This window comes from Ruegeria intermedia (genome assembly GCF_900129345.1).
GTDB classification, from domain to species: Bacteria; Pseudomonadota; Alphaproteobacteria; order Rhodobacterales; family Rhodobacteraceae; genus Ruegeria; species Ruegeria intermedia.
The window spans coordinates 55,149-100,013 of sequence record NZ_FQVK01000016.1; the positions used below are offsets into that span (position 1 = coordinate 55,149).

59 protein-coding genes are annotated in these 44,865 nt (G+C 65.0%); 34 read left to right on the top strand and 25 right to left on the bottom strand.

Going from position 1 to position 44,865, the window contains the following annotated elements:
• Nucleotides 1-166 precede the first annotated feature (166 nt).
• Nucleotides 167-961 carry a glycoside hydrolase family 25 protein gene (locus F3H26_RS12295; protein WP_149776339.1) on the top strand — a complete coding sequence of 265 codons (795 nt, stop codon included), beginning with the start codon at nucleotides 167-169 and terminating at the stop codon, nucleotides 959-961.
• Here F3H26_RS12295 and trmD read toward each other — a convergent pair.
• Genes trmD through ffh form a run of 10 tightly spaced genes read right to left on the bottom strand, consistent with a single transcriptional unit; the run spans nucleotide 958 to nucleotide 7,241 of the window.
• On the bottom strand, nucleotides 958-1,761 hold the full coding sequence (gene trmD, locus F3H26_RS12300) for a tRNA (guanosine(37)-N1)-methyltransferase TrmD (protein WP_149776340.1): 804 nt from the start codon (nucleotides 1,759-1,761) through the stop codon (nucleotides 958-960). The two genes, F3H26_RS12295 and trmD, sit on opposite strands and share 4 nt — an antisense overlap.
• The gene (locus F3H26_RS12305; RefSeq protein WP_149776341.1) at nucleotides 1,758-2,573 is read right to left on the bottom strand and encodes a hypothetical protein; all 816 of its coding nucleotides are present in this window, start codon (nucleotides 2,571-2,573) and stop codon (nucleotides 1,758-1,760) included. The genes trmD and F3H26_RS12305 overlap by 4 nt, the downstream gene beginning before the upstream one ends.
• Entirely contained in the window at nucleotides 2,573-3,076 is a 504-nt protein-coding gene (gene rimM / locus F3H26_RS12310; protein WP_149776342.1) for a ribosome maturation factor RimM, read from the bottom strand. Before rimM ends, F3H26_RS12305 begins: the two co-directional genes overlap by 1 nt.
• Nucleotides 3,069-3,218 carry a hypothetical protein gene (locus F3H26_RS19475; RefSeq protein WP_188127758.1) on the bottom strand — a complete coding sequence of 50 codons (150 nt, stop codon included), beginning with the start codon at nucleotides 3,216-3,218 and terminating at the stop codon, nucleotides 3,069-3,071. Before F3H26_RS19475 ends, rimM begins: the two co-directional genes overlap by 8 nt.
• Nucleotides 3,219-3,224: 6 nt before the next feature.
• On the bottom strand, nucleotides 3,225-3,860 hold the full coding sequence (gene bluB / locus F3H26_RS12315) for a 5,6-dimethylbenzimidazole synthase (protein ID WP_149776343.1): 636 nt from the start codon (nucleotides 3,858-3,860) through the stop codon (nucleotides 3,225-3,227).
• A gap of 12 nt (nucleotides 3,861-3,872) precedes the next feature.
• Nucleotides 3,873-4,241, bottom strand: a complete 369-nt coding sequence (gene rpsP / locus F3H26_RS12320; RefSeq protein WP_149776344.1) for a 30S ribosomal protein S16 — start codon at nucleotides 4,239-4,241, stop codon at nucleotides 3,873-3,875.
• 41 nt (nucleotides 4,242-4,282) lie between these two features.
• Nucleotides 4,283-4,579: a chorismate mutase gene (locus F3H26_RS12325; protein ID WP_005981236.1), complete on the bottom strand. Its 297-nt coding sequence runs from the start codon at nucleotides 4,577-4,579 to the stop codon at nucleotides 4,283-4,285.
• The gene (locus F3H26_RS12330) at nucleotides 4,576-5,127 is read right to left on the bottom strand and encodes a GNAT family N-acetyltransferase (protein WP_149776345.1); all 552 of its coding nucleotides are present in this window, start codon (nucleotides 5,125-5,127) and stop codon (nucleotides 4,576-4,578) included. Before F3H26_RS12330 ends, F3H26_RS12325 begins: the two co-directional genes overlap by 4 nt.
• On the bottom strand, nucleotides 5,124-5,732 hold the full coding sequence (locus F3H26_RS12335) for a GNAT family N-acetyltransferase (protein WP_149776346.1): 609 nt from the start codon (nucleotides 5,730-5,732) through the stop codon (nucleotides 5,124-5,126). The genes F3H26_RS12330 and F3H26_RS12335 overlap by 4 nt, the downstream gene beginning before the upstream one ends.
• Nucleotides 5,733-7,241: a signal recognition particle protein gene (gene ffh / locus F3H26_RS12340; protein WP_149776347.1), complete on the bottom strand. Its 1,509-nt coding sequence runs from the start codon at nucleotides 7,239-7,241 to the stop codon at nucleotides 5,733-5,735.
• A gap of 258 nt (nucleotides 7,242-7,499) precedes the next feature.
• Between ffh and F3H26_RS12345 the strand changes: the two genes are divergently transcribed.
• Nucleotides 7,500-8,030 (top strand): prolyl-tRNA synthetase associated domain-containing protein, encoded by a 531-nt coding sequence (locus tag F3H26_RS12345; RefSeq protein WP_149776348.1) that lies wholly within the window; start codon nucleotides 7,500-7,502, stop codon nucleotides 8,028-8,030.
• A gap of 70 nt (nucleotides 8,031-8,100) precedes the next feature.
• On the opposite strand, the gene F3H26_RS12350 is transcribed toward F3H26_RS12345, so the two are convergent.
• The gene (locus F3H26_RS12350) at nucleotides 8,101-8,682 is read right to left on the bottom strand and encodes an FMN-dependent NADH-azoreductase (protein ID WP_149776349.1); all 582 of its coding nucleotides are present in this window, start codon (nucleotides 8,680-8,682) and stop codon (nucleotides 8,101-8,103) included.
• A 121-nt stretch (nucleotides 8,683-8,803) separates the two neighbouring features.
• Between F3H26_RS12350 and F3H26_RS12355 the strand changes: the two genes are divergently transcribed.
• From F3H26_RS12355 to F3H26_RS12365, 3 genes are all read left to right on the top strand, one after another.
• On the top strand, nucleotides 8,804-9,682 hold the full coding sequence (locus F3H26_RS12355) for a LysR family transcriptional regulator (RefSeq protein ID WP_149776350.1): 879 nt from the start codon (nucleotides 8,804-8,806) through the stop codon (nucleotides 9,680-9,682).
• Nucleotides 9,679-10,593 carry a DMT family transporter gene (locus F3H26_RS12360; RefSeq protein ID WP_149776351.1) on the top strand — a complete coding sequence of 305 codons (915 nt, stop codon included), beginning with the start codon at nucleotides 9,679-9,681 and terminating at the stop codon, nucleotides 10,591-10,593. Before F3H26_RS12355 ends, F3H26_RS12360 begins: the two co-directional genes overlap by 4 nt.
• A 76-nt stretch (nucleotides 10,594-10,669) precedes the next feature.
• Nucleotides 10,670-11,083 (top strand): universal stress protein, encoded by a 414-nt coding sequence (locus F3H26_RS12365; RefSeq protein ID WP_149776352.1) that lies wholly within the window; start codon nucleotides 10,670-10,672, stop codon nucleotides 11,081-11,083.
• On the opposite strand, the gene F3H26_RS12370 is transcribed toward F3H26_RS12365, so the two are convergent.
• Complete coding sequence (locus F3H26_RS12370) at nucleotides 11,080-11,415, bottom strand: ArsR/SmtB family transcription factor (RefSeq protein WP_040634579.1); 336 nt, start codon at nucleotides 11,413-11,415, stop codon at nucleotides 11,080-11,082. The genes F3H26_RS12365 and F3H26_RS12370 overlap by 4 nt on opposite strands.
• Before the next feature lie 231 nt (nucleotides 11,416-11,646).
• Between F3H26_RS12370 and F3H26_RS12375 the strand changes: the two genes are divergently transcribed.
• From F3H26_RS12375 to F3H26_RS12400, 6 genes are all read left to right on the top strand, one after another.
• Nucleotides 11,647-11,979: an AtpZ/AtpI family protein gene (locus tag F3H26_RS12375; RefSeq protein WP_149776353.1), complete on the top strand. Its 333-nt coding sequence runs from the start codon at nucleotides 11,647-11,649 to the stop codon at nucleotides 11,977-11,979.
• Between the two features lie 2 nt (nucleotides 11,980-11,981).
• A complete protein-coding gene (locus F3H26_RS12380) occupies nucleotides 11,982-12,770 on the top strand; it encodes a F0F1 ATP synthase subunit A (protein WP_262504557.1) in 789 nt (262 codons plus the stop codon).
• 69 nt (nucleotides 12,771-12,839) lie between these two features.
• Nucleotides 12,840-13,064: a F0F1 ATP synthase subunit C gene (locus F3H26_RS12385; protein ID WP_149776354.1), complete on the top strand. Its 225-nt coding sequence runs from the start codon at nucleotides 12,840-12,842 to the stop codon at nucleotides 13,062-13,064.
• Between the two features lie 86 nt (nucleotides 13,065-13,150).
• Entirely contained in the window at nucleotides 13,151-13,702 is a 552-nt protein-coding gene (locus F3H26_RS12390; protein ID WP_149776355.1) for a F0F1 ATP synthase subunit B', read from the top strand.
• Nucleotides 13,703-13,707: 5 nt separating this feature from the next.
• Nucleotides 13,708-14,268: a F0F1 ATP synthase subunit B gene (locus F3H26_RS12395; protein WP_149776356.1), complete on the top strand. Its 561-nt coding sequence runs from the start codon at nucleotides 13,708-13,710 to the stop codon at nucleotides 14,266-14,268.
• Between the two features lie 173 nt (nucleotides 14,269-14,441).
• Entirely contained in the window at nucleotides 14,442-15,302 is an 861-nt protein-coding gene (locus tag F3H26_RS12400; protein WP_149776357.1) for a glycosyltransferase family 2 protein, read from the top strand.
• Between the two features lie 11 nt (nucleotides 15,303-15,313).
• Here the strand turns inward: F3H26_RS12400 and F3H26_RS12405 are convergent, their stop codons facing one another.
• On the bottom strand, nucleotides 15,314-16,084 hold the full coding sequence (locus tag F3H26_RS12405) for an FCD domain-containing protein (RefSeq protein ID WP_149776358.1): 771 nt from the start codon (nucleotides 16,082-16,084) through the stop codon (nucleotides 15,314-15,316).
• A 159-nt stretch (nucleotides 16,085-16,243) separates the two neighbouring features.
• Here F3H26_RS12405 and F3H26_RS12410 point away from each other — a divergent pair, with 159 nt between their 5' ends.
• The 5 genes from F3H26_RS12410 to F3H26_RS12430 all read left to right on the top strand — a co-directional run bounded on the left by F3H26_RS12410 (nucleotide 16,244) and on the right by F3H26_RS12430 (nucleotide 22,439).
• Entirely contained in the window at nucleotides 16,244-17,437 is a 1,194-nt protein-coding gene (locus F3H26_RS12410) for an aminotransferase-like domain-containing protein (protein WP_149776359.1), read from the top strand.
• Nucleotides 17,438-17,481: 44 nt separating this feature from the next.
• Nucleotides 17,482-17,886 (top strand): hypothetical protein, encoded by a 405-nt coding sequence (locus F3H26_RS12415; RefSeq protein WP_149776360.1) that lies wholly within the window; start codon nucleotides 17,482-17,484, stop codon nucleotides 17,884-17,886.
• 137 nt (nucleotides 17,887-18,023) lie between these two features.
• The gene (locus F3H26_RS12420) at nucleotides 18,024-21,479 is read left to right on the top strand and encodes a chromosome segregation SMC family protein (RefSeq protein ID WP_149776361.1); all 3,456 of its coding nucleotides are present in this window, start codon (nucleotides 18,024-18,026) and stop codon (nucleotides 21,477-21,479) included.
• Nucleotides 21,480-21,533: 54 nt separating this feature from the next.
• Entirely contained in the window at nucleotides 21,534-21,896 is a 363-nt protein-coding gene (locus tag F3H26_RS12425) for a hypothetical protein (protein WP_149776362.1), read from the top strand.
• A 45-nt stretch (nucleotides 21,897-21,941) separates the two neighbouring features.
• A complete protein-coding gene (locus F3H26_RS12430; RefSeq protein WP_149776363.1) occupies nucleotides 21,942-22,439 on the top strand; it encodes an AAA family ATPase in 498 nt (165 codons plus the stop codon).
• A 4-nt stretch (nucleotides 22,440-22,443) separates the two neighbouring features.
• Here the strand turns inward: F3H26_RS12430 and F3H26_RS12435 are convergent, their stop codons facing one another.
• From F3H26_RS12435 to cobD, 3 genes are read right to left on the bottom strand one after another with little or no spacing between them, the layout of a single operon-like run.
• The gene (locus F3H26_RS12435) at nucleotides 22,444-23,607 is read right to left on the bottom strand and encodes a lytic murein transglycosylase (RefSeq protein WP_149776364.1); all 1,164 of its coding nucleotides are present in this window, start codon (nucleotides 23,605-23,607) and stop codon (nucleotides 22,444-22,446) included.
• A gap of 14 nt (nucleotides 23,608-23,621) precedes the next feature.
• Complete coding sequence (gene cbiB / locus F3H26_RS12440; RefSeq protein ID WP_149776365.1) at nucleotides 23,622-24,542, bottom strand: adenosylcobinamide-phosphate synthase CbiB; 921 nt, start codon at nucleotides 24,540-24,542, stop codon at nucleotides 23,622-23,624.
• Nucleotides 24,539-25,504, bottom strand: a complete 966-nt coding sequence (gene cobD, locus F3H26_RS12445) for a threonine-phosphate decarboxylase CobD (RefSeq protein WP_149776366.1) — start codon at nucleotides 25,502-25,504, stop codon at nucleotides 24,539-24,541. The genes cbiB and cobD overlap by 4 nt, the downstream gene beginning before the upstream one ends.
• Before the next feature lie 183 nt (nucleotides 25,505-25,687).
• Between cobD and F3H26_RS12450 the strand changes: the two genes are divergently transcribed.
• The gene (locus tag F3H26_RS12450; RefSeq protein WP_149776367.1) at nucleotides 25,688-26,050 is read left to right on the top strand and encodes a response regulator transcription factor; all 363 of its coding nucleotides are present in this window, start codon (nucleotides 25,688-25,690) and stop codon (nucleotides 26,048-26,050) included.
• Here the strand turns inward: F3H26_RS12450 and F3H26_RS12455 are convergent.
• Nucleotides 26,032-27,021 carry a glutathione S-transferase family protein gene (locus F3H26_RS12455; RefSeq protein ID WP_149776368.1) on the bottom strand — a complete coding sequence of 330 codons (990 nt, stop codon included), beginning with the start codon at nucleotides 27,019-27,021 and terminating at the stop codon, nucleotides 26,032-26,034. The two genes, F3H26_RS12450 and F3H26_RS12455, sit on opposite strands and share 19 nt — an antisense overlap.
• A 181-nt stretch (nucleotides 27,022-27,202) precedes the next feature.
• On the opposite strand from F3H26_RS12455, the gene F3H26_RS12460 reads away from it, so the two are divergent.
• Nucleotides 27,203-27,556, top strand: coding sequence for a hypothetical protein (locus tag F3H26_RS12460; protein WP_149776369.1), 354 nt, complete (start codon nucleotides 27,203-27,205; stop codon nucleotides 27,554-27,556).
• 11 nt (nucleotides 27,557-27,567) lie between these two features.
• Here the strand turns inward: F3H26_RS12460 and F3H26_RS12465 are convergent, their stop codons facing one another.
• Nucleotides 27,568-28,740, bottom strand: a complete 1,173-nt coding sequence (locus F3H26_RS12465) for a MalY/PatB family protein (protein WP_149776370.1) — start codon at nucleotides 28,738-28,740, stop codon at nucleotides 27,568-27,570.
• Between the two features lie 94 nt (nucleotides 28,741-28,834).
• Between F3H26_RS12465 and def (F3H26_RS12470) the strand changes: the two genes are divergently transcribed.
• Genes def (F3H26_RS12470) through F3H26_RS12490 form a run of 5 tightly spaced genes read left to right on the top strand, consistent with a single transcriptional unit; the run spans nucleotide 28,835 to nucleotide 31,245 of the window.
• A complete protein-coding gene (gene def, locus F3H26_RS12470; protein WP_005981311.1) occupies nucleotides 28,835-29,353 on the top strand; it encodes a peptide deformylase in 519 nt (172 codons plus the stop codon).
• Entirely contained in the window at nucleotides 29,350-29,844 is a 495-nt protein-coding gene (gene def / locus F3H26_RS12475; protein ID WP_149776371.1) for a peptide deformylase, read from the top strand. The genes def (F3H26_RS12470) and def (F3H26_RS12475) overlap by 4 nt, the downstream gene beginning before the upstream one ends.
• Before the next feature lie 6 nt (nucleotides 29,845-29,850).
• The gene (fmt, locus tag F3H26_RS12480; protein ID WP_149776372.1) at nucleotides 29,851-30,771 is read left to right on the top strand and encodes a methionyl-tRNA formyltransferase; all 921 of its coding nucleotides are present in this window, start codon (nucleotides 29,851-29,853) and stop codon (nucleotides 30,769-30,771) included.
• Nucleotides 30,771-31,007, top strand: a complete 237-nt coding sequence (locus F3H26_RS12485; RefSeq protein ID WP_005981317.1) for a hypothetical protein — start codon at nucleotides 30,771-30,773, stop codon at nucleotides 31,005-31,007. Before fmt ends, F3H26_RS12485 begins: the two co-directional genes overlap by 1 nt.
• A gap of 1 nt (nucleotide 31,008) precedes the next feature.
• Nucleotides 31,009-31,245 (top strand): GlsB/YeaQ/YmgE family stress response membrane protein, encoded by a 237-nt coding sequence (locus tag F3H26_RS12490; protein WP_149776373.1) that lies wholly within the window; start codon nucleotides 31,009-31,011, stop codon nucleotides 31,243-31,245.
• A 9-nt stretch (nucleotides 31,246-31,254) separates the two neighbouring features.
• Here F3H26_RS12490 and F3H26_RS12495 read toward each other — a convergent pair whose 3' ends face one another.
• The 6 genes from F3H26_RS12495 to F3H26_RS12520 form a co-directional block, all read right to left on the bottom strand.
• Nucleotides 31,255-31,845, bottom strand: coding sequence for a COG3904 family protein (locus F3H26_RS12495; RefSeq protein WP_149776374.1), 591 nt, complete (start codon nucleotides 31,843-31,845; stop codon nucleotides 31,255-31,257).
• Between the two features lie 41 nt (nucleotides 31,846-31,886).
• Nucleotides 31,887-32,510, bottom strand: a complete 624-nt coding sequence (locus F3H26_RS12500) for a trimeric intracellular cation channel family protein (protein ID WP_149776375.1) — start codon at nucleotides 32,508-32,510, stop codon at nucleotides 31,887-31,889.
• Nucleotides 32,507-32,974, bottom strand: a complete 468-nt coding sequence (gene rnhA, locus F3H26_RS12505) for a ribonuclease HI (RefSeq protein ID WP_149776376.1) — start codon at nucleotides 32,972-32,974, stop codon at nucleotides 32,507-32,509. The genes F3H26_RS12500 and rnhA overlap by 4 nt, the downstream gene beginning before the upstream one ends.
• Complete coding sequence (locus F3H26_RS12510) at nucleotides 32,967-33,560, bottom strand: class I SAM-dependent DNA methyltransferase (protein ID WP_149776377.1); 594 nt, start codon at nucleotides 33,558-33,560, stop codon at nucleotides 32,967-32,969. The genes rnhA and F3H26_RS12510 overlap by 8 nt, the downstream gene beginning before the upstream one ends.
• 29 nt (nucleotides 33,561-33,589) lie before the next feature.
• Nucleotides 33,590-34,540 carry a 4-hydroxy-3-methylbut-2-enyl diphosphate reductase gene (ispH, locus tag F3H26_RS12515; protein ID WP_149776378.1) on the bottom strand — a complete coding sequence of 317 codons (951 nt, stop codon included), beginning with the start codon at nucleotides 34,538-34,540 and terminating at the stop codon, nucleotides 33,590-33,592.
• A gap of 192 nt (nucleotides 34,541-34,732) precedes the next feature.
• On the bottom strand, nucleotides 34,733-35,305 hold the full coding sequence (locus tag F3H26_RS12520) for a LabA-like NYN domain-containing protein (RefSeq protein WP_149776379.1): 573 nt from the start codon (nucleotides 35,303-35,305) through the stop codon (nucleotides 34,733-34,735).
• A 132-nt stretch (nucleotides 35,306-35,437) separates the two neighbouring features.
• Between F3H26_RS12520 and folK the strand changes: the two genes are divergently transcribed.
• The 11 genes from folK to F3H26_RS12575 all read left to right on the top strand — a co-directional run bounded on the left by folK (nucleotide 35,438) and on the right by F3H26_RS12575 (nucleotide 43,910).
• Nucleotides 35,438-36,016 (top strand): 2-amino-4-hydroxy-6-hydroxymethyldihydropteridine diphosphokinase, encoded by a 579-nt coding sequence (gene folK / locus F3H26_RS12525; RefSeq protein ID WP_149776380.1) that lies wholly within the window; start codon nucleotides 35,438-35,440, stop codon nucleotides 36,014-36,016.
• Between the two features lie 86 nt (nucleotides 36,017-36,102).
• Nucleotides 36,103-36,456 (top strand): DNA-directed RNA polymerase subunit omega, encoded by a 354-nt coding sequence (gene rpoZ / locus F3H26_RS12530; protein ID WP_149776381.1) that lies wholly within the window; start codon nucleotides 36,103-36,105, stop codon nucleotides 36,454-36,456.
• A 26-nt stretch (nucleotides 36,457-36,482) separates the two neighbouring features.
• Nucleotides 36,483-38,615, top strand: a complete 2,133-nt coding sequence (locus tag F3H26_RS12535; RefSeq protein ID WP_149776382.1) for a RelA/SpoT family protein — start codon at nucleotides 36,483-36,485, stop codon at nucleotides 38,613-38,615.
• A 16-nt stretch (nucleotides 38,616-38,631) separates the two neighbouring features.
• Nucleotides 38,632-39,330 (top strand): DUF2062 domain-containing protein, encoded by a 699-nt coding sequence (locus tag F3H26_RS12540; RefSeq protein WP_149776383.1) that lies wholly within the window; start codon nucleotides 38,632-38,634, stop codon nucleotides 39,328-39,330.
• Complete coding sequence (locus F3H26_RS12545) at nucleotides 39,323-40,069, top strand: pyridoxine 5'-phosphate synthase (protein WP_149776384.1); 747 nt, start codon at nucleotides 39,323-39,325, stop codon at nucleotides 40,067-40,069. Before F3H26_RS12540 ends, F3H26_RS12545 begins: the two co-directional genes overlap by 8 nt.
• Nucleotides 40,070-40,106: 37 nt before the next feature.
• The gene (locus tag F3H26_RS12550) at nucleotides 40,107-40,553 is read left to right on the top strand and encodes an ABZJ_00895 family protein (RefSeq protein WP_149776385.1); all 447 of its coding nucleotides are present in this window, start codon (nucleotides 40,107-40,109) and stop codon (nucleotides 40,551-40,553) included.
• Entirely contained in the window at nucleotides 40,550-40,993 is a 444-nt protein-coding gene (gene acpS, locus F3H26_RS12555; RefSeq protein WP_149776386.1) for a holo-ACP synthase, read from the top strand. The genes F3H26_RS12550 and acpS overlap by 4 nt, the downstream gene beginning before the upstream one ends.
• Before the next feature lie 30 nt (nucleotides 40,994-41,023).
• Nucleotides 41,024-41,860 (top strand): signal peptidase I, encoded by an 837-nt coding sequence (gene lepB / locus F3H26_RS12560; RefSeq protein ID WP_149776387.1) that lies wholly within the window; start codon nucleotides 41,024-41,026, stop codon nucleotides 41,858-41,860.
• The gene (gene rnc, locus F3H26_RS12565) at nucleotides 41,857-42,537 is read left to right on the top strand and encodes a ribonuclease III (RefSeq protein WP_149776388.1); all 681 of its coding nucleotides are present in this window, start codon (nucleotides 41,857-41,859) and stop codon (nucleotides 42,535-42,537) included. The genes lepB and rnc overlap by 4 nt, the downstream gene beginning before the upstream one ends.
• Nucleotides 42,538-42,675: 138 nt before the next feature.
• Nucleotides 42,676-43,584: a GTPase Era gene (gene era / locus F3H26_RS12570; RefSeq protein ID WP_149776389.1), complete on the top strand. Its 909-nt coding sequence runs from the start codon at nucleotides 42,676-42,678 to the stop codon at nucleotides 43,582-43,584.
• Nucleotides 43,581-43,910, top strand: a complete 330-nt coding sequence (locus F3H26_RS12575) for a DUF1491 family protein (RefSeq protein WP_149776390.1) — start codon at nucleotides 43,581-43,583, stop codon at nucleotides 43,908-43,910. Before era ends, F3H26_RS12575 begins: the two co-directional genes overlap by 4 nt.
• A gap of 12 nt (nucleotides 43,911-43,922) precedes the next feature.
• On the opposite strand, the gene F3H26_RS12580 is transcribed toward F3H26_RS12575, so the two are convergent.
• Nucleotides 43,923-44,696, bottom strand: a complete 774-nt coding sequence (locus F3H26_RS12580; protein WP_149776391.1) for an FkbM family methyltransferase — start codon at nucleotides 44,694-44,696, stop codon at nucleotides 43,923-43,925.
• Nucleotides 44,697-44,865: the final 169 nt, after the last annotated feature.

Here is a 44,865-nt window from a genome sequence, read left to right on the forward strand (position 1 = left end):
ATTTCGCCCGTTTAGGCAAATCGCGGGGGCAGATCAAGCCCAATTCACCGGGTTTCACTGGCGCAGCGGTGAAAATCCGCCGCCGCGGAACGCAAACATTGCGATATCCGGGTGCTCAGGCATGCTGGTGATGATCGGGCAACGACATCTGAGGCAGGACGACAGGATGCGCAAAGTCATAATCGGTGTGGCCATCGGCCTGTTGCTGTTGTCTTGCGGACGCCGCGCGCCAGCGCCCGACCTGCCGGCCGGGTACGACCGCTCGGCGCCACAGGCCCTGTATCCCGCCTTTGCCGATGCCGACCCGCATGACTGGAGCCGCCGCCGACCGGAACATTATCCCGTTCACGGGCTGGACGTGTCGCGCTGGCAGGGCCGGATCGACTGGCGCCGGGCCAAGGCCGCGGGCATCAGCTTTGTCTTCATCAAGGCGACCGAGGGCGGCGACGTGGCCGACCCGATGTTCGAAAACCACAGCCGCGGCGCGGCGGCGGCGGGTGTGCCCTGGGGCGCCTATCACTATTACTATTTTTGCCGCCCAGCGGCCGAGCAGGCCCGATGGTTCATCCGCAACGTGCCGCGCGGCGCCGACCTGCCGCATGTGCTCGACATGGAGTGGACGCCGCATTCGAAAACCTGCACCCTGCGTCCCGATCCCAAGACCGTCCGGGCCGAGGCGCAGCGGTTCCTGGATATCCTGGAGCGTCACTACGGCCGCCGGCCGATCGTGTACACCACGGTCGATTTCTATGCGGACACCGGCATCGGACGGCTGCCCAAAACCGAGTTCTGGCTGCGCTCGGTCGCGGGGCATCCGCGCACCGTCTATCCCCGGGCGGTCTGGCGGTTCTGGCAGTACACGGGCACCGGGCTGGTGCCGGGCGTGCAGGGGAGGGTGGACATCAACGCCTTCAACGGCTCGCCGGATCTGTGGGCGCGGTGGAAGGCCGGCGCGCCCTAGTCCTCGTCTCGCGCGTTGCGATAGGCGCCCCACAGATCGGGGCGGCGTTCGCGGGTGATCCGTTCCGACATCTGCTGCCGCCATTCGGCGATGCGGCCGTGATGGCCCGACATCAAAACCTCGGGGATCGGGCGGCCTTTCCATTCGGCCGGGCGGGTGTATTGCGGGTGTTCCAGCAAGCCGGACGAAAAGCTCTCCTCCTCGGCCGAGGCCTGGTTGCCCAGAACGCCGGGCAGCAGCCGCACGGTGGCGTCGATCAGCGCCTGCGCGGCGATCTCGCCCCCGGTCATCACGAAATCGCCCAGCGAGACCTCCTGGATGCCGTAATGCTCCAACACCCGCTCATCCACGCCTTCGAACCGGCCGCACAGCAGAGTCAGGCCGTCGCAGCGGGCGAAAGTCTGCATCATGCGCTGGTCCATCCGGCGGCCGCGCGGGCTGAGATAGATCAGGGGCCAGTTGCCCTGCACGCCGTCCATCGTGTGCTCGATCGCCGCGCCCAGCACGTCGGCGCGCAGCACCATGCCGGCGCCGCCGCCTGCGGGCGTGTCGTCGACATTGCGATGCTTGCCGATGCCGAACTGTCGCAGATCGACGGTTTCCAGCTGCCACAGCCCGTCTTGCAGGGCCTTGCCGGTCAGGCTTTCGCCCAGAACGCCGGGAAAGGCCGAAGGGAACAGCGTGATCACCTTGGCCTTCCACACGCCGTGCAGGTCCGGCGTGGGCGTCAACAGCTCGCGCGGCTTCAGGGTGGGGCGGATGGCCTTGCGGCCGTGGGATTTGGCGGGTTTGTCCGTCATGGCTGAGGGGTCAGGCTGTTCCGGGCGTCTTCGACGATGCGGGCCTTCTGCCGGACCAGCGCCGCCTCGTCCAGCCCCGATCGGTTCAGATCCAGCATCGCCTGCAGCGCGGCCTGGGGCAGGGCGGGGTTGGACAGGGTCGGCGCGACCAGTTGCGCGGCCTTTTCGCGCGGCAGGTTCAGGAATTCGGCAAAGGGCGTTCCGGGGCCGAACGGGCGCTCGCGCAGTTCTTCCAGCCATTCCGTCTGCACGCGGACCGAGGGCAGCCGGTCACGGATCGCCTCGGCGGTTTGCTGGGGCGAGGGCAGGTCGGCCAGCTTGTCGCGGAAGGCGTCGAAATCCAGGACCAGCCGGGTGCGCTGCAGGTCGTGCGCCCACAGGCTGCGCAGCCAGCTGCCGCGCTGGCGCAGCGACAGATAGACGGTGATGTCCAGCGGATCCCCTGCCAGCCGGTTGCGCACCATGTCCACGATGCAGGCCGCCAGTTCGGGGGCCGCGTCATAGCCCACCGCCGCATTGCGGCTGGGCCGCAGCCCGGCGAAATTCTCCTCGCTCAGCATCAGCCCGCGCTTTTCGCCGAAATCCAGCGAGTCGAGCAGGGCATGAAACTGCGAACCGAATTCGGCCAGCGTGCCCACCGTGCCATAGAGCGAATGGCGGGTGGCCGCCTCGGACAGCCCGCGCTTGCGGGTGACATAGGGCAGCACCAACGCGTGGTGCGGCCAGATGAGTTCGCGGTTTTCGAACAGAAACGACTGTGCCGCCGTGGTGCCCGTCTTGTGCAGACCCAGATGCAGCAGGATGCGCCGCATCACAGCAGCCCTTCGGGCGGGTCGGCGACGATGCGTCCGGCCTCAAGGTCAACCGTGGGGACCGCCGCCTTGGTGAAGGGCAGCAGCACGGTGGTTTTCAGCCCCGGCCCGTGCAGTTCCAGCAGGTCGTCGGCGCCGTGGTTCTGCACCGATTTGACCCGCCCCAACAGGGTGCCGCCGGTGTCATAGACCGCCAGCCCGATCAGGTCGGCGTGATAGAATTCGTCATCCGGCAGCGACGGCAACTGGTCGCGCCGGGCAAAAAGGCGCAGCCCCTTCAGGGCGTCGGCCTGCTCCTTGGTCTCGACCCCGCCCAGCCGCGCGGCAAACCCGTTCTTGATCGCGCGGGTGATTATCAGCGGATAGCGCTCGGTGCCGGTCTCGTCGGTCAGGGGAGAGTAGGTCTCGATATCCTCGGGAACCGCGCAGTAGCTTTTCAGGCGGACCTCGCCGCGTACGCCGAAGGACCCGGCGATGCTGCCGACACAGATCAGATCAGTCATTGGACATTTCCGTCGTCACACAAGTTCCGTTCATCCACCGGCCGATTTCGGCGCAGGCTTCGCGTTGGTTGCTGCGTTCAAAGAACACGCCCACAATAAAGGCGATCAGCAACAGGATGGGAAGGCGTATCAATCCGAACATGGCATCCTACCGCACGTCCACCGGCAGGCTGCCGCGGCGGGACTCCCAGCCCAGGGTTTCCAGCTCGGGCGTGTCCGAGCTTTCCTCGGGCCAACCCACGCAGAAATAGCCAATCAGCCGCCAGCCCCCGGGTACCGACAGGTCGCGGGCCAGCCGGTCGGGATCGAGGATCGAGACCCAGCCCAGCCCCAGCCCATGCGCGCGAAGCGCCAGCCAGAACAAAGTGACGGCCGAGACCACCGAATAGCGGCGCATTTCGGGCATGGTGCCCGCGCCCAGCCCCTGGCCCTTGTCGGTGGCGTCATCGCAGAACACCGCCAGCTGAACCGGCGCCTCTTGCATGCCCGACAGTTTCAGCTGGCTGTACAACTGCGCCCGGTCGCCGGAATAACCCGCAAGCGCGGCGTCATTGGCGGCCTTGAAATTCTTCAGCGCCGCGGTCCGGGCCGCGGGGCTTTCGACGCGGATCACGCGCCACGGTTCGCTCAGCCCCACCGAAGGGGCCAGCTGAAACGCGTCGAGGCAGCGCGTCAGCACTGCCTCGTCCACCGCGTCGGTGCGGAACCGGCGCACGTCGCGCCGGAGCCGCATCAACAGATCGAACTGCGTGCGGAATTCGTCGGTAAAGGCCTGATCCTGCACGCGCCCGCCTGTTTATTCTTCTGCAGCGGCTTCTTCTGCCGGAGCAGCAGCCTTGGCAGCCTTTTCTTCGGCACGTTCCTGGGCTTTCTTGCCCGGGGTGCCCTTTTTGGGGTTGTTGCGCTCGGTCTTCTCCTTGGCGCCGGCGGCTTCCAGCATGCGGGCGATCCGGTCGGTCGGCTGCGCGCCCTGGTCCAGCCAGTACTGGATGCGCTCCATGTTCATCTTCACGCGCTCTTCGCTGTCTTTCGGCAGCAGCGGGTTGTAGGTGCCCAGCTTCTCGATGAAGCGGCCGTCACGCGGCATGCGGCTGTCCGCTGCAACGATGCGGTAGAAGGGGCGCTTTTTCGAGCCGCCACGGGCCAGACGGATTTTCATTGCCATTGTGGTATCTCCTTTGGATGGCGTTGGCCGGATTGCTCCGGCTATTTCTGGTGCTTCTTGTGGTGTCGGATGACTTCCTGAATGATGAAATTCAGGAAAGCCTTGGCAAAATCGGGGTCCAGATCCGCCTCTTTCGCCAGGTCTTCGAGCCGTGCGATCTGCGCGGCCTCGCGCGAGGGATCGGACGGGGGAAGGTCGTGTTCGGCCTTTAGCTTGCCAACGGCTTGGGTGTGCTTGAACCGCTCGGCCAGCGTATAGACCAGGATCGCATCCAGCCGGTCGATGCTTTCGCGGTGGTCTTTCAGCAAGGCCGCGGCCCGCGTCACGGGATTGTTCATTGGCCGGTCCTTTCGGTGGTCAGATCGGTCGTTGACGTGTCGAGTTTCGGGTGCCGCCAGATCTGTGCCGACTTGCCCAGCACTTCGCCCTCGCGCTCGTAGGTCGCGCCGAGACGCTGTGCCAGAGCGCGCGAACGGTCATTGGCGTGGGCGATATAGCTGATGACGCCGTTCAGCCCCTGATGGCGCGCCGCGTGGTCGCGGGCGGCCTGCGCGGCCTCGAAGCCCAGGCCCTTGCCCTCGGCCTGCTCCATCAGGGTCCAACCCAGCTCGGGTTCGTCCCAGCCCGGCACATAGATCATGCCGGTCCAGCCTGCGAAAGCATCGCTGGCCTTTTCGGTCAGGTGCCACAGGCCGTAGCCACGCAGCGCCCAATGGCCCAGACGGTTGGCCAGCACGCTCCAGCACTCTGCCGCATCTCTGGGCCCGCCCACCATGTGGCTGCGCTCGGTCGCATAGAACGCGGTCATGGCCAGCAGGTCGTCCGGATGCGGCGCCCGCAGGATCAGGCGTTCGGTCTCAAGGGTCGGGATGGCGAAGGTCGTCATGCGTAGGCCTCCATCCCGCCATCGTCGTTGCCGGGCAGGTGGCGATAGACCCGAACCGGCTCGTCGAACCCGGCCTCGGCCTGCAGGTCGCGCTGGGCGCCCAGGCGCTCGGCCACGCGGGCCGAGGCTGCGTTGTCGGGGTCCACATAGCTGACCAATGACGGCAGGGCCTGCGGCCCCAGCGCAAAGTCGCGGGCGGCTTCGGCCGCTTCGGTTGCGATGCCACGCCCTTCGGCGGCTTCGGTCAGCAGATAGCCCAGCTCGTGTTCGCGGTCGCCGAATTCCATGCCGACCGACACGAAGCCCAGAACCTGACCGCCCGCGCGGTCCTCGATGGCCCACAGGCCGGCGCCGCGCAGCAACCAGCCCGCGACGTATTGCGAGAAATCCAGCCAGGCCGCCTGCCGGTCAAACGGGCCGTCCATGTGTTTGGCGCGGTTCGACATCAGAATGTCGGCATAGGTGTCGAAATCCCCGATCCGCGGCGCGCGCAGCGCCAGCCGCGCGGTCTCCAGCCGCGGCAAGTCCGCAGCCAGCCGCGCCGACAGCGCGGCAGCGGGGCCGGAGGCCGGAGCCTCCCAGGGATATGCGACGGGCGCGGTCACTTACTTTTTCTTTCCGAATCCGCTCAGGCCGGGGGGCAAGGCCATGCCGCCGCCCATGCCGGGCAGGCCGCCGGGCATCTTGCCGCCCATCGCCTTGGCCGCGGCTTCCAGCGCCTTGGGGTCCATGCCTGCGGCCATTTCTTCGGGGCTGGGCCCGCCCTTGCCGAACATGCCTTTCATGGCCTGTTTCAGCATCTTGCCTTTGCCCATCTTGCCCATCTTCTTCATCATGTCCGACATCTGCCGGTGCATCTTGAGCAGCTTGTTGACGTCGCTGACGTCCATGCCCGAACCGGCCGCGATGCGTTTCTTGCGGCTGGCCTGCAGCAGCGCGGGGTTGGCGCGTTCCTTCTTGGTCATCGACTGGATCATGGCGATCTGCTGCCGCAGGATCCGGTCGTCCAGCCCGGCCTGATCCATCTGCTTGGCCATCTTGCCCATGCCCGGCATCATGCCCATCAGGCCCTGCATGCCGCCCATCTGGATCATCTGTTCCAGCTGCATCTTCAGGTCGTTCATGTTGAACTGACCCTTCATCATGCGCTTCATCATGCGCTCGGTCTGCTCGAGCTCCATGGTCTCCTGGGCCTTTTCGACCAGGGCCACGATGTCGCCCATGCCCAGGATCCGGCCCGCGATGCGGTCCGGCTCGAAGGTTTCCAGCGCATCCATCTTCTCGCCCAGACCGACGAAGCGGATGGGCTTGCCGGTCACTGCGCGCATCGACAGGGCCGCGCCGCCGCGGCCGTCACCGTCCATCCGGGTCAGGACCACGCCCGTGATGCCGACCTTGGCGTCGAACTCCTCGGCCACCTCGACGGCGACCTGGCCGGTCAGGCCGTCAACCACCAGCAGGGTCTCGCGCGGGTCCACCACGTTGCGGACCTGCTCGACCTCGTCCATCAGGACTTCGTCGATATGCAGACGGCCCGCGGTATCCAGCATGTAGACGTCATAGCCGCCCAGCGTGGCCTGCTGCTTGGCGCGCTTGGCGATGTCCACCGGTTTCTGGCCGGGAACGATCGGCAGAGTGTCCACCCCGATCTGGGTGCCCAGCACCGCCAGCTGGTCCATCGCCGCCGGGCGATAGACGTCCAGCGAGGCCATCAGGACCTTCTTGCCCTCTTTTTCTTTCAGGCGTTTCGCCAGCTTGCCGGTGGTGGTGGTCTTGCCCGAGCCCTGCAGACCGACCATCAGGATCGGCGCAGGCGGGTTGTCGATCTTCAGCTTTCCGGGGTCGTCCTCGCCGCGCAGGGTATCGACCAGCGCGTCATGCACGATCTTGACGACCTGCTGGCCCGGCGTGATCGACTTGGTGACCGCCTGGCCGGTCGCCTGCTCCTGCACCTTCTTGACGAACGCACGCGCCACCGGCAGCGATACGTCGGCCTCCAGCAGCGCCACGCGAACCTCGCGCAGGGCGGTCTTGACGTCTTCCTCGGACAGGGCGCCCTGTTTGGTCAGCCGGTCAAAGACGCCAGAGAGGCGTTCGGATAGATTTTCAAACATGCCTTCGGCCTCCTTCGCCGGTTGTCGGTTGGCGCCCCATAGATAGGGGCGGACGGGTCAATGCACAAACGCCCCCACGGGCGAAACTCGCTGGTGGGGGGCGATCCCTGAACGACTCAAGGGACCGGAAGAACAGACGCTTCCGGATGTTGCCTTGGCGTTTAGGCCCATTGGCCACCTGAGTCAACCATCCGCGCCTGCCGGGTTGCATCGTCTGGCCCCGTCGGCCATCACTGGCGCAATATTCGGGAGAAGACCATGGACGCCTCATCCGCCTTTCAGGACACATTGCCGCTCAGTTCCGATGCACTGCTGGCGCAGCTGGACGATTGGGGGCTGCCCTATCGCCTGCACAGCCACGTCCCGCTGCGGACGGTCGAAGAGTCGAAGGCGGTCGAAGATCAGTTCATGGTGCCGGGCGAAAACGCGTTGCGGCTCAAGAACCTGTATCTGCGCGACAAGAAAAAGCGGAACTACCTGGTGACGCTGGAACAGAGCCGCGAGATCGACCTCAAGGCGCTGGGTGCCGAACTGGGGGTGGGCAACCTGTCCTTCGGGTCGGCGGATCGGCTGATGCAGAACCTCGGTATCCGTCCCGGCGCGGTCAGCCCGCTGGCGATGATCAACGGCGTGGGCAACGATGTGCGGTTCTTCATGGACGACGCGGCGCGGCGCGCGGACGTGATCTATATGCATCCGCTGGTCAACGACCGGACGGTGGCCATGGCGCGCGACGACCTGATGGCCTTCTTCGACCGCACCGGGTGCGGGGTCACCTGGCTGCCCTGAAAGGCGCGCCCGTCCGAGCGCGCCTGACGGGGAGTGGAATACCGGGCGCCACCGGCGGCGCCCGGTCGCATCAGGCGGCCAGTTCGGCCACGGCTTTCTGCGCGTTGCTCAGCGCGGCTTCCGGATCCAGCGCCATGCGGTCGGCGGCCACCACATCCACGTCGTGGATGCCGATGAAGCCCAGTACATGGCGGGCGTATCCGGTTGCAAAGTCGATCTCGGACCCCACCGCGGTACCGCCCGAAGCGATGGCGAGGATGGCGCGTTTGCCCTCCAGCAGGCCCTTGGGGCCATTCTCGGTATACGAGAACGTCAGGCCCGCACGGGCGACCAGGTCGATCCAGGCCTTGAAGGCGGCCGGGACCGAGAAATTGTAGATCGGCAACCCGATCACCACCGTGTCGGCCTGCTGCAGTTCCCTGACCACCTCGTCCGACAGGGCCAGCAGGTCACGCTGGGTGGCGTCGCGTTGATCGGCGGGGGTGAAGTTGGCGGTGATCCAGTCCTCGGTCAGCAGGGGCAGGGGGGTGGCCAGATCGCGGCGGATGATGCGGCTGGCGCCCAGGTGCTGGACGATGCGGGCCGACAGGTCGCGGGTGGCCGAGCCGGTGCGGCGGGCCGAGGCGTCGATATGCAGGATGGTCTTTGTCATGGCATGGGTCCTTCTCAGGGTTCGGATTTTGCGTCTGAGCCCAATATGAGTATTGCGTGAGCGAACGAAACTGGGATAAATCAACAGGCATTGTTGGAAATTGCACAGAATTGGTTTTGTCATGGACAATTGGGACGAGGTCCGCACCGCCTATCAGGTTGCGCGCATGGGCACGGTCAGCGGCGCGGCCGAGGTTCTGGGGGTGCATCACGCCACGGTGATCCGCCATATCGACGCGATCGAGGCCCGGCTGAAGGTCAAGCTGTTCCAGCGCCACGCGCGCGGCTACACCCCGACCGAGGCGGGCGAGGATCTGCTGCGCGTGGCCCAGGCCACCGAGGATCAGTTCAACCAGCTGGTCGGGCGGCTGAAGGGGCGCGGAGACGATGTCTCGGGCGAGCTGGTGGTGACCTCGCTGGTCTCGCTGGCGCCGCTGGTGGTGCCCACGCTCACCGCGTTCCAGCAGGACCATCCCGACCTGATCGTGCGCTATTTGACCGGCGACCGCCTGTTCCGCCTGGAATACGGCGAGGCGCATGTGGCCATCCGGGCCGGTGCGGCCCCCGACCAGCCGGACAATGTGGTGCAGCCCTTCATGACGCAAGAGGTGGGGCTTTATGCCAGTCAGGATTACATCGCGCGGCGCGGCCTGCCCGCGGGCGTCGAGGATTTCGCCAACCACGCCTTCGTCGGGGCGGATGATGAAAACAGCCGCGCGCCCTTTTCACGCTGGCTGCGCGCCATTGTCCCGGCCGAGGCGATCACCTTCCGCTGTTCCAACAACTTCACCGTGGCCGAGGCGGTACTGGCCGGGGCGGGGATCGGCTTCATGGCCCGGTGGGAGGCCGGCCGCCATCCGCAGTTGCAGGAGGTGATGGAGCCGCTGCCGGAATGGGCCGGCAACCTGTGGTTGGTGACCCATGTGGACCTGCACCGAACCAACAAGGTGCAGACCTTTCTTAAATTCCTCAAGGAGCAGGCCAAGGACTGGCTGCCATGAGCCCGCAGGCGCGTGGCCATCTGGCCATGCTGGTGTTCTCGGCGCTGGTGGCGGGCAGTTTCTCGCTGGGTTCGATGATTGCCAACGAGATCGCGCCGGCGGCGTTGAACGCCGCGCGGTTCGCGATTGCCGGCGTGGTGATCGGCATCGCGGCGCTGATGACGACCGGCCTGCCGCGCAGCGCGGCGCGTGCGCCGTGGCGCTATCTGGTGCTGGGCGGGCTGTTCTCGGCCTATTTCGTGCTGATGTTCTACGGGCTGAAGACCGCGCCGCCGGTTAGCGCGGCGGCGGTGTTTACCCTGACGCCGATCCTGTCGGCGGTGGCGGGGTGGGTGTTGCTGCGCCAGATCACCACCCCGCACATGGCCCTTGCATTGAGCGTGGGCGCGGTTGGCGCGCTGTGGGTGGTGTTCCGCGCCGATTGGCTGGCCTTTCGCGCCTTCGAGATCGGGCAGGGCGAGATCATCTATTTCTGGGGCTGCGTGGCCCATGCGATCTATACGCCCATGGTGCGCAAGCTGAACCGGGGCGAGCCGCCGGTCGTGTTCACTTTCGGCACGTTGTTGGCCGGGTGCGCGGTGCTGACGGTGTTCGGCTGGTCCGACATCCGCGCGACCGACTGGGCCAACCTGCCGGCGATCGTCTGGATCGGCCTGCTCTATGTCGCCATCTGCGCCAGCGCGGCCACCTTCGTTCTGTTGCAATATGCCACGCTGCTGCTGCCTTCGGCCAAGGTCATGGCCTATACCTACCTGACGCCCAGCTGGGTGATCATCTGGCAGATCGCGCTGGGCCAGCCGGCGCCGAACGTTTTGGTCCTGGTGGGGATCGGCTTGACGATCCTGGCCTTGGTCCTGCTGCTGAAGGGTGATGACCTGCGCAGCGCCGATCGTCAGCCCGTGCCGCGCTGACGCCCGCCGGTTGAGGCAGATCAAGGGGCGGCCTGCACGGCCCGGCTAGGCTGCGCCAAGGACAAGGAGGAACCCCATGTTCAAGCACATCATGTTTCCCGTCGATCTGCACTTGCCGCCCGAAGGGCGCAAAGCCGCCGAGGTTGCGGCCCAGGTCGCCCGATGGCAGGGGGCGCGGATCACCATCGTTAGTGTCACCAGCAACCAGCCCGGAGACCCGACCCAGACCGAAAGCGCGATCCATGACCATCTGTCCGATCTGGCGGACGAGCTGTCCCAGGCCAGCGGCGTGCCGGTCGATTTCCTCAATATCCACTCGGTGGACGTGGCGGCCGAGGTCGATGGCGATCTGGCCCGCACCGCCGAAGAGATCGGCGCCGACCTGATCGTCATCGGCACCCATGCGCCGCGGATCACCGATTTCATCCTGTCCAGCCATGCCGGATACCTGGCCAAACATGCCAGCATGTCGGTCTTCGTGGTGCGCTAGGCCTCGTCACCAGCGGACAGTTGGTTTTCCAGGAACCGCTCGAACGCGTCCAGATTGACCGGTTCGAACTGCCCGAACCCCTGCATCCAGACCGAGGCCGCGCGCAGCGCGTCGGGTTCCAGCTTGCACCATTTCACCCGGCCGCGCTTTTCCTGACTGATCAGCCCCGCGCGGGTCAGGATCGTCAGGTGTTTCGAGATCGCCGCCAGCGACATCTCGAACGGCTCGGCCACGTCGGTGACGGCCATGTCATCCTCGAGCAGCATCGCCAGAATCGCGCGCCGCGTGGGGTCGGCCAAGGCCGCAAAGACGGTATCGAGGTCATCGGACATGACCCCGCTGAACCACAGCGGGAAAGCTTGGTCAACCATTTGGTTGAATATGCGGATTCAGGGCTTTTCGGGCCAACGCGGACCCGACGCCCAGGCGGAACGACAGGCTGGGGCGAGAAAAACAGAAATAAAACAACGGCTTGATCTGCGGCAATTGGGGTCATCAAGGCCGTTGACTCTGCGCCGCGTGCCGCTTAGCAACTGCGCCAAGACTGTGCGAGGAAACCGCCCGTGACCGATGACGACCCAAAGCAGCGCCTGACGCAGCTTGAGGCGCGGATCGAAGCGGCGAAAAAGGCCAAGCAACCGCAGGCCCGCGCAGACGCCGACATATCCGGGGGCGAATTGGCCTGGCGGATGGTCATCGAGATGGTATCCGGTCTTGGGATCGGATTTGGCATCGGGTACGGGCTGGACAGCCTGTTCGGGACGATCCCGATCTTCCTGGTGCTGTTTACATTGCTGGGTCTCGTCGCCGGGGTGAAGGTCATGCTCCGCAGCGCTCAGGAGGCCCAAGAGAAACAAGCGGCCGCGACAACGGCCGAGAAGGACGAGAGGGACTGAACGTGGCAAGCGAGACCACCGCAGCACACGGCGCCGCAGGCGCAGAACACGCAGCAGAAGGCAGCAGCCTGGTGTTCCATCCCATGGACCAGTTCATCGTCAAGCCGCTGTTCGGCGGCGACACGATCGCCTGGTACACGCCCACCAACGTGACCCTGTGGCTGTTCTTTGCGGTTCTGGCCATCATCGGCCTGCTGGTGCTGAGCACCTCGAAGCGCGCCATCGTGCCGACCCGCATGCAGTCGATCGCCGAGTTGGCCTACGGCTTCATCTACAAGATGCTGGAAGACATCTGCGGCAAGGAAGGCGTCAAGTTCTTCCCCTATGTCATGACCCTGTTCATGTTCATCGTCACCGCGAACTTCCTGGGCCTGATCCCGACCTCGTTCACCACGACATCGCATTTCGCGGTCACAATTCCGCTGGCGCTGGCGGTGTTCCTGACCGTGACCGTTCTGGGCTTTGTCAAGAACGGCGCCGGGTTCCTCAGCCTGTTCTGGGTGTCCAGCGCGCCGCTGGCGCTGCGCCCGATCCTGGCGATCATCGAGCTGATCTCGTACTTCGTGCGTCCGGTCAGCCACTCGATCCGTCTTGCGGGCAACGTCATGGCGGGCCACGCCGTGATCAAGGTGTTCGCCGGATTCGCCGCGATCGCCGCGATCTCGCCCGTGTCGGTTCTGGCGATCACCGCGATGTATGGCCTCGAGGTCCTGGTGGCCTTCATCCAGGCCTACGTTTTCACCATTCTGACCTGTGTTTACCTCAAGGACGCACTGCATCCGCATCACTGATCGGGGCGTGATCCCGGCACAGGAACGATAACCCAAAATCGAAACTTCCAATTCGTAAGGAGATACATCATGGAAGGCGATCTCGCACACATCGGCGCAGGCCTGGCAGCAATCGGTTCCGGCGCGGCCGCAATCGGGGTGGGCAACGTGGCAGGCAACTTCCTGGCCGGCGCTCTGCGCAACCCTTCGTCGGCTGCTTCGCAGACCGCAACCCTGTTCATCGGTATCGCATTCGCAGAAGCCCTGGGGATCTTCGCATTCCTGGTCTCGCTGCTGCTGATGTTCGCCGTGTAATCTGCGGAACCTGATCCTTACGCGCAGGTGGGCCCAAGCCATAGCGGCCCACCTGTTGTAAAGACAACGTTCCGACGGAGGACATCATGGCGACAGAACCCATAGCTGCAGAAGCAGTCGGCAAATGCGTCGATTCCCATGGCTCGGCCATCGGGATGCCGCAGCTCTGCTTCGATTGGTTCCCCAACCAGATCTTCTGGCTGGTCATTACGCTGGTCGTCATCTTTCTGGTCCTGTCCCGCGTGGCCCTGCCGCGCATCGCGGCGATCCTGGCCGAGCGTCAGGGGACCATTACAAATGACCTGGCCGCGGCCGAAGACCTGAAGGCCAAAGCGGTCGAGGCCGAAGAGGCCTACAACAAGGCGCTGGCCGATGCCCGTGCCGAGGCGCAGCGGATCGCAGCCGAAGCGCGCGCCGAAATCCAGGCCGACCTGGATGACGCGATCGCCAAGGCGGATGCGGAAATCGCGGCCAAGGCGGCCGAGTCCGAAAAGGCGATTGCCGAGATCCGGGCCGGAGCGCTGGAAAGCATTCAAGTGGTTGCCAAGGACGTGGCGGCCGAGCTGGTCACCGCACTGGGCGGCAAGGCGGATGCCGATGCCATCGCAGGTGCCGTCGAAGCACAGCTGAAAGGATAAGTGACATGCGGAACATCCTTGCCCTTGTCCTGACCGCAGGCGCCGCCAGCCCGGCCTTTGCCGCAAGCGGCCCGTTCTTCTCGCTGGGCAACACCGATTTCGTGGTGTTGCTGGGCTTCATCGTCTTCATCGCGGTGCTGTTCTATTTCAAGGTGCCCGGCATGATCGGCGGTGCGCTGGACAATCGCGCCCAGGGCATTCAGGCCGAACTGGACGAAGCCCGCGCCTTGCACGAAGAAGCGCGTGGCCTGCTGGCCTCGTACGAGCGCAAGCAACGCGAGGTTCAGGCCCAGGCTGACGCCATCGTGGCCGCGGCCAAGGAAGACGCCGTTCTGGCGGCCGAACAGGCCAAGGCCGACCTTGAGAAGTCGATTGCCCGTCGTCTGGCGGCTGCTCAGGATCAGATCGCCTCGGCCGAGGCCGCAGCGGTCAGAGAGGTCCGGGATCAGGCCGTTGCCGCAGCCGTTGCCGCCGCGCAGTCGGTCCTGGCCAAGCAGATGACCGCGGCTCAGGCCAACAAACTGATCGACGAGGCCATCACGACCGTGGCGCAGAAACTGCATTGATCCGCTGCAGGTAGCCGTGATCGGCAGCTGTTTGCCGACGCAATGCAGAGTTTCACGACGGTTGCACAAGGTTCGGTGAGGGCAGATTTTGCCCTTGCCGTTTTTTTTGTCTATTCTGGACCGGAATAAATTTGATCGATTCACGGCTTCCCCAGCCAGGCCCATGGTAAGATATGACGCAGTTGCCCCGGATCAGCGTTGTGATCCCGAACCTCAATTGCGCCGAGTTTCTCGAGCGCACGATTCGCTCGGTCATAGATCAGAACTATCCCAACCTTGAACTGATCCTTTCCGATGGCGGCAGTACGGATGGGTCCCTTGAAATCGTCGAAAAGTATCGAAATTTCTTTTCTGCGGTTCTGTCCGAACCAGATGACGGACAAGCCCACGCAATAAATCGGGGCTTTGCGGTGTCGACCGGAGAGGTGATGGGATGGATCAATTCGGACGATGTCCTGATGCCCGGTGGTCTGTCGCTTGTGGGCTCGATCTTTGCGCTCAATCCCTCGGTTGAGTGGCTGACCGGTCGGGTGACCTGTATCGACGAGGTCGATCAGGTCTTGAGCGTCCGCCGTCCGCGACCTGTGACGCACACGCGGTTCCTTGCGGCCGATTACCAATGGATACAGCAGGAATCGACCTTCTGGCGCCGCAGCCTGTGGGATGTTGCAGGCGGTGGGTTGAACCAGTCACTCCGCCTTGCCGTGGACGGCGAACTGTGGCTGAGGTTTTCCAGGCACGCGACGATGCTGTCCGTGCATAACCAAATTGGCGCGTTCAGGTTCCGCAGCGGACAACGGTCAGAAGATATCGAAGCCTACCATGCGGAAATGCTCGAGGTGATCGATGCCGAGCGCGCGACGGTCGTGCCGCAGGATGATTTGGTGCGCCGTATCCTCGATGAACCGCTCAAGCTGCGGACCCGCAAGGAGGCAAACGCGACGTTTCCCGATCTGCGCAAACGCGACCCCGCGCCTTTTGCTCGGCCGCAGTTGTGGAAGCACAGGCTGCTGCGACGGTTGCACCGGATCTGATCCGAAGTCGCCTAACGCGTGCCGGTCTCGTGTTCCAGGCGCTGGCGCGCGATGCATTCGTTGCGCTGCGCCTTCTGCTGGTCCTGCATGCAGCGTTCGACGAAGCTCAGGTGCTGCTCCACCGCCTGCCGGGCCGCTTCGGGGTCGCGGGCCTGAAGGGCTGCGTTGATCGCCCTGTGCTGGTTCAGGATTGCGTCGCGCGTCGTGCGCTGGTGGAACATGATCTGACGGTTGTAGAACACGCCCTGCCGCAACAGATCGAACATCGACCGCATCATGTGCAGCATCACCACGTTGTGGCTGGCCTCGATGATCGCCATGTGGAACTGCGCGTCCAGATGGGCCTCGTCATCGGCCGCGTTGCGGGCATGGGCGGCCTCCATCTTGTCGAAAATCGCCTGGATCACCTTCAGGTCGCTGTCCGAGCCCAGCCGCGCGGCGCGTTCGGCCGCCAGCCCTTCCATGTCGCGCCGGAACGACAGGTAGTCGAACACGGCCTCGTCATGGCTGCTGAACAGTCGGATCAGCGCCGGCGAAAAGGCCGAGCCCAGAACCTCGGCCACGTAGATGCCCGACCCGGCCTTGGCGGTCAGCAGGCCCTGTTCCTGCAGTTGCGAGATCGCCTCGCGCAGCGACGGGCGCGACACGCCCAGCCGATCGGCCAGTTCGCGCTCGGGCGGCAGGCGCTCACCGGGGCGCAGGATCCCGCGCAGGATCAGCAACTCGATCTGTTTGACCACGGCCAGGGACAGTTTCTCGGTCTGGACTTTCTGAAAGGGCATCGGAGCATCGCTGAAAATTGGTCAAATCATATGACCACACATGCCCGGCCCGCGCAAGAACGGGCCGCGATCACATTGGCTGAAATACTAGGTCAGCATTATTGACTTTAAGCGCGGAGGTCATAGCGTCAGTCCGACCCAGCGGAGGAGGCTCGGCCCATGCACCAGTTATTTGCAACGCGCGCGGCGCGAATGAAGGCATCCGAAATCCGAGAGCTGCTGAAACTGCTGGATCAACCCGGCATCATTTCCTTTGCAGGCGGCATCCCCGACCCGGCGCTGTTTCCAGCCGAGGCCTTTGGCCAGGCATTCCAACAGGCGCTTGGCGCCGACAGCCGGGCGCAGGCGTTACAGTATTCCGTGTCCGAAGGGTACATGCCGCTGCGGGAATGGATCGCCGGCCACATGCGCCAGATCGGCGTCGACTGCGGCCCCGATGATGTTCTGATCACCTCGGGCTCGCAGCAGGCGCTCGACTATCTGGGCAAACTGTTTCTGTCGCCCGGCGACACGGCGCTGGTTGGATGGCCGACCTACCTGGGGGCTTTGGCGGCCTTCAACGCCTATGAACCACGCTTTGACCGGTTGCGCGCAGGCGGCAATGCGGGCGCGGCGCAATACCGGGCCGCGGCGGGGCCGGGGGCGGTCAAATACGCCTATCTGTCCCCCGATTTTGCCAACCCGACCGGCGAGACCGTCGATCGGCAAGGGCGCGAGGCCCTTCTGGATCTGGCCGAAGAGTTGGACTGCGCCCTGATCGAAGACGGCGCCTATCAGGCCCTGCGTTATGACGGGCAGGCGATACCGCCGATCCTTGCGCTGGAACTGGCGCGGAAGGGCGATCTGCAAGCCTGCCGGACGATCTATTGCGGCAGTTTTTCCAAGACCCTGTCGCCCGGATTGCGGGTGGGGTGGGTCGTGGCGGCGCGGCCCGTCATCGCGCAGCTTGTGCTGATGAAACAGGCTGCCGACCTACACTCGGCCACCATCAACCAGATGGCTGTGCATCAGGTGGCCCAAACCTGTTTCGACAGCCACATCCCGAAAGTGCGCGCAACCTACCGTGCGCGCCGCGACGCGATGCTGGCGGCGCTGGAACGGCACATGCCCGAAGGCGTGCACTGGACCCGGCCCGAAGGTGGCATGTTCATCTGGCTGACCCTGCCGCCCGGCGCGGATGGCGCGCAGCTGCTGGCCCGCGCGCTTGAGACGGTCAAGGTCGCCTTTGTGCCCGGACAGGCCTTCCATCCCGATGGCAGCGGCGCCAACACGATCCGGCTGAGTTTCTCCAACTCGGACGAGGCCACGATTGCCGAGGGTATTGCCCGGTTGGGCGCGGTCCTGCGCGGCTGAGCGCGGGAAAGCTTTCGTTAACCATTTTGCCGCAAAGCTGCGGCATGATCCGGTTCCTCGCCTTGCTGTTGCTGGCCGGCTGCTCGGCCGGCACCACCCATTTCCGCGACCTGCCAGCGACCCGCGTGGCCGTGAACGGCAGCGTGTTCGACGTGCGCCTGCGCGGTGACCTGGCCGAGGCGGTCCGCGTCAACAGCCAATATGCTCCGCGGCTGGGGCCGATCCAGGATCGGGCCGCATTGGCCATGGCGCAGGTCTCGGGCTGTCCGGTCGCCGACGTGTTGGGCGATGCGGCGGTGACCGTGGGCATCCTCGCCTGCGACCGCAGGGCGTCGGACCGGCTGCTGCTGGCTGCGGTCACGCCGACCAACTATGATTGCATTGACTTCGGAACTTATGACAGCGGGTCGGACACCGGATACCAGGTGTTCGAGTGTTCGCCGTATTGACTCCGCGCTATTCCGCCCAAATCAGCAAGATATTGTGGATAACTCGGTGCAATATCCCATATCCTGCGCAACTTCGTTGACTCGCGGGCCTTCCCTTGTCCAGACTTTCAGGGAACGGGAATCATGGAAATCGGCCTTTGCGCTTTACCAAACTCAAACTCACCGGCTTCAAAAGCTTCGTCGACCCGACCGATCTGATCATCGCGGACGGGTTGACCGGTGTGGTGGGCCCCAACGGCTGCGGCAAGTCCAACCTGCTCGAAGCGCTGCGCTGGGTGATGGGCGAGAACCGCCCCAAATCGATGCGCGGCGGGGCGATGGAGGACGTGATCTTTGCCGGTGCCGCCACCCGTCCGGCGCGCAACTTCGCCGAGGTGGTCCTGACCATGGACAACTCGGAACGTCTGGCCCCGGCCGGGTTCAATGACAGCGATCAGATCGAGATCGTGCGCCGCATCACCCGCGACGTGGGCAGCGCCTACAAGGCCAACGGCAAGGACGTGCGCGCCCGCGACGTGCAGATGCTGTTCGCCGATGCCTCGACCGGCGCGCATTCACCCGCTCTGGTGGGGCAGAACCGGATCGCCGAGCTGATCAACGCCAAACCCCGCGCCCGCCGCCGGATTCTGGAAGAGGCCGCCGGCATCTCGGGTCTGTACCAGCGCCGGCACGAGGCCGAACTGAAGCTCAAGGGCACTGAAGCCAACCTGACCCGCGTCGATGACGTGCTGGAACAGTTGGGCACACAGTTGGCGCAGCTGGCGCGGCAGGCCCGTCAGGCCGCGCGGTATCGTGAGATCGGCGAGCAATTGCGCCAGGCCGAGGGCATGTTGCTGTATCGCCGCTGGAAAGAGGCCGACATGGCCCGCCAGCAGGCCGAAGAGCGTCTGCGCGACCGCACCACCGAAGCCGCGCGCGCCGAGGCCGAGGCTCGCGCCGCCAGCGCGAAACGCGCCGAGATTGAAGAGACCCTGCCGCCGCTGCGCGAGGAGGAGGCCATTGCCGCCGCCGTCCTGCAGCGCCAGCAGGTGCAGCGCGATCAGCTGTCCGATCAGGAAACCCGCGCGCGCCAGACCATCGAAACCCTGACCGCCCGCATTCAGCAGCTGGGCCGCGACATCGAGCGTGAAACCGGTTTGAACCGCGACGCCGGCGAGATGATCGAGCGGCTGGAATGGGAGGCCCGCGAACTGGCCAAGGCCGCCGAGGGCCATGACGACAAGCTGGCCGAAGCCGCCGAAATCGCCCGCGAAGCCGCCGCGGTTCTGCAGGAGCGCGAGGATCTGCTGGCGCAGGAGACCGAGGACACCGCCCGTCTGGTCGCGCGCCACCAATCGGCGCAGCGCCTGGTCGAGGACAGCCGCAAGACGCTGGCACGCTCCGAGGCCGAAGAGGAAAAGGCCCGCGCAGCTGTTGCCGAGGCCCGCGCCGCCCTGACCCGCGCCGACGAAGCGTTCGAGGCCGCGCAAGCCGCCGAGGAAGAGGCGCGGGAGGCCGCCGAAGCCGCCGAGGAAGCACTGGCCGCCGCCGACGAGCTGCGCGGTGAAACGCAGGCGCGCGAGGCCGAGGCCCGTGCCCAACGCTCCGAGGCCGAGGGCGAGTTGGGCGCGATCCGGGCCGAGACCACCGCGCTGGCCAAGCTGGTCGAGCGCGACACGGCCGAGGGCGGGCAGGTGCTGGACCTGCTGCGGGTCGAGCCAGGCTTTGAAAAGGCGCTGGGGGCCGCGCTGGCGGATGACCTCCGCGCCCCGCTGGTCGAGGGCGATGGCCCCTCGGGTTGGGTGCAGGTGCCGGGCTATGATGCCGATCAGCCGTTGCCGGACGGGGCCGAGCCGCTGGCGCTGCACGTCTCGGGGCCGGACCGCCTCAGCCGTCGCATCGCGCAGATCGGCCTGATCGACGCGGATCAGGGCGCGCGGCTGCAACCCTTGTTGAAACCCGGCCAGCGGTTGGTGTCGCGCTCGGGCGATCTGTGGCGTTGGGACGGGTTCCGCGCTTGGGCAGAGGATGCCCCCAGCGCCGCGGCGCTCCGGCTCGAGCAGCTCAACAAGCTCGAGGCGCTGAAACAGCAGTTGGCGCAGGTCGAAGCACAGGCTGCCGGCGCCCGCGCCGCGCATGAGGCTCTGTCGCGGCAACTGGCCGAGGTGACCGAGGCCGACCGCCGCACCCGCGAGGCCCGCCGCGCCGCCGATCAGCGCATGGCCGAAGCCGCCCGCGCGCTCAGCCGGGCCGAGGCCGACCGCAACCTGGCGCAGGGCAAGCTGGAGAACCTGACGCTTGCGGTCGACCGCCACAAGCAGGATGCGATGGCGGCCCGCGCCCAGCTGCGCGAGGCTGAGGCCGCCCTGGCCGAACTGGGCGATCTGGACACCGCCCGCGCCCGGGTCGAGGACATCAAGCAGACGGTCGAGGCCGCGCGGATCACCATGCTGACGCACCGCTCGACCCATGACGAGTTGCGCCGCGAGGGCGAGGCCCGCACCCGCCGCGCGCAGGAGGTGGCCAAGGACCTGAGCGGCTGGAAACACCGTCTGGAAACCGCCGAGAAGCGCATCGCCGAGCTGGCCGAGCGCAAGGCCAGCTCCGAGGAAGAGCTGACCGAGGCGATGGCCGCGCCCGCCGAGATCGCCGAGGCGCGCGAAGAGTTGAACGAGATGATCGAGGCCGCCGAGGCCCGCCGCGCCGAGGCCGCCGACAAGCTGGCCCAGGCCGAAGCGTTGCAACGCGAGGCCGTGCTGGCCGAGCGCGAGGCCGAGCGCAAGGCCTCGGAGGCGCGCGAAGCCCGCGCCGCGGCCGAGGCGCGGTTCGAGGCGGCCAAGGAAAGTGTCGCCGCCGCCGCCGAGCGCATCGCCGAGGATCAGCAACTGACCCCGAACCAGTTGTTGAACCAGCTGGACGTGAACCCCGACGACATGCCCGCCGCCGATGCCCTTGAGGCTGAGGTGAACCGCCACAAGCGCCAGCGCGACGCGATGGGTGCGGTGAACCTGCGCGCCGAGGAGGATGCCAGGGAGGTTCAGGAGGAGTTCGACACGCTCAACAGCGAGAAATCCGATCTGGAGGAGGCGATCAAGGCGCTGCGCAGCGGCATCGCCAGCCTCAACCGCGAGGGCCGCGAGCGTCTGCTGACCGCCTTCGAGCAGGTCAACACGAACTTCGCCATGCTGTTCAAGCATCTGTTCGGCGGCGGCGAGGCCAACCTGGTGATGGTCGAGAGCGACGACCCGCTGGATGCGGGGCTCGAGATCATGTGCCAGCCGCCGGGCAAGAAGCTGTCGACCCTCAGCCTGTTGTCGGGCGGGGAACAGACCCTGACCGCCACCGCGTTGATCTTCGGCGTGTTCCTGGCCAACCCGGCGCCGATCTGCGTGCTGGACGAGGTCGACGCACCGCTGGATGACGCCAACGTGACCCGGTTCTGCGATCTGCTGGACGAGATGTGCCGCCAGACCGACACGCGGTTCCTGATCATCACCCACCACGCGGTGACCATGGCCCGGATGGACCGTCTGTTCGGCGTGACCATGCAGGAACAGGGCGTCAGCCAGCTGGTCTCGGTCGATCTGAAGAAGGCCGAGCAGATGGTCGCCTGACCGCTCACCGCAACGTTATTCCGCGATCGGGCCGGGCCGGGCTAGGCTGGCTGCATGAAACACCTGTTGCTGATCGCCGCGGCCTGCGCCGCCTCGCCGCTCTGGGCTGCCGAATGGGCCACCCGCCCCGGCGATGTCCCCCTGAGCCCCGCTGAATTGGACGCGCTGGCCGGGCGAACGCTGACTTTCTATGACGACGGGCAGTCGAAATACTCGGCCGGTGGGGCCTATTCCTATACCTATTCGGCGGTCAATGGCGGCGGAACGGCCTTCGGAACCTACTCGATCGCCGCTGATGGCAGCATCTGCGTGCAGTATCGCAATGGGTTCGACCGCTGCGATTTGTACGTGCGCAACGATGGTCGGTTGATTCTGATCACCGAAAAAGGCGAACGTTTCCCGGTGCGACCCGAGTGATCGGGGGCTGCCCTTCACCCGCCGTGCCCAACCAGGAATCGACCGATGACCCGATCCGCTCCGACCCTGCACATGCTTTGCGGCAAGATCGCCGCGGGAAAATCGACGCTTGCCGCCCAGCTCGCGAGGCAGCCCGGCACGGTTCTGATTTCCGAGGACGCTTGGCTGAAGCCGCTTTTTGCCGATCAGATGGTGACAGGTGCCGACTATCTGCGCTGTTCCACGCGTCTGCGCGCGGCGATGGGACCGCATGTCACGACTCTGCTTGAGGCGAGCATGTCGGTTGTTCTGGATTTCCCGGCCAATACGGTCGAAACCCGTGCTTGGATGCGCGAAATTCTGGATCAGACCGATGCCGCGCATCAGATGCATGTGCTGACCACGCCCGACGTCGTTTGTCTGGCCCGACTGCAAGCACGTAACGCAGCGGGCGACCACGCCTTTGCCGCGACCGAAGAACAGTTCCGCCGGTTTTCCAAGCATTACGCGGAACCGACGCCTGAGGAAGGATTCACGCTGGTTTTCCACGACCCAACGGATTGAGCGGCTAGAGCCGGTTCAGCAAGTCAACCGTCGGCCATGCGTCCGCAGGCAGGCCCAGCCGGGCTTGCTCGGCCTGTACTGCAGCGCGCGTTCCGGCCCCCAAGATGCCGTCGATCTTGCCCACGTCGTGGCCGCGCGCCTGCAGTTTCTTCTGCAGTTGTTTCATCTGGGCGCCGGTCAGGCCCGGATCGGGGTTGCCTGCGGCATAGACTTGTGCGCCCTCGAGGCGCGTTCCGAAATAGGCCGCGGTCAGGACATAGACAAAGCTTTGGTTCCACTCGAAATAGACATCGAAATTCGGATAGGCCAGAAAGGCCGGCCCCTTGCGCCCCTGCGGCAGGATCAGCGAGGCCGGCAGGTTGGCCAATGACCCGCCGCGCGCCTGCACGCCCATCGCCTGCCAGTCTGACACCGGGCGCGGTTTGCCCGGCCCGCTCAGCGACCAGTCCATCTGTGCGGGCACGGTTACCTCCTGCAGCCAGGGCTGACCCGGCTGCCAGCCCAGATGCGACAGCATCTTGCCCCCAGACATCAGCGCGTCGGGGGCCGACGTTTTCAACCGAACATGCCCGTCGCCATCACCGTCCACGCCGTTTTCCAGAATGTCACGGGGCAGCATCTGCACCATGCCGATCTCGCCCGCCCAGGCGCCGGTGGTGCGGTTCGGGTCGAAATCGCCGTTCTGGAACAGCTCGATCGCGGCGAAGATCTGCGGCCGGAACAGTTCGGGGCGGCGGCAATCATGGGCCAGCGTCACCAGCGCATTGCGGGTGTTGAAATCGCCCTGAAAGGCGCCGTAATCCGTCTCGAACGCCCAGAAGGCCAGCAGGACACCACGCGACACGCCGTATTCGGCCTCGATCCGGTCGAACACGGCATCGTATTTCTGTGCCATCGCCTGGCCGCGCCGGATCCGGTCCTGCGAGATCAGACGGCGCGAGAATTCGACGAACGGTTTCTGGAATACGCCCTGCGCGCGGTCGGCCTTCAGCACCTTGGGGTCCTGCTGCACACCGTTGAAGAACGCATCGAACGTGGCCGTGTCGAACCCCTGCTGTGCCGCTTCGGCCTTCAGTCCGCGAACGAAGGCGTTGAAGTCGCCGCCGCATTGGGCCAGGGCCGGGGCGGCGAAAAGGCAAGCGGCCGCAAGGCCCAAGACAAAGCGCATGACGAAAACCATCCTCAGAAAACCGTGTTCAGAACAACCCACACCGTCAGCCCCGCCAACGCAAGCCCCCAAACCTGCCAAAGGATCCCGCATGCGCGGAAAACCTCCGTTGCGCCGATCGTGCGCCGGGCTGCGCCGTTGACCCAGGCCAGATCGCGCATCTGCCCGTCGTAGCTGCGCGGCCCGGCCAGTGCCACGTCCAGTGCGCGGGCCATTGCGGCCTCGGGCCAGCCGGCATTGGGCGAGATGTGGCGCTGCGCGTCCGCGACGATGGCCCGCCATTGGCGCCACTGCCCCGACAGGGCCACGATCATCAGGCAAGTCAGCCGCGCCGGGATCAGGTTCAGCAGGTCGTCCAGCCGGGCAGCGGCCCAGCCGAAGTCTCGGTAAGTGTCGTTGCGGTATCCGATCATGCTGTCGGCGGTGTTCACCGCCTTGTAGACCAGCAGCCCCGGCAAGCCGCCCAGCAGGAACCAGAAAGCCGGGGCGATCACCCCGTCGCTGAGGTTCTCGGCGGCGCTCTCGATGGCCGAGCGCGCCACCTGTGCCTCGGTCATCTGCGAGGTGTCGCGTGACACGATCATCGCCACCGCCGCGCGTCCCTCGGGCAGGGACCGCCGCAGCGCGACGCCCACGGCGCGGACATGCGCCACCAGAGAGTTCTGTGCCAGCAGGATCGCGCACACCACGACCTCGACCGCCCAGCCAAGCGACGCCAGCGCCGTACCGACCACCCAGCCGCCCAAAACCAGCAGAAGGGCGACGAACACGCCCTTGGCGCGTCGATGCGTGCCGTGATTCAAGCGGCGGTCCAGCCAGCCGATGGCGTTGCCCATCAGCACCGCCGGGTGCCGCAGACGCGACCACAGCCAAACGGGCTCGCCCAATCCGGCGTCCAGCAGCATCGCCAGGGCCAGCGTCAGGGCGGTGCTCACAGCGCCGCCTCGAGCCGCGACCAGCCATGCGCGGGCGGCAGGCCCAGCCGCAGGAACCGGTCAGAATAGGGGAAGATGCGGCTCCAGATATGGGCCCGTGCCAGCCGGTCCTGCCAGGCGGCGGCATCGTCCACGTCATACAGGCGGAACAGGGTGGTGCCGCCGACCAAATTCGCGCCCTTGCCGGTCATCAGCGTATCCAGCCGTTCCGCATCACGGGCCAACCGCGCGCGTGTGGCCTCGGCCCAGACCGTGTCATTCAAGGCCTGCGCGCCGATGCGCAGGGCCGGGCCGGACACCGCCCAGGGGCCGGTCAGATCATTCAGTCGCGCGATCAGGTCGGGATGCCCGATGGCAAAGCCCAGCCGCAGGCCCGCAAGGCCCCAGAACTTGCCAAAGCTTTTCAGGACGATCACGCCGGGGCGTTCGGACAGGCGGATCAAGGATGCCTGGGGCATCACGTCGCAAAAGCTCTCGTCGATCACGGTCAGCGGCACGTCAGCGTCCTGAGCCTGCCAGATCCGGCCGTCGGGATTGTTGGGGTGCACGATCACCCGCGCCTGCGCCGGGCCGCCGGGCTGCACCGTCCAGCCCTGCGCGGCAAAGGCAGCCGCGTGTTCGTTGTAAGTAGGCATGGTGATCTGGACGGCGCCAACTGGCGCCAGCGCCGGGATCCGCGCGATCAGGGCCGAGGCCCCCGGTGCGGGCAGGATTGCCGCGCCCTCCGGCACGCCCCAGAAGCGACGGGCCGCATTGCTGAGCCGGGCGAAAGCCCCGTGATCGGGCAGGGCAGTCCAGTCGTCAGACGAAAGCCCCTCGACAGGGTAGGGTTGCGGGTTGATCCCGGTCGACAGGTCGATCCAATCCGTCCGCGCGCCGCCGTGGCTGGCGATGGCCTGGTCCAGTCCTCCGCCATGGTCGCGGCGGCGGCGCGGGTTCAGGTCGTCGATCCTGTCCGTCATGTTCGATTTTCGTCCATTTCGCCGATTTCGTCGTGGTTCAAGCGGATTCACGCCCAAGTTACAAGCCATTCCACCCATTTCGGCCATGTGGAAATGCCCGTTAACACTTTGTTAACGAAATCACGGGATCAGGGGCGCAGGGGATGGCACTTCGGACTGTATCAAGTGCCAAGGTTGTTGCAAATGAAAGTTTTGATTGTTGAGAGTAACCCTGACCTCGGTCGGGTTTGGCAGAGGCACCTGGAGCGCCAGGGCGCCGAGGTAACGCTGGTTGACAGCCAGGAGGCCGCGATCCTGGCGCTGTACGGGACGCCGTTCGAAGTCATCATTCTGGATCTGGTGCTGGAGTCCGGCAGCGCGCTGGCGGTGGCGGACTTTGCCAACTACCGCCGGCCGGACGCGCGGGTGATCTTTGTCACCAATACCACCTTCTTCTCGGACGGGTCGATTTTTGCGCACAGCTCGAACGCCTGCGCCTATGTCCAGAGCAACACGCCGCCCGAGGATCTTGCCGCCATGGTCGAGCACTACGCCGCAGGGCGGTGATCGCGTCCGTGCGGCTGCCAATAGTCCAGCACCGGGTTGATCGGGATGATCCGGTGCGGATTGATGCTGTCGTGGCTGAAGTGATAGTGCCGCACGATGTGGTGCAGGTTCACCGTGCCTGCCACCCCCGGCGACTGATACAGCTCGCGCGTGTAGGCCCACAGATTGGGGTAGTCGATCAGCCGCCTGCGGTTGCACTTGAAATGCAGGTGATAGACCGGGTCGAACCGGATCAGGGTCGTGAACAGGCGCCAGTCGGCCTCGGTCAGGCGATCCCCCATCAGGTAACGGTTGGTGGACAGCCGGTCTTCCAGCCAGTCCAGCGTGTCGAACAGGGGGTGCACCGCCGCGTCATAGGCCTCCTGCGTGGTGGCAAAGCCGGATTTGTAGACGCCGTTGTTCACGTCTGAATAGACCCGCGCATTGACCTCTTCGATCGCGTCGCGCATCTCGGCCGGCCAGTAGTCGTCGGTGTTGCCGGTGATCCCGTCGAAGGCCGAATTGAACATGCGGATGATTTCCGAGCTTTCGTTCGACACGATGGTCTGTTGCGCCTTGTCCCAAAGGATGGGCACCGTCACCCGGCCCGAATACTGCGGATCGGCGCGGGTATATATTTGATGGGCATAGTCCAGCCCATAGAGCGTATCCCCGGTGGCGCCGTGCTCGTCGGTCTGGAAGGTCCAGCCGTGTTCCAGCATGTCGGGATGAACGACCGACACGGTGATCAGGTCCTGCAGCCCCTTGAGTTGCCGAAAGATCAGCGTGCGGTGCGCCCAGGGGCAGGCCAGGCTGACATACAGGTGATACCGGCCGGCTTCGGCTTTGAACCCGCCCTTGCCCGACGGGCCGGGGCGGCCGTCGGCCGTGATCCAGTTGCGGAACTGGGCCGACGAGCGTTTGAAGGCCCCACCGGTGGATTTGGTGTCATACCATTTGTCGTGCCACACGCCGTCGATCAACAGGCCCATCCCGGCTCCTCCGCTTTGCGTCTGGTCTCAAGGATAGGCGGCGTGGCCTTCCGTTCCTACAAGGTTCAGCGCGCATTGTCCCTGCGCGGATGCACAACGCCGTCCACGGTCATGTGACCAAGTTCACTGGATTTTTACGAAAATGAGGTCAGAATGAACAAGGCAACCGGGGGAGTTTTTCATGAGTACCTATGTTTCCAAGGAAATCAGCGCGGAATTGGACGCCGCCCGAATCGCCACCCTGAAGAAGGCCAGCCGTTTGCGGGTGCAAATGGGCGACAAAACCTACAAAGTCCTCAGATTGTGGAAGGACGGGTTCACGGTCGAAACTGAGTCCACCCCGCGTCTGCGCGGGTTGGTCGACATCTACGACGGGGCGCGGCACCTGTATCAATGCCTGATCATTGCGGCAGATGCCGAAGGCCCGGAAATGCGGTATGAATTCAAACGCAGCACGGCGCATGCCGACACCGCGCCGCTGGACTATGCCCGTGACCCCGATGCCCCGATTGCCTTGCTCGGGCCGGCGGAGTAGGCCTGCCAAACCTACTGCAAATCGCTGAAAGCCGCCTTCAACCGTGCGCAGGCCTCTTCGACCCGCGTGCGCTGCGTGGCCAGGTTGAAGCGTTCGAAGGTCTCGCCCCCGGTGCCAAAACCCGGTCCGGGTGATGTAGCGATCTGCGCGTCCTGCCGCAGACGGCGAACGAATTCGGCGTGGTCCATCCCGGTGCCCGAGAAATCCACCCAGGCCAGGTAGGTCGCCTGCAGGGGCATCGACCACAGGCCGGGGATTTCGGAAATCGTCGCATCGAACAGCGCACGGTTGCCGTTCAGGTGGTCGATCTGGGCATCCACCCATTCGGCGCCTTCGGGCGTGTAGGCCGCGGTGATCATCGCCACGCCAAGTGCGCTGGGGTCATAATCCAACGTGTTCAGCCGGTGACGCATCTGCGCCCGCAGCGTTTCGTCGGGAATGATCATGTTGCCGGTGCGCTGACCTGCGATGTTGAAGGTCTTGGACGCCGCGGTCAGCGTCACCGTCCAGGGCCGCGCATCCGGCGCGGCCACGTCCATCGGCACGAATTTGTGCCCGGGATAGACCAGATCGTGATGGATCTCGTCCGATATCAGGATCAGCCCGTTGCGTTCGGCAAAGGCCGCCACCGCACGCAGCTCGTCGACTGTCCAGACCCGCCCCGAGGGGTTCTGCGGCGAACACCAGATCAACATCCGTTCGGACCCGTCCAGCCGCGATTGCGCGTCGTCCAGGTCGATCTCATAGGTGTCGCCGGCCCGCACCAGCGGGCATTCCACCACCCGGCGGCCGGTCTTGTTCACCTTGTGTGCAAACTCGTGGTAGACCGGCGTGAAGATCACCACCCCGTCCCCCGGCTCGGTCCAGACATCGAGGCTCAGCGCGATGGCGTTGCCCAGACCTTGCGTGGTCAGAACCCAATCGGTGTCGATCGCCCAGTCGTGGCGGTTCTGCATCCACCATTGCACCGCCTGCAAATAGGCCGGATGCTGCCAGGAATAGCCGAACACACCGTGATCCGCCGCGCGGCGCACCGCCTCGATCACGCAGGGCGCGGTGGCATAGTCGGAATCGGCGGTCCACATGGCCAGCCCGTCCTCGGGCGAGACGCCGAACAGCTGCTCCATCTTGTCCCATTTCGAGCTGAAGGTGCCCCGGCGGTCGATCAGGTCGTTGAAAGTCATGTCTGCTCCATTCATTGACCCGAAAGCTATCGGGAAATTCGCCCGGTGCAAGGGGGGCGTTGCGGCCACGCGCGCGATGACCTAAATCAGCCCCATGAAACGCAACATCCTGATCCATCCCGATCCCCGCCTGAAAAAGGTCTGTGCTCCCGTGGACGACCTGTCGGACGAGCTGCGCGCGCTGGCCGACGACATGCTTGAAACCATGTATGACGCGCCGGGCATCGGGCTGGCCGCGCCCCAGATCGGCGTGCTGGAACGGCTGATCGTGCTGGATTGCGTCAAAGAGGAAGGCGCCACCCCGCGCCCGCTGGTGATGTTCAACCCCGAGATCATCTCGGCCTCGGACGAAACCAGCGTCTACGAGGAAGGCTGCCTGTCGATCCCCGATCAGTTCGCCGAGGTCACCCGCCCGGCCGAGGTCGAGGTCGCCTGGATGGACCAGAACGGCAAGGCGCAGCGCGAAACCTTCGACGGGCTCTGGGCCACCTGCGTGCAGCACGAGATCGACCACCTGAACGGCAAGCTGTTCATCGACTATCTCAAGCCGCTGAAACGGCAGATGATCACGCGCAAGATGGTCAAGCTCAAGCGCGAGCTGGCCCGCGCATGACCGTCCGTCCCTGTCTGCCGTGGCCCGACAAGCGCCTGCGCACCAAGGCCGAGCCGGTGACCGAGATCACCGACGAGATCCGCGCCATCTGGGACGACATGATCGACACGATGGAGGCGATGCCCGGCGTCGGCCTGGCGGCGCCGCAGATCGGCGTGATGCTGCGGCTGGCGGTTGTGGACGGCTCGGCCGAGCGTGGCCGCGCGGTGCGCCTGGCCAACCCCGAAATCCTGCACAGTTCGATCGAGCTGCGCGAGCATGACGAGGCCAGCCCGAACCTGCCGGGCGTGTCGGCCAAGATCAAACGTCCGCGTGCGGTGACGGTCAGATTCCTCAATGAAAAAGGCGAGATCGACCAGCGCGATTTCGTCGGCATCGAAGCCACCAGCGTTCAGCACCAGATCGACCATCTGAACGGCCAGATGTATTTCGACCGTCTCAGCAAGGTCAAACGCGACATGCTGCTGCGCAAGGCGAAAAAGGCGGGGTAGGGCGGCATGCGCGTCATCTTCATGGGAACGCCCGAGTTTTCGGTGCCGGTGCTGGACGCGCTGGTGCAGGCCGGGCACGAGATCGCCGCCGTCTATTGCCAGCCCCCGCGCCCGGCCGGTCGCGGCAAGAAGGACCGGCCCACGCCGGTGCATGCCCGCGCCGAGGCGCTGGGCCTGCCGGTGCGCCATCCCACCTCGCTGAAATCGCCCGCGGAACAGGCTGCCTTTGCCGCGCTGAAGGCCGATGTGGCGGTGGTCGTGGCCTATGGGCTGATCCTGCCGCAGCCGATTCTGGACGCGCCCCGGCATGGCTGCCTGAACATCCACGCCAGCCTGCTGCCGCGCTGGCGCGGGGCCGCGCCGATCCACCGGGCGATCATGGCGGGCGATGCCGAGACCGGCATCTGCATCATGCAGATGGAGGCCGGTCTGGACACCGGCCCCGTCCTGCTGCGTCAGGCCACCCCGATCGGAGCCGAGGAAACCACCGCCCAGCTGCATGACCGCCTGTCGGTGATGGGCGCCGATCTGATCGTGCAGGCACTGGACCGCCTGCCCGAGCTGACCCCCGAACCGCAGCCCGAGGTCGGCGTGACCTATGCCGCCAAGATCGACAAGGCCGAGGCCCGCGTAGACTGGTCGCGCCCCGCCGTAGAGGTCGATCGCCAGATCCGTGGCCTGTCGCCCTTTCCCGGCGCCTGGACTCAGATTGAGGGCGAGCGCGTCAAGCTCCTCGCCTCGCGCCTGTCGGACGGGCAGGGCGTGCCGGGCGAGGTGCTGGACGACGCGCTGCGCGTGGCCTGCGGCACCGGCGCGGTCGAACTGCTGCGCTTGCAACGGGCGGGCAAGGCGGCGCAGGATAGGGAAACCTTCCTGCGGGGCTGGCCGATCCCGGCCGGAACCCGCCTCGGCTCGGAGACGTCCTGATGTTCATGGTGATGATGGGTACCGTCGTGATTGCCGGCATCGTCGGCTATCTGTCCGAGGTGACCGGCTTTACCCACAACGGGTATCTGCAATCCATCATCATCTGCGTGGGCGGGGCGTTCCTGTTCTATTTCATCCGCATCATGTTCGGCATCAGCTTTGGACCGCCGGGGCTGGATGCGGTGATCTCGTCGGTGGGGGCCTTGATCATCGTGCCCACGCATTGGAGGAAATGAGATGCCCGTCCTTGCCCTGATCGTCATCGGCGCCGCGGCCGGATTTCTGGCCACCCGCCTGATGCGGATCGAGGCGGACATCCCCACCACCCTTCTGATCGGCATCGCCGGGGCCGTGGTGGGCGGGCTGATCATGCGCGCCTTGCTGACGGTCATGGGCTGGATGCCCGGATTCGTCGGCGCGGTGCTGGGCGCGCTGCTGCTGATCTGGATCTGGAAAACCTATTTCCGGCGCTGACCCGAGGCCCTAGCGCGCGTCACAGATGTCCGCTGATCCAAGGCGCTGAACGGGTTGGGTTGTCATGTCGAAGCGGTTCGCTTCGCCCGCGGTCATCCAGTGCATGTCCTCGGCCGAAGCCGCATCCAGAGTGAACCAGTAGAAATCCTCGTCCACGCCGATATCGCGGAAATAGTCCAGATACCTGTCATGCTCGGGGTGATCTTCCGGCAATTCGGCTGCTGTGAACCCACCGCCTGCCCAGCTGTGGACCCCGACACAGGCGCCCGGTTGCAGGGTCCGTCGATTGCCAGCCAGAAACAGATCGGTTCCGCCCGATGCCACCAGGCCGTTGGACGGAACGACGGTGTCGAACCCTTCGGCCCGTACGACGCGGCCGAAGATCACGTTGGCGTCGTCATCGACCGACCCTTCGATGTTCTGCAAAACCAGCGTTCGCGCCCCCGGGTTTTGGGCGATGACCTCCTCGAAGGCGCTCAGCGAGGTGTGGTCGATGGTTCCCGTCACAATGATCTTGTTTTCGCGCGCCACGAAACTCAGCGGGGTGTAGTCCTCGGCGCATCCGGCCAGCAGGGGCAGGCAGATCAGCAACCGTGTCATCGGATTTGTCATTGTGCCTATTGACCTCATCGGGCGGGCGATCATTGCCGCGGCGGGCGTGCCTTGTAGACCGGCAACTGCCAGCCGAACAGCAGCGATCCGGCCCGCAGCGCCCAGCAGGACAGCGCGCACAGGCCCAGCGCCGGCAGCGTCTCCAGGCCCAGACGGGTGGCCACCACGGCCACCAGCGCGCCGGTGAAGGCGCACGAGACATAGAGCTCGCCCTGTTTGAGCACCAGCGGCACCTCGTTGCAGACCACGTCGCGCATCAGCCCGCCCAGGCAACCGGTGGTCACGCCCATCAACACCACGATCACGCCCGGCTGCTCCAGCGCCAGCGCCACGCCCGTTCCCGCGGCCACGGCGATCGACAGCGCGAAACTGTCCAGCCAGACCAACCAGCTGTAGCGGCTTTCGACCAGATGCGCGGTGAAGAACACGACCACCGCCGCCGCCACCGCGATCAGGACATAGCCGGGCTGGCCGACCCAGAAGACCGGGTGCCGGTCCAGCAGCAGATCACGCACCGTGCCGCCGCCCACCGCTGTCAGGCAGGCGATGAAGGCGAACCCCACTAGATCCAGCTGCGCCCGGCTGGCCACCAGCGCCCCGGTCAGCGCAAAGACCAGAACCGAGGCATAGTCCAGCAGGGCCAGACCGCTCATGTGCGGGCCTTTTTCGGCTTGAACGGGGCCATGCCCGCGCGTGCCAGTTCGTCGGCCCGTTCGTTTTCCGGGTGGCCGGCATGGCCCTTGACCCATTCCCAGGTCACGTCATGGCGCTGTTGGGCTTCGTCCAGCCGCTGCCACAGGTCCACGTTCTTGACGGGCTTCTTGCTGGCGGTCTTCCAGCCGTTGCGCTTCCACCCGTGGATCCAGCCCGTCACCCCGTTTTTCACATAGGCGCTGTCGGTTACGATGGTGATCTTCGAGGGCCGCTCCAACGCCTCAAGCGCGCTGATTGCAGCCAGAAGCTCCATCCTGTTGTTGGTGGTCTCGGCCTCGCCGCCGTTCAACTCGCGCTCTTTCAGGACGGTTTCGCCATCCATGGCCCGCAGCAGCACGCCCCAGCCCCCCGGGCCGGGATTGCCCGAGCAGGCACCATCGGTATAGGCAAACAGATCAGGCATGGGTCGCCAGTCCGATCCAGTCCGAGACCGACCCGTCCAGCCCCGTGCCGCTGCCCAGTCGCCGGTCGGTCACGGTGAATCCGGCCGCGTGCAGAAAGTCTTTCAATTCATCCTCGCTGTAATAGCTGTAGAATCGGCCCAGCCGGTCGGGGCCTTCGCCCTGGCCCAGTTTCATGGCGATGAAGAACACTCCGCCGGGGCGCAGGGCGCGATGCACGGCGGCCAGATGCGCCGGAAAATCGTGCCGGGGGGCATGCAGAAGGCTGAAATTGGCCCAGACACCGTCATAGGTCGCAACCGCATCCAGATCGGCAAATCCGGCCTGCCGCGCGGTAACACCGGGATGCCGGCCCGCAAGCGTCACCATCTCGGCCGAGGCATCCAGAGCCTCGACCCGCAGCCCTGCCTGCGCCATCACCACGGCCGATGCCCCCGGGCCACAGCCCAGGTCCAGCACCCGTCCGCCGCGGCCCACGGCCGCGATGAACCGGGCCAATTGCGGATCGCCGGTGTTGTCCGCATCGGTCAGGTCGGCATACCGATCCGCCTGCGCGTCATAGACGGCGATCGTGCGTGGGTCGGTCACGTGAGGCCTCGGGTCATCAGTACGATCGATCACGCGGGCACGCGCAGAATGCGGGGCACCTTGAATTCGACATTCTCGGTGGCGGTTTCGACCGTTTCGACGGTCACGTCATAGCGGTCGCGGAAGGCGTCGATCACCTCGTTCACCAGAACTTCGGGCGCCGAGGCACCGGCGGTGATGGCGATGCTGGAAATCCCTTCAAGCGCGCGCCAGTCGATGTCGCTGGCCCGTTGAACCAGCTGGGCATAGGTGCAGCCCGCCTTGGACGCCACCTCGACCAGGCGGCGCGAATTCGAGGAGTTGGGCGCCCCCACCACCAGCAGCGCATCCGACCTGGGTGCGACGGTCTTCACCGCCTCCTGCCGGTTGGTGGTGGCATAGCAGATGTCTTCCTTGTGCGGGCCGACGATGGCCGGGAAACGGTCCTGCAGCGCGGCCACGATGTCGCGCGTGTCGTCCACCGACAGGGTGGTCTGGGTCACGAAGGCCAGCTTTTCGGGGTCGCGGACCTGCACCTTGGCCACGTCCTCGACCGTTTCCACCAGCAGAACCTCGCCCTCGGGCAGCTGACCCATGGTGCCGACGGTTTCGGGGTGGCCCTTGTGGCCGATCATGATCATCTGCAACCCGGCCTCGGCGTGGCGCTGGGCCTCGATATGGACCTTGGACACCAGCGGACAGGTGGCGTCGACATAGATCATCTCGCGCGCGGCTGCGGCGGCCGGCACCGATTTGGGCACGCCGTGGGCGGAAAAGATCACCGGCCGGTCATCGGGGCATTCGTCCAGCTCTTCGACAAAGACGGCACCCTTGGCGCGCAGCCCGTCCACGACGAACTTGTTGTGCACGATCTCGTGCCGGACATAGACCGGGGCGCCCCATTTCTGCAGGGCCATCTCCACGATCTTTATCGCGCGGTCCACGCCGGCGCAGAACCCGCGCGGGGCGGCCAGATACAGGGTCAGGGGGGGCTTGGTCATGCGTCTGTCTCCTTGACAGGGACAGGTAAGGCTTTTCCGCCGGTTGGTCCAGTCAGGACCGATGTCATTTCACTGACACAAACACCTGCCAGGCTGACGGTGTTTGAGCACAGGTTCTTCGTTGAAGACGCGCGGCCGGGGTTTTCCGTCCCGGCCGCGCCATTGATCCATCGGTGTGAGTGGTGGATGGAGTTACTTGCCGGCCACGGCAACGTTGCGCGGTGTCTCGGCGGGTTCGCGGGGCGGCCGGCCGATCACGTCGCGCAGGTCATCCAGTTCGATGAAGTTGTCGGCCTGGCGCCGCAGTTCGTCCGAGATCATCGGCGGCTGGCTGCGGATGGTCGACACCACCGATACGCGCACCCCCTGCCGTTGCAGGCTGGCGATCAGCGGGCGGAAATCCCCATCGCCCGAGAACAGCACGATGTGATCCACGCGCGGCGCCAGTTCCATGGCATCGACGGTCAGTTCGATATCCATGTTCCCCTTGACCTTCCGGCGCCCCATGCTGTCGGTGTATTCCTTGGCCGGTTTGGTCACCATGGTGAACCCGTTGTAGTTCAGCCAGTCGACCAAGGGGCGGATCGGCGAGTATTCGTCGTTTTCCAGCAGCGCGGTGTAGTAAAAGGCCCTCAGAAGCTTGCCGCGACGCATGAATTCCTGACGCAGCAATTTGTAGTCTATATCAAATCCCAGGGCTTTCGCGGCGGCGTACAGATTCGAGCCGTCGATGAACAGCGCCAGCCGTTCGTCCTTGTAAAACATAAAATGGTCCTTCCGGTATTGCTCAGCGCGCGGTGGCGTAAGTGAGTGATGAGAAATCACGCGCCGGTGTCTTCAAAATAGGAGATTCCGTATGTATCGCAAGAGCGCTCAGGTCTGAACATAGGGTTATTTATGGTCAATTCCAGGTCAAAAGCGGTCATCGCGCTGGGGGCGAATCTCAAACTGAGAACAGATGAGCCCAAGGTGACACTTCGCAGGGCTCTCGATGCGATGGCCGACGCGGGGTTGGTGATTCGTTCCGTCAGCCGGTTCTTTTCGACCCCGTGTTTTCCGGCGGGTGCCGGGCCGGACTATGTCAATGCCGCCGCGCTGGTCGAAACCGAGGCGGCCCCGCAGGAAATTCTGGCCCTTCTGCACCGGATCGAGGCCGATTTCGGTCGCGCTCGCCAGCAACGCTGGGGGATGCGCACGCTTGATCTGGATATTGTCTGCTGGGGCGATCGCGTTCTGCCCGATGCGGCCGGGTTCGACCATTGGCTGAACCTGCCGCCCGACCGGCAGCGAGAGGCAGCTCCCGAGCAGTTGATCCTGCCGCATCCGCGCCTGCAGGACCGCGCCTTCGTGCTGGTTCCGATGGTGGACGTGGCGCCGGGCTGGCGGCACCCGGTGCTGGGCCTGACGGTTGCCGAGATGATCGAACGCCTGCCGCCGGACGATATCGCCGCGGTCACGCCGCTGGGTGCTGGGTGAAAAAGGGCATTTCCCGCTTGTCAAGGCGGGGATTCGCGCTTAGATAAGCGTCTTCCTGACATGGTTTCATTAGTGGAGAGCGCCTCATGGCCCGCGTGACGGTCGAAGATTGCGTAGACAAGGTTCCGAACCGGTTCGAACTGGTGATGCTCGCCGCCCACCGTGCGCGCGAGATTTCCGCCGGCGCGCCGATCACGATCGACCGCGACAACGACAAGAACCCGGTCGTGGCCCTGCGCGAGATCGCCGAAGAAACCCAGACCGCGGATGAACTGCGCGAGCGTCTGATCGAGGCCAACCAGACCCAGATCGAGGTCGACGAGCCCGAAGAAGATCAGATGGCTCTGCTGATGGGGGCCGAATCGGACAAGCCCGCAGATGACGACATGTCGGAAGAAAAACTCCTGCGCGCCCTGATGGAGGCTCAGGGCCAGGGGTAAGCCCTGAACATGAAGGTGCGGACCGGATGATTTCTGCTGAAGACCTGGTTGCGCTGGTCCGCAACTACAACCCCAAGACAAATGCCGATCGCATCATCCGGGCCTACGAGTTCGGCAAGCAGATGCATGAAGGGCAGTTCCGGCACTCGGGCGAGCCCTATTTTTCGCATCCCGTCGCGGTTGCCGCCATTCTGACCGAACAGCGTCTGGACGATGCCACGATCATCACCGCGCTGCTGCACGACACGATCGAGGACACCAAGGCCAGCTATTCCAAGATCGCCGAGCTGTTCGGTGACGAGGTGGCGATGCTGGTCGACGGCGTCACCAAGCTGACCAATCTTCAGCTTTCCAGCCGCGAAACAAAGCAGGCCGAGAATTTCCGCAAGCTGTTCATGGCCATGTCCAAAGACCTGCGGGTTATTCTGGTCAAGCTGGCCGACCGCTTGCACAACATGCGCACGATCAAGGCGATGCGCCCGGAAAAGCAGGTGCAGAAAGCGCGCGAGACGATGGACATCTTCGCGCCCCTGGCCGGTCGGATGGGCATGCAATGGATGCGCGAGGAGCTTGAGGACCTGGCCTTCCGTGTCCTCAACCCTGAAGGGCGCCAGTCGATCATCCGTCGTTTCATCACGCTGCAGCGCGAAACGGGCGACGTGATCCACCGCATCACCGGAGACATGCGGCACGAGCTGGAGAAAGCGGGGATCGAGGCCGAGGTGTTCGGCCGCGCCAAGAAGCCCTATTCGATCTGGCGCAAGATGCAAGAAAAGGATCAGGGCTTTTCGCGCCTGTCCGACATCTACGGTTTCCGCATCATCACCCGGACCGAGGAAGACTGCTATCGCGCGCTGGGCGCGATACATCAACGCTGGCGCGCGGTGCCGGGGCGGTTCAAGGATTACATCAGTCAGCCCAAATCGAACGGCTATCGCTCGATCCACACGACCGTATCCGGGCGTGACGGCAAGCGGGTCGAGGTGCAGATCCGAACCCGGCAGATGCACGATGTTGCCGAATCCGGCGTGGCGGCGCACTGGTCCTACCGGGACGGGGTGCGGACCGAAAACCCCTTTGCCGTGGACCCGGCCAAATGGATCGCCAGCCTGACCGAGCAGTTCAATTCCGAGGAAGATCACGAAGACTTCCTCGAGGCGGTCAAGCTCGAAATGTATTCCGACCAGGTGTTCTGCTTCACGCCCAAGGGCGACGTGGTCAAGCTGCCGCGCGGGGCGACGCCGATCGATTTCGCCTATGCGATCCACACCCGCATCGGCCATGCCTGCGTAGGGGCCAAGGTCGACGGCATCCGGGTGCCGTTGTGGACCCGGCTCAAGAACGGGCAATCGGTCGACATCATCACCGCCGACGGCCAGACCCCGCAGGTGACCTGGCTTGAGATTGCAGTGACCGGCAAGGCCCGCACCGCCATCCGCCGCGCCCTGCGCGAGGTTGATCGTGAGCGGTTCATCAAACTGGGCCGCGAATTGGTGCGCGCGGGGTTCGAGCATGTGGGCCGCAAAGCCACCGACAAGGCGCTGGAGACCGCTGCCAAGCAGCTGCGGATCAAGGACAGCGACGAGCTGCTGGCCCGGGTCGGCAGCGCCGAACTCACGGCCCATGACGTGGTCGCCGTGGTCTATCCCGACCTGACCAAGGATGAGGGTGAGGCGATTCCGCTGCGCCGCGCGGTGATCGGCCTGGAACCGGGCCAGAAATTCGAACGCGCGCCCTGTTGTCAGCCGCTTCCGGGGGAACGGATCGTGGGTATCACCTCGCGGGGGAAGGGCGTGGTTGTCCATGCCATCGACTGCGACCGCCTGACCGAATTCGAAGACCAGCCGCAGCGCTGGGTCGATCTGCACTGGCATTCGGGAACGCACCCGGCGGCCTATGGCGCCACGCTGGACCTGACCATCGGCAACGATGCCGGGGTGCTGGGGCGTATTTGCACATTGATCGGCGAGAAAAAGGCCAATATCTCGAACCTGGAATTCGTGGACCGCAAACCGGATTTTTACCGCCTTCTGCTCAGCGTCGAGGTGCGCGACCTGCAACAGCTGCATTCGCTGATGCTGATGCTCGAGGCCGAAAGCGATGTCGCGGCGGTCGAACGGTATCGAAACACGCGGGACGCTGCGGTCGCAGCCAGCTGAGAGGGGACGAGCAGGAGTGGTTTTCAAGCGCCGTGATCGCCGCTCAGCTCTTCAGGCCGCCTCGGAGTTCGTGTATCCGCGCGGCGGTTGGACCCGGGCCTTTCACTATGTCAAACACCGCGTCCGGCGTCTGCCCGACACGCCCGAGCGTATCGCACGCGGCATCGGCGCGGGCGTCTTCGCCTCGTTTACGCCGTTCTACGGGTTGCATTTCGTCGTGGCAGCGGTGCTGGCCCGCCTGATCAACGGCAACATCCTGGCGGCGCTCAGCGGTACGTTCTTCGGCAATCCGCTGACCTATGTGCCGATCGGGGTGATCTGCCTGCAGACCGGGCATTTCCTGCTGGGCACGAAATATGATGAGGGCGACACCCAGGGGCTGATGGGCAAATTCGCCGACGCGCTGCGCGATCTCAAGGACAACTTCCTTGCCCTCTTCACCGACCGCGTTGCCGACTGGCACGGTCTGGCGCAGTTCTATGACGATGTGTTCTACCCTTACATGATCGGCGGCATCATCCCGGGCATCGTGGCCGGGGTGATCTGCGGCTATCTCAGCCTGCCCCTGATCCGCACCTATCAACAGCGCCGCCGGGCCAGGATCAAAGCCAAGTTCGAGGAAATCAAACGCCGCGCGGAAGCAACCCCTGCCGTTTCGCAAACAAACCCTCTAGGCTCGGCGCGGGCGACCGGAAAGGATTCGAAAGATGTCTGACACTCACCTGCGTCTGGGCGTGAATATCGACCACGTGGCCACCGTACGCAACGCACGCGGCGGGGCCTATCCCGACCCGCTGCGCGCGGCCAAGCTGGCCGAAGAGGCCGGCGCTGACGGCATCACCGCGCATCTGCGCGAAGACCGCCGCCACATTTCCGACGGCGACATCGAAGGCTTGATGCAGGTTCTGTCTGTGCCGCTGAATTTTGAAATGGCCGCCACCCCCGAGATGCAGGCGATCGCCCTGCGCCACAAGCCGCACGCGGTCTGCATCGTTCCCGAAAAGCGCGAGGAACGCACCACCGAGGGCGGGCTGGAAGTCGCGCGCGAGGAAAACCGCCTGGCCCATTTCATCGCGCCGCTGCGTGACGCGGGCTGCCGCGTGTCGATCTTCATCGCCGCCGACCGCAAGCAGATCGAGGCCGCCCACCGCATCGGCGCGCAGGTGATCGAACTGCACACCGGCGCCTATTGCGACGCCCATGCCGAGGGCCGGATGGATGACGCGCAACGTGAACTGGAGGCGCTGCGCGAGATGTCGGCCTTTGCGCATTCGCTGGGCCTCGAGGTGCATGCCGGCCACGGCCTGACCTATGACACGGTGCAGCCCGTGGCGGCCTTCCCCGAACTGCGCGAGCTCAACATCGGCCATTTCCTGATCGGCGAGGCCATCTTCCGCGGTCTGGGTCCGGCGATCCATGAAATGCGCCGCCTGATGGACGAGGCGCGCCGATGACCCGCTGCCTTGAAGCCTCCTTCTTCTGGATCTCCCGATGCGCTTGAACATACCCAGGTTTCTTGTCGTCTTCGTGATCACCTCGATCGCGGTCCCGGCTATTTTATTCGGCGTTTCGGCGGTGTTCGGAATTGACTTGTCCAGCAGTTTCCTGCCGTTCATCCCCTTTTTGGCCGCCGCGACTTTCGAAGGACATCGACAGGTTCAGACGCACCAGACCATGCCGGGCAGCGGCGACATGTGGAGCGCCGCACTATGGATGGGCATCGTCGGCATGTTGGCCAACCTTGTCATGGCTGGGCTGTTCTTTCTTGTCGTTCCAGGCATGTCCGAGGGATTGGCCGGTATCCCGGTGAACTTTTTGGTGATCGGTTTCACGATCACCTTTGTCGTGGCGTTTCTCATTTCGCGGCTATTCCTGTGGGTGGGCGCCCGGTCTGCGTTTAAGGCTCTTGAAAGGGCAAAGAAAGAGACGCACTCATGATCCTCGGCATCGGTACGGATCTTGCGAATATCGAGCGCATCCAAAGCACGCTCGACCGGTTCGGCGACCGGTTCCGCAACCGTGTCTTCACCGAGACCGAACGGCGCAAGGCCGAGCGGCGCGCCGACACCGCCGGCACCTATGCCAAGCGCTGGGCCGCGAAAGAGGCGTGCTCCAAGGCGCTGGGCACCGGCCTGCGCATGGGCATCGCCTGGAAGGACATGGCGGTGACCAATCTGCACACCGGCCAACCCGTGATGCACGTTACCGGCTGGGCCGCCGAGCGGCTGCGCGAAATGACGCCCGAGGGGCATGAGGCGATCATCCACGTCACCCTGACCGACGACCACCCCTGGGCGCAGGCCTTCGTTGTGATCGAGGCCCGCCCGGTGGTCGATCCGGACGCGGCCTTGACTTGGCCCCGCACGCCCCGCATGTAGCCCCCAACGACGCAAGGACTGGAGAGCAGTATGGCCGAGCAAGCCAAATCCGGAAACGCCATCTGGGAGACGATCAAGACCATCGTCTATGCGATGCTGATCGCGGGCGTTTTCCGAACCCTGTTCTTCCAGCCCTTCTGGATCCCGTCGGGGTCGATGAAGCCCACGCTGCTGATCGGCGATTTCCTGTTCGTCAACAAGATGGCCTATGGCTATTCCTACGCCTCGTGTCCCAGCCTGATCATCCCCAGCGTCGGACTCAACATCGACGCCGAGGACATCTGCGGCTGGATGGGCGGAGACAACACCCGTCTGCTGGGCGGCGAGCCCGAACGCGGCGACGTGATCGTGTTCCGCCACCCGGTCACCGGCCGCGATTACATCAAGCGGCTGATCGGCCTGCCGGGCGACCGCATCCAGGTGCGCGGTGGGGTGGTCTTCATCAACGGGGTCGAGGCCAAACAGACCCCCGACGGCACCTTCTCCGAGATCGCCGAGCCGCAAGGCCCGCAGCGTCTGCGCCCGCGCTGTGAAAACGGCCCTGTCGGTATCGGTGGCACCTGCGAGAAGTCACGATTCATCGAAACCCTGCCCAACGGCGTTCAGCACGAAATCCTGAACATCAGCAACCAGGGATCGGACAACACCGGTATCTACCTCGTTCCCGAAGGCCACTATTTCTTCATGGGCGACAACCGCGACAATTCCGCCGACTCGCGCCTGCCGCAATCGGCCGGCGGGGTGGGCTACGTGCCCTATGAAAACCTGATCGGTCGCGCCGACCGCATCATGTTCTCGTCCGCGGGCCGGTCGATGCTGTTCTTCTGGACCTGGCGGGGCGACAGGTTCTTCAAGGCGGTCCATTGAAGCTGTCCGCCGACATGAAGGCGTTCCAGAAACGCCTAGGGCACCAGTTCGCCAATCCCGAACTTCTGGTGCGGGCGCTGACGCACGGGTCGGTCTCGTCGGCCACGCGGCCTGACAACCAGCGGCTCGAATTCCTCGGCGACCGGGTGCTGGGCCTGGTGATGGCCAGCGCCCTGCTCGAGGCCGACAAGACCGCCACCGAAGGCCAGTTGGCGCCGCGATTCAACGCGCTGGTGCGCAAGGAAACCTGCGCCGACGTGGCCCGACAGATCGACCTGGGCGCGGTGCTGAAGCTGGGCCGGTCCGAGATGATGTCGGGCGGCCGTCGCAAACAGGCGTTGCTGGGCGACGCGATGGAGGCGGTGATCGCCGCCGTCTACCGCGATGCCGGGTTCGAGACCGCGCGCGACGTGATCCTCAAACTCTGGGGAGATCGGATCCACACGGTCAAAGCCGATGCCCGCGACGCCAAAACCGCGCTTCAGGAATGGGCCCAGGCCCGCGGTCAGAAACCGCCCAGCTATGTCGAACTGTCGCGCACAGGTCCCGACCACGCCCCGGTCTTCACCATCGCCGCCCGGCTGGAAACCGGCCCCGAGGCGCGGGCCACCGCGCCGTCCAAGCGCCAGGCCGAACAGGCCGCCGCGCGGGCCTTGCTGGACAGTCTCCCCAAATAGTCGACCACTCTTCATCTGGCCGAAAATATCCCGGGGGGTCCGGGGGGCTGGCCCCCCGGCTTTCGACGCAGTCCGGGGCTGGCCCCCGACGCCGTTCTGCGCTAGGGAAACGGACTTGCAACCAGGACCAACATCACCATGACCACACGCGCCGGATTCATCGCCCTGATCGGAGAGCCCAACGCGGGCAAATCCACCCTTCTGAACCGCATGGTCGGGGCAAAGGTCTCGATCGTAACGCACAAGGTGCAGACCACGCGCGCCCGCATCCGCGGCGTCGCCATGGAGGGGGATGCGCAACTGGTCTTCGTCGACACGCCGGGTCTGTTCAAACCTCGCCGCCGGCTTGACCGTGCGATGGTCGCGGCGGCCTGGGGCGGGGCGGCCGATGCCGACATCATCGTGCTGATGGTCGAGGCGCATCGCGGCATCACCGAAGGCGTCGAGCGCATCCTGGACGGCCTGTCCGAGATCGCGCAGGGCCGCAAGGTGGCGCTGGCGATCAACAAGATCGACCGGGTCGAAGCCCCCGCGCTGCTGTCTCTGACCCGCGACCTGAATGACCGCTTCCCCTTTGCCGAAACCTTCATGATCTCGGCCGAGAAAGGCCACGGCGTCGAGGATCTGCGCAAATGGCTGGCGCAGCAATTGCCCGAAGGCCCCTGGCTCTACCCCGAGGACCAGATCGCCGATCTGCCGCTGCGCATGATCGCGGCCGAGATCACCCGCGAGAAGCTGACCCTGCGCCTGCATCAGGAACTGCCCTATCAGCTGACGGTCGAGACCGAGAACTGGGAGGAACGCAAGGATGGTTCGGCCAGGATCGATCAGGTGATCTATGTCATGCGCGACGGCCACAAGGGCATCGTGCTGGGCAAGCGTGGCGAGACCATCAAGGCCATCAGCCAGTCGGCCCGGGCCGAGTTGGAGGAATTTCTCGACCGCAAGATCCACCTGTTCCTGCAGGTGAAGGTCCGGCCCAACTGGCTGGAAGAGGCCGAGCGCTACTCGGAAATGGGGCTGGATTTCAAAGACGGCAACGCATGACCCGCCTGACGGCCGAGTTCTGGGTCCACGCCTACCTGGCCCGGCTGCGCCTGCACGAGATTCCCGCCTTTGTCGTAGCCCATGGCGACGACACAGCCGGCGCTGTTCTGGTCAAGCTCAACACGCTCGACGGCAATGCCACCGCCTTTCAGCGCAGCTTCGACCTGCTCAGCGGCGCGCGCAAATGGATCGAACTGGCCAAAGGCCCCGAGGCCGAGGTGGACGAGGCAATCGCCCGCCAGCGCAGCTTTGACCCCGATCTTTGGGTGATCGAGGTCGAAGACCGGCAAGGCCGGCATCTGTTGAACGAGGAAGGGCTGGACTGAGACCTGGACCTTTCAGGTCAGCCGATACAGCGCGTTGCGTCCGAATTTTCCGCGCAATTCATAGCCATTTTGCTCCAGTATGCCCGCAATATCGACCGACCAGAACCGTTCGTGCTGGAGTTCGAAAAAGATCGCCTTGGGTTTCTGGGTGGCCGAGGCTTCGGTGATCAAAGGGGCAAGCACCCGGTCTTCCTGGCCCTCGACATCCACCTTGACCAGGTCGATCGGCGTATCCGGGTCGGACGGCAGAAACTCGGTCAGCGTCCGCACCTGAACCGATATGCCGTTGGCGCCGCGCATCGGTTCGCCCAGTCTGGCCAGCCCCAGGTTTCCCTGCGCGGGCACGAACAGCTTCATCTCGCCGCCCTTGTCCGAAATCGCGCAATCATGGACCCGGATACAGTCAAATGCGTTCAAGCGGATGTTTTCTTCCAGCCGCGCCCGCATGACAGGGTTGGGTTCGAATGCGTGGATCACCGATCCGGGTGCCGCGACCGCTGCCAGGCGCAGGGTGTGGGCCCCGGCATTGGCGCCAACGTCATAGGCAACGATCGGGCGGTCCTTGGGCAGGTCTTTCAGAATATGCCGCAAAGCACGTTCTTCCTGGGTGCGCCCCATGCGCCATATCTGAAATTCCGTGTTGTTGTCGGCGGGATGAATGCGCATCCGGCACCCGCGATAGTCGACCTCGGAGGGTTTCAATTCGCGGCGGATGCGTTTCCTGATCTTGTTGGGGGTGTCCGGGTCGTTGAAGATGTCGCGCAGAAGGTCATTCGGCCAGTCCATGGCATTGGATCCCGTTTTGGTTCCCGGTTCCGGGTGCTTTCTATCAGCGGGATCTGCGCTGAAGAACCCTTATTTGTAAAACTTCAGACTTGATCTGACGGACACCTCAGCGGACAGCGCTGAGAATGGGTTGTTGGCCGTCCGATTGATCGGAAGTCCTGATTGTCTT

Excerpts from the sequence above, each read along its gene's own strand:
- F3H26_RS12295 (WP_149776339.1), top strand. The coding sequence starts at position 167 with ATGCGCAAAGTCATAATCGGTGTGGCCATCGGCCTGTTGCTGTTGTCT.
- trmD (WP_149776340.1), bottom strand. The coding sequence starts at position 1,761 with ATGACGGACAAACCCGCCAAATCCCACGGCCGCAAGGCCATCCGCCCC.
- F3H26_RS12305 (WP_149776341.1), bottom strand. The coding sequence starts at position 2,573 with ATGCGGCGCATCCTGCTGCATCTGGGTCTGCACAAGACGGGCACCACG.
- rimM (WP_149776342.1), bottom strand. The coding sequence starts at position 3,076 with ATGACTGATCTGATCTGTGTCGGCAGCATCGCCGGGTCCTTCGGCGTA.
- F3H26_RS19475 (WP_188127758.1), bottom strand. The coding sequence starts at position 3,218 with ATGTTCGGATTGATACGCCTTCCCATCCTGTTGCTGATCGCCTTTATT.
- rpsP (WP_149776344.1), bottom strand. The coding sequence starts at position 4,241 with ATGGCAATGAAAATCCGTCTGGCCCGTGGCGGCTCGAAAAAGCGCCCC.
- F3H26_RS12325 (WP_005981236.1), bottom strand. The coding sequence starts at position 4,579 with ATGAACAATCCCGTGACGCGGGCCGCGGCCTTGCTGAAAGACCACCGC.
- F3H26_RS12330 (WP_149776345.1), bottom strand. The coding sequence starts at position 5,127 with ATGACGACCTTCGCCATCCCGACCCTTGAGACCGAACGCCTGATCCTG.
- ffh (WP_149776347.1), bottom strand. The coding sequence starts at position 7,241 with ATGTTTGAAAATCTATCCGAACGCCTCTCTGGCGTCTTTGACCGGCTG.
- F3H26_RS12345 (WP_149776348.1), top strand. The coding sequence starts at position 7,500 with ATGGACGCCTCATCCGCCTTTCAGGACACATTGCCGCTCAGTTCCGAT.
- F3H26_RS12350 (WP_149776349.1), bottom strand. The coding sequence starts at position 8,682 with ATGACAAAGACCATCCTGCATATCGACGCCTCGGCCCGCCGCACCGGC.
- F3H26_RS12355 (WP_149776350.1), top strand. The coding sequence starts at position 8,804 with ATGGACAATTGGGACGAGGTCCGCACCGCCTATCAGGTTGCGCGCATG.
- F3H26_RS12360 (WP_149776351.1), top strand. The coding sequence starts at position 9,679 with ATGAGCCCGCAGGCGCGTGGCCATCTGGCCATGCTGGTGTTCTCGGCG.
- F3H26_RS12365 (WP_149776352.1), top strand. The coding sequence starts at position 10,670 with ATGTTCAAGCACATCATGTTTCCCGTCGATCTGCACTTGCCGCCCGAA.
- F3H26_RS12370 (WP_040634579.1), bottom strand. The coding sequence starts at position 11,415 with ATGTCCGATGACCTCGATACCGTCTTTGCGGCCTTGGCCGACCCCACG.
- F3H26_RS12385 (WP_149776354.1), top strand. The coding sequence starts at position 12,840 with ATGGAAGGCGATCTCGCACACATCGGCGCAGGCCTGGCAGCAATCGGT.
- F3H26_RS12390 (WP_149776355.1), top strand. The coding sequence starts at position 13,151 with ATGGCGACAGAACCCATAGCTGCAGAAGCAGTCGGCAAATGCGTCGAT.
- F3H26_RS12395 (WP_149776356.1), top strand. The coding sequence starts at position 13,708 with ATGCGGAACATCCTTGCCCTTGTCCTGACCGCAGGCGCCGCCAGCCCG.
- F3H26_RS12400 (WP_149776357.1), top strand. The coding sequence starts at position 14,442 with ATGACGCAGTTGCCCCGGATCAGCGTTGTGATCCCGAACCTCAATTGC.
- F3H26_RS12405 (WP_149776358.1), bottom strand. The coding sequence starts at position 16,084 with ATGCCCTTTCAGAAAGTCCAGACCGAGAAACTGTCCCTGGCCGTGGTC.
- F3H26_RS12410 (WP_149776359.1), top strand. The coding sequence starts at position 16,244 with ATGCACCAGTTATTTGCAACGCGCGCGGCGCGAATGAAGGCATCCGAA.
- F3H26_RS12415 (WP_149776360.1), top strand. The coding sequence starts at position 17,482 with ATGATCCGGTTCCTCGCCTTGCTGTTGCTGGCCGGCTGCTCGGCCGGC.
- F3H26_RS12425 (WP_149776362.1), top strand. The coding sequence starts at position 21,534 with ATGAAACACCTGTTGCTGATCGCCGCGGCCTGCGCCGCCTCGCCGCTC.
- F3H26_RS12430 (WP_149776363.1), top strand. The coding sequence starts at position 21,942 with ATGACCCGATCCGCTCCGACCCTGCACATGCTTTGCGGCAAGATCGCC.
- F3H26_RS12435 (WP_149776364.1), bottom strand. The coding sequence starts at position 23,607 with ATGCGCTTTGTCTTGGGCCTTGCGGCCGCTTGCCTTTTCGCCGCCCCG.
- cobD (WP_149776366.1), bottom strand. The coding sequence starts at position 25,504 with ATGACGGACAGGATCGACGACCTGAACCCGCGCCGCCGCCGCGACCAT.
- F3H26_RS12450 (WP_149776367.1), top strand. The coding sequence starts at position 25,688 with ATGAAAGTTTTGATTGTTGAGAGTAACCCTGACCTCGGTCGGGTTTGG.
- F3H26_RS12455 (WP_149776368.1), bottom strand. The coding sequence starts at position 27,021 with ATGGGCCTGTTGATCGACGGCGTGTGGCACGACAAATGGTATGACACC.
- F3H26_RS12460 (WP_149776369.1), top strand. The coding sequence starts at position 27,203 with ATGAGTACCTATGTTTCCAAGGAAATCAGCGCGGAATTGGACGCCGCC.
- F3H26_RS12465 (WP_149776370.1), bottom strand. The coding sequence starts at position 28,740 with ATGACTTTCAACGACCTGATCGACCGCCGGGGCACCTTCAGCTCGAAA.
- def (WP_005981311.1), top strand. The coding sequence starts at position 28,835 with ATGAAACGCAACATCCTGATCCATCCCGATCCCCGCCTGAAAAAGGTC.
- def (WP_149776371.1), top strand. The coding sequence starts at position 29,350 with ATGACCGTCCGTCCCTGTCTGCCGTGGCCCGACAAGCGCCTGCGCACC.
- fmt (WP_149776372.1), top strand. The coding sequence starts at position 29,851 with ATGCGCGTCATCTTCATGGGAACGCCCGAGTTTTCGGTGCCGGTGCTG.
- F3H26_RS12485 (WP_005981317.1), top strand. The coding sequence starts at position 30,771 with ATGTTCATGGTGATGATGGGTACCGTCGTGATTGCCGGCATCGTCGGC.
- F3H26_RS12490 (WP_149776373.1), top strand. The coding sequence starts at position 31,009 with ATGCCCGTCCTTGCCCTGATCGTCATCGGCGCCGCGGCCGGATTTCTG.
- F3H26_RS12495 (WP_149776374.1), bottom strand. The coding sequence starts at position 31,845 with ATGACACGGTTGCTGATCTGCCTGCCCCTGCTGGCCGGATGCGCCGAG.
- F3H26_RS12500 (WP_149776375.1), bottom strand. The coding sequence starts at position 32,510 with ATGAGCGGTCTGGCCCTGCTGGACTATGCCTCGGTTCTGGTCTTTGCG.
- rnhA (WP_149776376.1), bottom strand. The coding sequence starts at position 32,974 with ATGCCTGATCTGTTTGCCTATACCGATGGTGCCTGCTCGGGCAATCCC.
- ispH (WP_149776378.1), bottom strand. The coding sequence starts at position 34,540 with ATGACCAAGCCCCCCCTGACCCTGTATCTGGCCGCCCCGCGCGGGTTC.
- F3H26_RS12520 (WP_149776379.1), bottom strand. The coding sequence starts at position 35,305 with ATGTTTTACAAGGACGAACGGCTGGCGCTGTTCATCGACGGCTCGAAT.
- folK (WP_149776380.1), top strand. The coding sequence starts at position 35,438 with ATGGTCAATTCCAGGTCAAAAGCGGTCATCGCGCTGGGGGCGAATCTC.
- rpoZ (WP_149776381.1), top strand. The coding sequence starts at position 36,103 with ATGGCCCGCGTGACGGTCGAAGATTGCGTAGACAAGGTTCCGAACCGG.
- F3H26_RS12535 (WP_149776382.1), top strand. The coding sequence starts at position 36,483 with ATGATTTCTGCTGAAGACCTGGTTGCGCTGGTCCGCAACTACAACCCC.
- F3H26_RS12545 (WP_149776384.1), top strand. The coding sequence starts at position 39,323 with ATGTCTGACACTCACCTGCGTCTGGGCGTGAATATCGACCACGTGGCC.
- F3H26_RS12550 (WP_149776385.1), top strand. The coding sequence starts at position 40,107 with ATGCGCTTGAACATACCCAGGTTTCTTGTCGTCTTCGTGATCACCTCG.
- acpS (WP_149776386.1), top strand. The coding sequence starts at position 40,550 with ATGATCCTCGGCATCGGTACGGATCTTGCGAATATCGAGCGCATCCAA.
- lepB (WP_149776387.1), top strand. The coding sequence starts at position 41,024 with ATGGCCGAGCAAGCCAAATCCGGAAACGCCATCTGGGAGACGATCAAG.
- era (WP_149776389.1), top strand. The coding sequence starts at position 42,676 with ATGACCACACGCGCCGGATTCATCGCCCTGATCGGAGAGCCCAACGCG.
- F3H26_RS12575 (WP_149776390.1), top strand. The coding sequence starts at position 43,581 with ATGACCCGCCTGACGGCCGAGTTCTGGGTCCACGCCTACCTGGCCCGG.
- F3H26_RS12580 (WP_149776391.1), bottom strand. The coding sequence starts at position 44,696 with ATGGACTGGCCGAATGACCTTCTGCGCGACATCTTCAACGACCCGGAC.